The organism is Streptomyces sp. NPDC088252, from assembly GCF_044740965.1.
GTDB lineage: Bacteria > Actinomycetota > Actinomycetes > Streptomycetales > Streptomycetaceae > Streptomyces.
In genome coordinates this window covers 57,672-114,339 of record NZ_JBIURS010000015.1, presented here as the reverse complement: position 1 = coordinate 114,339, position 56,668 = coordinate 57,672, and the positions used below count along the sequence as shown (strand labels likewise).

53 protein-coding genes (1 of these 53 running past the window's edge) are annotated in these 56,668 nt (G+C 70.9%); 36 read left to right on the top strand and 17 right to left on the bottom strand.

Features of this window, described 5'->3' with window-relative positions; all coding sequences use genetic code 11:
• A protein-coding gene (locus ACIOHC_RS27815) for a DAK2 domain-containing protein (RefSeq protein ID WP_351074094.1) crosses the window boundary here: on the top strand, nt 1-1,345 show its 3' portion. The gene continues 269 nt to the left of window position 1, outside the view; 1,345 of the gene's 1,614 nt are visible here — the last part of the coding sequence; its start codon lies beyond the left edge, outside the window; the stop codon is at nt 1,343-1,345.
• A gap of 18 nt (nt 1,346-1,363) precedes the next feature.
• Here ACIOHC_RS27815 and ACIOHC_RS27810 read toward each other — a convergent pair whose 3' ends face one another.
• Entirely contained in the window at nt 1,364-4,312 is a 2,949-nt protein-coding gene (locus tag ACIOHC_RS27810) for a tetratricopeptide repeat protein (protein WP_401844386.1), read from the bottom strand.
• The gene (locus tag ACIOHC_RS27805; protein ID WP_401844383.1) at nt 4,309-6,198 is read right to left on the bottom strand and encodes an HSP90 family protein; all 1,890 of its coding nucleotides are present in this window, start codon (nt 6,196-6,198) and stop codon (nt 4,309-4,311) included. The genes ACIOHC_RS27810 and ACIOHC_RS27805 overlap by 4 nt, the downstream gene beginning before the upstream one ends.
• Nucleotides 6,199-6,374: 176 nt before the next feature.
• Here ACIOHC_RS27805 and recG point away from each other — a divergent pair, with 176 nt between their 5' ends.
• From recG to ACIOHC_RS27750, 11 genes are all read left to right on the top strand, one after another.
• A complete protein-coding gene (gene recG / locus ACIOHC_RS27800) occupies nt 6,375-8,606 on the top strand; it encodes an ATP-dependent DNA helicase RecG (protein ID WP_351074096.1) in 2,232 nt (743 codons plus the stop codon).
• A gap of 115 nt (nt 8,607-8,721) precedes the next feature.
• Nucleotides 8,722-9,306 carry a 16S rRNA (guanine(966)-N(2))-methyltransferase RsmD gene (rsmD, locus tag ACIOHC_RS27795; protein WP_351074097.1) on the top strand — a complete coding sequence of 195 codons (585 nt, stop codon included), beginning with the start codon at nt 8,722-8,724 and terminating at the stop codon, nt 9,304-9,306.
• Between the two features lie 26 nt (nt 9,307-9,332).
• Nucleotides 9,333-9,812, top strand: coding sequence for a pantetheine-phosphate adenylyltransferase (gene coaD, locus ACIOHC_RS27790; protein ID WP_351074202.1), 480 nt, complete (start codon nt 9,333-9,335; stop codon nt 9,810-9,812).
• A 98-nt stretch (nt 9,813-9,910) separates the two neighbouring features.
• The gene (locus tag ACIOHC_RS27785) at nt 9,911-10,984 is read left to right on the top strand and encodes a cell division initiation protein (RefSeq protein WP_351074098.1); all 1,074 of its coding nucleotides are present in this window, start codon (nt 9,911-9,913) and stop codon (nt 10,982-10,984) included.
• 181 nt (nt 10,985-11,165) lie between these two features.
• Nucleotides 11,166-11,837 (top strand): DUF177 domain-containing protein, encoded by a 672-nt coding sequence (locus ACIOHC_RS27780; RefSeq protein ID WP_351074099.1) that lies wholly within the window; start codon nt 11,166-11,168, stop codon nt 11,835-11,837.
• A 2-nt stretch (nt 11,838-11,839) separates the two neighbouring features.
• Nucleotides 11,840-12,013 carry a 50S ribosomal protein L32 gene (gene rpmF / locus ACIOHC_RS27775; protein ID WP_003965982.1) on the top strand — a complete coding sequence of 58 codons (174 nt, stop codon included), beginning with the start codon at nt 11,840-11,842 and terminating at the stop codon, nt 12,011-12,013.
• A 19-nt stretch (nt 12,014-12,032) separates the two neighbouring features.
• Complete coding sequence (gene rnc / locus ACIOHC_RS27770; protein WP_114246886.1) at nt 12,033-12,857, top strand: ribonuclease III; 825 nt, start codon at nt 12,033-12,035, stop codon at nt 12,855-12,857.
• Nucleotides 12,858-12,959: 102 nt separating this feature from the next.
• Nucleotides 12,960-13,829: a bifunctional DNA-formamidopyrimidine glycosylase/DNA-(apurinic or apyrimidinic site) lyase gene (gene mutM / locus ACIOHC_RS27765; RefSeq protein WP_401844378.1), complete on the top strand. Its 870-nt coding sequence runs from the start codon at nt 12,960-12,962 to the stop codon at nt 13,827-13,829.
• Between the two features lie 173 nt (nt 13,830-14,002).
• Complete coding sequence (locus tag ACIOHC_RS27760) at nt 14,003-14,641, top strand: LysE family translocator (protein ID WP_351074101.1); 639 nt, start codon at nt 14,003-14,005, stop codon at nt 14,639-14,641.
• 268 nt (nt 14,642-14,909) lie between these two features.
• On the top strand, nt 14,910-15,512 hold the full coding sequence (locus ACIOHC_RS27755) for an RNA polymerase sigma factor (RefSeq protein ID WP_365691403.1): 603 nt from the start codon (nt 14,910-14,912) through the stop codon (nt 15,510-15,512).
• Complete coding sequence (locus ACIOHC_RS27750) at nt 15,502-15,819, top strand: hypothetical protein (protein ID WP_365691401.1); 318 nt, start codon at nt 15,502-15,504, stop codon at nt 15,817-15,819. Before ACIOHC_RS27755 ends, ACIOHC_RS27750 begins: the two co-directional genes overlap by 11 nt.
• Nucleotides 15,820-15,992: 173 nt before the next feature.
• Here ACIOHC_RS27750 and ACIOHC_RS27745 read toward each other — a convergent pair whose 3' ends face one another.
• Nucleotides 15,993-16,397 carry a helix-turn-helix domain-containing protein gene (locus ACIOHC_RS27745; protein WP_351074104.1) on the bottom strand — a complete coding sequence of 135 codons (405 nt, stop codon included), beginning with the start codon at nt 16,395-16,397 and terminating at the stop codon, nt 15,993-15,995.
• A gap of 71 nt (nt 16,398-16,468) precedes the next feature.
• Nucleotides 16,469-17,413: a CAP domain-containing protein gene (locus ACIOHC_RS27740; protein ID WP_351074105.1), complete on the bottom strand. Its 945-nt coding sequence runs from the start codon at nt 17,411-17,413 to the stop codon at nt 16,469-16,471.
• A 145-nt stretch (nt 17,414-17,558) separates the two neighbouring features.
• Here ACIOHC_RS27740 and ACIOHC_RS27735 point away from each other — a divergent pair, with 145 nt between their 5' ends.
• The 4 genes from ACIOHC_RS27735 to ACIOHC_RS27720 all read left to right on the top strand — a co-directional run bounded on the left by ACIOHC_RS27735 (nt 17,559) and on the right by ACIOHC_RS27720 (nt 24,205).
• Entirely contained in the window at nt 17,559-17,840 is a 282-nt protein-coding gene (locus tag ACIOHC_RS27735; protein WP_030928628.1) for an acylphosphatase, read from the top strand.
• Between the two features lie 439 nt (nt 17,841-18,279).
• A complete protein-coding gene (locus tag ACIOHC_RS27730) occupies nt 18,280-18,492 on the top strand; it encodes a hypothetical protein (protein ID WP_018551753.1) in 213 nt (70 codons plus the stop codon).
• 316 nt (nt 18,493-18,808) lie between these two features.
• Nucleotides 18,809-22,564 carry an AAA family ATPase gene (locus ACIOHC_RS27725; protein ID WP_401844374.1) on the top strand — a complete coding sequence of 1,252 codons (3,756 nt, stop codon included), beginning with the start codon at nt 18,809-18,811 and terminating at the stop codon, nt 22,562-22,564.
• A 222-nt stretch (nt 22,565-22,786) separates the two neighbouring features.
• Nucleotides 22,787-24,205, top strand: coding sequence for a sugar porter family MFS transporter (locus ACIOHC_RS27720; RefSeq protein WP_351074107.1), 1,419 nt, complete (start codon nt 22,787-22,789; stop codon nt 24,203-24,205).
• Nucleotides 24,206-24,284: 79 nt separating this feature from the next.
• Here the strand turns inward: ACIOHC_RS27720 and ACIOHC_RS27715 are convergent, their stop codons facing one another.
• The 3 genes from ACIOHC_RS27715 to ACIOHC_RS27705 are packed head-to-tail and all read right to left on the bottom strand — an operon-like array spanning nt 24,285 to nt 25,748.
• The gene (locus ACIOHC_RS27715; RefSeq protein WP_351074108.1) at nt 24,285-25,250 is read right to left on the bottom strand and encodes an LLM class flavin-dependent oxidoreductase; all 966 of its coding nucleotides are present in this window, start codon (nt 25,248-25,250) and stop codon (nt 24,285-24,287) included.
• Between the two features lie 58 nt (nt 25,251-25,308).
• Nucleotides 25,309-25,521 carry a hypothetical protein gene (locus tag ACIOHC_RS27710; RefSeq protein ID WP_401844372.1) on the bottom strand — a complete coding sequence of 71 codons (213 nt, stop codon included), beginning with the start codon at nt 25,519-25,521 and terminating at the stop codon, nt 25,309-25,311.
• The gene (locus ACIOHC_RS27705) at nt 25,518-25,748 is read right to left on the bottom strand and encodes a cytosine permease (RefSeq protein ID WP_401844369.1); all 231 of its coding nucleotides are present in this window, start codon (nt 25,746-25,748) and stop codon (nt 25,518-25,520) included. Before ACIOHC_RS27705 ends, ACIOHC_RS27710 begins: the two co-directional genes overlap by 4 nt.
• 201 nt (nt 25,749-25,949) lie before the next feature.
• Here ACIOHC_RS27705 and ftsY point away from each other — a divergent pair, with 201 nt between their 5' ends.
• Nucleotides 25,950-27,161, top strand: coding sequence for a signal recognition particle-docking protein FtsY (gene ftsY / locus ACIOHC_RS27700; RefSeq protein ID WP_401844366.1), 1,212 nt, complete (start codon nt 25,950-25,952; stop codon nt 27,159-27,161).
• Between the two features lie 156 nt (nt 27,162-27,317).
• On the opposite strand, the gene ACIOHC_RS27695 is transcribed toward ftsY, so the two are convergent.
• The gene (locus tag ACIOHC_RS27695) at nt 27,318-27,977 is read right to left on the bottom strand and encodes a bifunctional DNA primase/polymerase (protein WP_351074111.1); all 660 of its coding nucleotides are present in this window, start codon (nt 27,975-27,977) and stop codon (nt 27,318-27,320) included.
• Between the two features lie 426 nt (nt 27,978-28,403).
• On the opposite strand from ACIOHC_RS27695, the gene ACIOHC_RS27690 reads away from it, so the two are divergent.
• From ACIOHC_RS27690 to ffh, 5 genes are all read left to right on the top strand, one after another.
• A complete protein-coding gene (locus ACIOHC_RS27690; RefSeq protein ID WP_365691396.1) occupies nt 28,404-29,879 on the top strand; it encodes a hypothetical protein in 1,476 nt (491 codons plus the stop codon).
• A gap of 370 nt (nt 29,880-30,249) precedes the next feature.
• Entirely contained in the window at nt 30,250-31,608 is a 1,359-nt protein-coding gene (locus ACIOHC_RS27685; RefSeq protein WP_351074203.1) for an ammonium transporter, read from the top strand.
• A complete protein-coding gene (locus ACIOHC_RS27680; protein ID WP_327272692.1) occupies nt 31,605-31,943 on the top strand; it encodes a P-II family nitrogen regulator in 339 nt (112 codons plus the stop codon). Before ACIOHC_RS27685 ends, ACIOHC_RS27680 begins: the two co-directional genes overlap by 4 nt.
• Before the next feature lie 59 nt (nt 31,944-32,002).
• Nucleotides 32,003-34,459 carry a [protein-PII] uridylyltransferase gene (locus ACIOHC_RS27675; RefSeq protein WP_401844363.1) on the top strand — a complete coding sequence of 819 codons (2,457 nt, stop codon included), beginning with the start codon at nt 32,003-32,005 and terminating at the stop codon, nt 34,457-34,459.
• Nucleotides 34,460-34,590: 131 nt separating this feature from the next.
• Nucleotides 34,591-36,138 (top strand): signal recognition particle protein, encoded by a 1,548-nt coding sequence (gene ffh / locus ACIOHC_RS27670; protein ID WP_351074114.1) that lies wholly within the window; start codon nt 34,591-34,593, stop codon nt 36,136-36,138.
• Between the two features lie 65 nt (nt 36,139-36,203).
• On the opposite strand, the gene ACIOHC_RS27665 is transcribed toward ffh, so the two are convergent.
• From ACIOHC_RS27665 to yhfZ, 8 genes are all read right to left on the bottom strand, one after another.
• On the bottom strand, nt 36,204-37,445 hold the full coding sequence (locus ACIOHC_RS27665; RefSeq protein WP_351083080.1) for a phosphopentomutase: 1,242 nt from the start codon (nt 37,443-37,445) through the stop codon (nt 36,204-36,206).
• A gap of 26 nt (nt 37,446-37,471) precedes the next feature.
• The gene (locus tag ACIOHC_RS27660; protein WP_401844360.1) at nt 37,472-38,635 is read right to left on the bottom strand and encodes an alanine racemase; all 1,164 of its coding nucleotides are present in this window, start codon (nt 38,633-38,635) and stop codon (nt 37,472-37,474) included.
• 2 nt (nt 38,636-38,637) lie between these two features.
• Nucleotides 38,638-39,753, bottom strand: coding sequence for an aminotransferase class V-fold PLP-dependent enzyme (locus ACIOHC_RS27655; RefSeq protein ID WP_365691395.1), 1,116 nt, complete (start codon nt 39,751-39,753; stop codon nt 38,638-38,640).
• Nucleotides 39,750-40,712 (bottom strand): phosphotriesterase, encoded by a 963-nt coding sequence (locus ACIOHC_RS27650; RefSeq protein WP_401844358.1) that lies wholly within the window; start codon nt 40,710-40,712, stop codon nt 39,750-39,752. The genes ACIOHC_RS27655 and ACIOHC_RS27650 overlap by 4 nt, the downstream gene beginning before the upstream one ends.
• A 35-nt stretch (nt 40,713-40,747) precedes the next feature.
• Complete coding sequence (locus ACIOHC_RS27645) at nt 40,748-42,082, bottom strand: YhfT family protein (protein WP_401844355.1); 1,335 nt, start codon at nt 42,080-42,082, stop codon at nt 40,748-40,750.
• 42 nt (nt 42,083-42,124) lie between these two features.
• On the bottom strand, nt 42,125-42,481 hold the full coding sequence (locus ACIOHC_RS27640) for a DUF2620 domain-containing protein (RefSeq protein WP_351083089.1): 357 nt from the start codon (nt 42,479-42,481) through the stop codon (nt 42,125-42,127).
• Nucleotides 42,482-42,550: 69 nt separating this feature from the next.
• On the bottom strand, nt 42,551-42,937 hold the full coding sequence (locus ACIOHC_RS27635; protein ID WP_351083090.1) for a PRD domain-containing protein: 387 nt from the start codon (nt 42,935-42,937) through the stop codon (nt 42,551-42,553).
• 90 nt (nt 42,938-43,027) lie between these two features.
• A complete protein-coding gene (yhfZ, locus tag ACIOHC_RS27630; RefSeq protein WP_351083092.1) occupies nt 43,028-43,966 on the bottom strand; it encodes a GntR family transcriptional regulator YhfZ in 939 nt (312 codons plus the stop codon).
• Nucleotides 43,967-44,120: 154 nt separating this feature from the next.
• Here yhfZ and ftsH point away from each other — a divergent pair, with 154 nt between their 5' ends.
• A complete protein-coding gene (gene ftsH, locus ACIOHC_RS27625) occupies nt 44,121-46,034 on the top strand; it encodes an ATP-dependent zinc metalloprotease FtsH (RefSeq protein WP_401844352.1) in 1,914 nt (637 codons plus the stop codon).
• 56 nt (nt 46,035-46,090) lie between these two features.
• Here ftsH and ACIOHC_RS27620 read toward each other — a convergent pair whose 3' ends face one another.
• Nucleotides 46,091-46,951 (bottom strand): methyltransferase domain-containing protein, encoded by an 861-nt coding sequence (locus ACIOHC_RS27620; RefSeq protein ID WP_365691392.1) that lies wholly within the window; start codon nt 46,949-46,951, stop codon nt 46,091-46,093.
• Between the two features lie 241 nt (nt 46,952-47,192).
• Here ACIOHC_RS27620 and proS point away from each other — a divergent pair, with 241 nt between their 5' ends.
• The 13 genes from proS to ACIOHC_RS27555 all read left to right on the top strand — a co-directional run bounded on the left by proS (nt 47,193) and on the right by ACIOHC_RS27555 (nt 56,610).
• Nucleotides 47,193-48,608, top strand: coding sequence for a proline--tRNA ligase (gene proS / locus ACIOHC_RS27615; protein ID WP_389636657.1), 1,416 nt, complete (start codon nt 47,193-47,195; stop codon nt 48,606-48,608).
• A gap of 229 nt (nt 48,609-48,837) precedes the next feature.
• Entirely contained in the window at nt 48,838-49,431 is a 594-nt protein-coding gene (locus ACIOHC_RS27610) for a hypothetical protein (protein WP_030928573.1), read from the top strand.
• 157 nt (nt 49,432-49,588) lie between these two features.
• Nucleotides 49,589-50,032 (top strand): 30S ribosomal protein S16, encoded by a 444-nt coding sequence (gene rpsP, locus ACIOHC_RS27605; protein ID WP_351083101.1) that lies wholly within the window; start codon nt 49,589-49,591, stop codon nt 50,030-50,032.
• A gap of 2 nt (nt 50,033-50,034) precedes the next feature.
• Nucleotides 50,035-50,274: an RNA-binding protein gene (locus ACIOHC_RS27600; RefSeq protein ID WP_020868149.1), complete on the top strand. Its 240-nt coding sequence runs from the start codon at nt 50,035-50,037 to the stop codon at nt 50,272-50,274.
• Between the two features lie 79 nt (nt 50,275-50,353).
• Nucleotides 50,354-50,938, top strand: coding sequence for a ribosome maturation factor RimM (gene rimM / locus ACIOHC_RS27595; protein WP_351083104.1), 585 nt, complete (start codon nt 50,354-50,356; stop codon nt 50,936-50,938).
• The gene (trmD, locus tag ACIOHC_RS27590; RefSeq protein ID WP_351083106.1) at nt 50,938-51,759 is read left to right on the top strand and encodes a tRNA (guanosine(37)-N1)-methyltransferase TrmD; all 822 of its coding nucleotides are present in this window, start codon (nt 50,938-50,940) and stop codon (nt 51,757-51,759) included. The genes rimM and trmD overlap by 1 nt, the downstream gene beginning before the upstream one ends.
• Before the next feature lie 167 nt (nt 51,760-51,926).
• A complete protein-coding gene (rplS, locus tag ACIOHC_RS27585) occupies nt 51,927-52,277 on the top strand; it encodes a 50S ribosomal protein L19 (RefSeq protein WP_351083108.1) in 351 nt (116 codons plus the stop codon).
• Nucleotides 52,278-52,322: 45 nt separating this feature from the next.
• Nucleotides 52,323-53,093 (top strand): signal peptidase I, encoded by a 771-nt coding sequence (gene lepB, locus ACIOHC_RS27580; protein WP_351083110.1) that lies wholly within the window; start codon nt 52,323-52,325, stop codon nt 53,091-53,093.
• Nucleotides 53,086-54,165, top strand: coding sequence for a signal peptidase I (lepB, locus tag ACIOHC_RS27575; protein WP_365691390.1), 1,080 nt, complete (start codon nt 53,086-53,088; stop codon nt 54,163-54,165). The genes lepB (ACIOHC_RS27580) and lepB (ACIOHC_RS27575) overlap by 8 nt, the downstream gene beginning before the upstream one ends.
• Nucleotides 54,062-54,961, top strand: a complete 900-nt coding sequence (lepB, locus tag ACIOHC_RS27570) for a signal peptidase I (protein ID WP_351083150.1) — start codon at nt 54,062-54,064, stop codon at nt 54,959-54,961. Before lepB (ACIOHC_RS27575) ends, lepB (ACIOHC_RS27570) begins: the two co-directional genes overlap by 104 nt.
• A gap of 51 nt (nt 54,962-55,012) precedes the next feature.
• Complete coding sequence (lepB, locus tag ACIOHC_RS27565; RefSeq protein ID WP_351083115.1) at nt 55,013-55,759, top strand: signal peptidase I; 747 nt, start codon at nt 55,013-55,015, stop codon at nt 55,757-55,759.
• Nucleotides 55,749-56,237 carry an NUDIX hydrolase gene (locus ACIOHC_RS27560; RefSeq protein WP_401844349.1) on the top strand — a complete coding sequence of 163 codons (489 nt, stop codon included), beginning with the start codon at nt 55,749-55,751 and terminating at the stop codon, nt 56,235-56,237. The genes lepB (ACIOHC_RS27565) and ACIOHC_RS27560 overlap by 11 nt, the downstream gene beginning before the upstream one ends.
• Nucleotides 56,238-56,301: 64 nt before the next feature.
• Nucleotides 56,302-56,610 carry a DUF2469 domain-containing protein gene (locus ACIOHC_RS27555; protein ID WP_003965949.1) on the top strand — a complete coding sequence of 103 codons (309 nt, stop codon included), beginning with the start codon at nt 56,302-56,304 and terminating at the stop codon, nt 56,608-56,610.
• Nucleotides 56,611-56,668: the final 58 nt, after the last annotated feature.

The following is a 56,668-nucleotide window of genomic DNA, read 5'->3' as shown; positions in this document are numbered from 1 at the left end:
CCGCGGCAACTCCGGCACGATCCTGGCCCAGCTGCTGCGCGGGATGGCGGGGGTGCTGGGCGACGGGCACGACGCGGACCATCTGCGCCGGGCGCTCACCGCCGCCGCTGCCGCCGCCCGGCAGGCCGTCGCCCACCCCGTCGAGGGCACCGTGCTGACGGTGGCCTCCGCGGCCGCCGAGGCCGCCGGGCGCACGGCGGACGACGCCGGAACCGCGGAGGTCGCACGGGCGGCGTACGAGGGGGCACGGGCGGCCCTGGAGGAGACCCCCGGACAGCTGGAGGTCCTCGGGCGCGCAGGCGTCGTGGACGCCGGTGGCCGTGGCCTGGTGACGGTGCTCGGGGCGCTCGTCGAAGCGGTCTCCGGGAGGGCGCCCGAGCACATGTACACGGCCGCGCCCGCGCCCCAGGTCGCGATGGTGGAGAGCTGCGCGCAGGGCGGACCGGCCTTCGAGGTCATCTACCTGCTGGAGGCCGCGGACGACGCCGTGGACCGGCTGCGGAACCGGCTCGACCGGCTCGGCGACTCGCTCGTGGTGGTGGGCGGCGACGGGCTGTGGAACGTCCATGTGCATGTCGACGACGCGGGTGCGGCGGTGGAGGCCGGCGTCGAGGCGGGGCGGCCGTACCGGATCCGGATCACCCACTTCGGTGCGGACCGGGTGCACGCCCAGGCCGAACCCGTGCAGCGCGCGGTCGTCGTGGTGGTCCCCGGCGACGGCCTTCGCGGGCTGTGCAAGGAGGCCGGCGCGACGACGGTCCTGGCGCGCCCCGGCGAGCCGCCCGCCAGCGGCGAACTGGTCGACGCGATCCGCCGGGCGCACGCCCGCGAAGTGGTTCTGCTGCCCAACGACGCCGAGTTGCGCCACACTGCGGCCGCCGCCGCCGAACAGGCCCGCGCGGAGGGAGTCAGGGTCGCCCTGATCCCGACCCGGGCCGCCGTCCAGGGCATCGCCGCCCTCGCCGTCCACGAACCCGACCGCAGCTTCGACGAGGACGTGGTGGCGATGACCGCCGCCGCCGGTGCCACCCGCTACGCCGAACTGGCCGTCGCCGAGCGGCAGTCGTGGACCATGGCGGGCATCTGCCAGGCCGGCGACGTCCTGGGCCTGATCGACGGCGATGTCGCGGTGATCGGCGAGGACGTGCCGGAAACGGCCCGCGCCGTGCTGGACCGCATGCTGGCGGCGGGCGGCGAACTGGTCACCCTGGTTCTGGGCGAGGACGTCCCCGACAGCCTGGCCGACGCACTGGAGGAGCACGTGCGCGAGGGCTATCTGGCGGTCGACACGGTGGTGTACCGGGGTGGCCACCAGCGCGCTCCCCTGCTGATCGGCGTGGAGTAGGGCCGGGGCCGGACGTCCTCAGCCGCCGGACGGGCCCGATCTCCCGTCCACGTAGCTCAGCAGCGCCTCGGCCTCCGCACGACGCTCCCGGCCCGTCTCGTCGGGCTCCCCGGTCCCGTAGATCTCAAGGATCCTGCGGGCCCGGGTCCGCGCGGCGTCCGGGTGGCCCAGGTCGGCCTCCAGCCAGGCGGCCGTCAGCTCGGTGGCGGTGCGCAGTCCGAGGAACTCGGGGCCGGCCTCCGTGAAGCGGTCGATCGCCCGGTGCACATGGCCGAGAGCCTCCTCGGACTCCGGTGCCCCGCCCGGTTCGCCCTCGCAGAGGTGCGTGATCAGCTCACCGGTCTGACGGTGGGTGTCCGCGAGCTCCGCCAGCAACCGAGGCGCCCCCTCCACCGGTCCGGACGTCAGGGCCGCCTCGCACTCCCGCTCGGCCGCCGCCATGAACTCCCGTGCCGCGTCCGGGCCCGACTGCCCCTCCCGGATCGCGATCCAGGCCCGCACCCGCAGCGTCCGGACGAGCGCCGGGACGTCACCCAGCTCGCGCCACAGCTCCCCGGCCCGCGCATAGGCCCGCTCCGCCTGGGAATCGAGATCGGCCCGGCAGAGCGCCTCCGCGGCGAGATCGGCGAGCATCGCGTGGTCGTGCTGCTCGGGCCAGTGGCGGGCGATGTCGGCCGCCTTCAGCCAGTGCCCCGCCGCCTCGCGCGGCTCGCGCAGCTCGGTCAGGGACTCACCGAGCCACCACAGCGTCTGCACCACCATGCCGTCCCCGTGCTCCTCGGCCGTGATGTCCGGCAGCACGGCCTCCAGCACCGCCGCCGCCTCCGCCGCCCGGCCCAGCCGCAGCAGCCAGCCGCCGAGCCGATGGCGGGCATGGACCCCGAGCGTCGCGCTCTCGCCCGCCTCGTCCGCCCAGTGCCCGGCGTCCAGCGCGTGCTCGGTCGCCTCGTCGAACTGCCCGGCGGCGCCGAGGACTTCGGCGAGTCCGAGGTGCAGCTGGGCCCGTCCCGCAGCAGGGACGAACGCCGCTCCGTGCTCCAGCGCGGCGCGTGCGGCGCGTTCGGCCCTCTCGTGCTCGTCGAGCCGGATGGCGAGCGCGGCCGTCTTGGCCTCGTACTCGACGGCGTACCACGGCAGCCCGGCGGCATGGGCCCCGGCGGCGGCCCGCTCGTACAGCTCCAGCGCGCCCCGCGGATCGCCCCGGTACCTCGCGACGTCGCCGAGAAGATCCAGCGCCTCCGTGAACCGGGTGACGACCGAACCCTCCGCGCACAGCGGTTCGGTGAACGCGAGCAGTTCCCGCGCACCGTGTTCCAGACCGGCGACAGCCGCCTCCGCGGACTCCTCGTCCGGGGCCTCGCGCACCAGCCGGCCGAGAACGCGGGCCCGGCACATCAGCACGGTGCTCGCCTGCCGGGCGGTGGCCCCGCCCCCGGCGTGCAGCGCGAGGGCGCGGTCCAGGAGCGATGCGAGCTCGGCCAGCGCCTCCTGCGCGCGACCGGTCTCCAGCGAGCGGGCGTACGCGGCCCTGGCCGCCGCGGCCGTGGCCTCGCCCGGGTCGCCCGCGGCCTCGTACAGTCCCGCGGCGGTCCGGAAGGACGCGACCGCCTCGGCGGGCGGCAGGGAACCGTCCATCGCCCGGTGGTCCTCGACGCACGCGCGGTCGTGGTCCGACAGCCCGGCCGCCGCCCCGTCCGACTCGGCGGCGCGGCGGGCGACGGCTCCCCAGGCGGCCTCCGCGTCCGGGTGCTGGGCGTCCGAGAGGCGGTGCGCCTCGGCCAGCAGGCCTGCCAGGTCGAGCGGCGCGTCCACCGCCCCGCTCGGGGCCGCGTCCGGCTTCCCGGCCGTGGCGGTGAGGCGTGCGGCCCGTACGCCGAGCGGCAGCCGGTCCAGCAGCGGCCGCCGGTCCAGACGCTCCCGCACCAGACCGCTGATGTACGCGTTGCCGTTGCGCTCGTCGAATCGGGCGGCCAGCGCGAGCGCCCGCGCACGGGCGTGCACGGCCAGCGAACGCGCCGTCCAATCGGTCCCCGCGGGCCCCGGTACGGCCTGCTCGCCGTGGCCGAGAGCGGTCAGCCGGTCCATCAGCAGGGCGGTGACGGCCAGGAAGTCCATCAGGCTGCCGGGGTTCCCGCTGTCGGTGAAGTACGCGGGCCGCTCGGCGATGATCTCAAGGGCACGGGCCTCGTTGCCGGTCAGGGCGCAGAACTCGATGTGCTGGGCCGCGGAGTCCCGCATGCTCTCCATCGACCGGACCATCCGGTACCCCCGCAGATGGTGGGCGCGCGCCTGCTCCGCGCGCCCCGTCCGCAGCAGCGGGAGGAGCGAGGCCGCCAGCACCGCGTGCGGCTCATGTGCGCAGGTGTGCTCACCGGCCAGCACCGGCGCCCAGGTCTCCAGAGCCTCCGCGTCCAGACCGCGCTGCACCTGCCAGCCACCCTGTTCGTGCAGCTCACAGGCGTGGCAGTTGGCCATCCGGTCCCGGTCGGCCGCCTGCCAGGCCGCAAAGGCCCGCTCGGCCCGCGCCAGGTCGCCCAGGTGCCGGGCGATCTCCAGCTCGCCCTGGCGCACGGCCCGCTCGGAGTGACCGGCCAGCCGGTAGCGGTGCTCCATCTCGCCCTGCCACTTCTCGATGGCGGCGAGCGGGATGTGCGGCTGGTCGACCATGGAGCTGGAGACCCACTTGAACATCCAGAACAGATGGTGGGTCATGAAATCGCCGAAGGCTCCGGGCTGTTCGTCCCACATGCGCAGCAGCCGCGCGAAGGGCACGAACATCTTGTCCTTCTCGGAGCTGTAGTTGTAGACCTGCAGCTGATGGGTGAGCGCCTCGACGAGGAGGGCGGCGTCCCCGGTCTGCTCGGCCTCGGCGAGCAGCCGTTCCGCACGGGCGTTGCGCGCGGGGCCCTCCGGTTCCGCGTCGTTCTCCCGCAGGGCCTGGCGGATCGTGGTGCTGTCGAGGCTCATCGGCCGTCCTCCTGGGGGTCCGTGGGGGAGTGCCCCGGTACCGCGGGGTGGGTGGCCCACTCCAGCAGGCCGACGAACGCCCGGTTCAGCAACGCCGAATCGGCGGGCCGCAGCGGGCGCTGCGCCATCAGCAGCGCCTGCCCGTACAACGCCTCGGTCGCGGTCGCGGCCAGCTCCGGGCTGTCCAGCGAACCGATCCGCCGGACCAGTGGGTTGAGGTGGTTGAGTACGAGCCGGGCGCGCGGCGCACTGCCGCGCAGCGAGCCGAGGATGCCCGCCCACAGGTCGTCCGCCTGCCCCTCCGCCTCGGCGCGGGCCTGCTCGTGGCGGGCCGCCCGGTCGTCGAGGTGCAGCGCGGGCACGGTCAGCGGATGGAAGGCGCGCAGCGCCACGTCGCAGCCCAGCGGGTCCAGCCGGGCGCGGGCCGCGGCCAGGAAGACGCCGAGCGCCAGCTCCTGTGCCGGATCGACGGAGTCCAGACGAGCGGTGACGGTATCGGCGTCCAGCTCCGCGACCGTGGTCCCGGGACGGACCGAAGGCAGCCGCTCGACCAGCTCCGTGTCGTACGTGTAGCCGCCGTTGACCACCCCGATGCCCTGCGCCGAGGCGATCGGCGCGACCTGCCGGTACTCCTCCACGGTCCGCGTGAAGTGCACCACCGGGTGGCGCCGGGCGAACTCCTCCAGCGACAGCCGTCCCTCCGTCGTCTCGAACGGCAGCCACGGCAGCATCGTGCGCAGCATGGCGCTGTCGTGCCGGGCGAGCGACTTCACCCCCAGGTGGTGCACGGAGAGGAACTCCGCGAGCCGCTCCGGATCACCCGCGGCGAGCCCGGTGAGCCAGTCCCCGATCCGGTCGCCGAGCGCCTCCCGCACGGCGGCCAGGGTCTCGTCCGCGTACAGCGCCTCGCGCGAGGCGGTGGGCCGCAGGCTGTCCGTGTCGAGGACGCAGCGCACGAAGAACGCCCAGTCGGGCAGCAGCTCGTCGGCCCGGTCCGTCAGCAGCATCCCCTTCAGATGCACGCGATGGCCCGCGCGCTGCGCCGGGCTGACGGCGGACGGAAGGACATAGGCGACACCGCGGATCCCGGCGAGCGGCAGGTCCAGGTCGATCGCGTCGAGCGGCGAGAAACCGAACTGGTCGTGGCAGTGGCGCGTGAGCGCCACCCGCCGCGCCGCAGGGGTCGGGTACGGCCGGTCCCACGCCGCGGGAAGATCGGTGACGGCCGCCTCGCCGACCCGTACGTCGTAGGGCAGGAGCGAGCCGAAGTCACGGGCGAGGGAGAGGACCCGCTCCTCGGCGAGCCAGTCCGCGCTGCCGGGGCGGGCGGTCAGATGCACGGTGGTGCCGGGCTCCGGACGGGCGCTGTCCGGCAGCGTACGCACGGTGTACGAACCGTCGTCGCGGGCGCACCACTCCACGGGCGGTGAGTCGGGTGTCCGCGCCGACCGGCTGATCACCCGGATCTCCGCCGCCACGACGAAGCAGGCCAGCAGGCCGATGCCGAACTGGCCGAGGAACTCGGCACGCGCCGACGCCAGCCCCTCGCCCCCGTCGCGTTTGGAACTGCGGCCGATCGTCGCGAGCAGGCTGTGCACATCGCTCTCGGTCAGACCGATCCCGCTGTCCTCGACCCGCAGCCGTCCGCCGTCCGCGTACAGCCGTACCAGGGCGGGCGCGTCCGGCTGCTCGGCGCGGCGGGCCGTGATGGCGTCCACGGCGTTCTGCAGCAGCTCACGGAGGTAGACACGAGGGGAGGAGTAGAGATGGTGGGAGAGGAGGTCGACCAGTCCGCGCAGATCCACCTGGAAGGTGTGCGGCGACCGATCGGAGAAGGATTCGGAATGCTCGGGGGACGCGGAATTCGCTGAGGTCTCAGATGTCATCGTCGCAGCGCCGGTGGGGGGACTTGCGACAGCGCGGGTCGGGCGATCCCATGAATATGGTGATCGCGAGCCGGAAGCGTGGGAGCCGATCCTAGGGGTGTGGCGACGATTCCTACCAGGGGATTCCGGTGATCCGGGTGGTGCCCGCCGGACATCTGTCAGTGATGTGGTGTGCAATGGATCGCGTGTCTGCGTTCGATGAACCCCTCAAGAAGCTGCTCGGCGGAGCCACCGCGAAGGTGATGGCCGAACATCTCGACCTGCACACGGTCGGTGATCTGCTGCACCACTACCCGCGGCGGTACGAGGAGCGCGGCCGGCTCACCGCCCTGGCCGACCTCCCGCTGGACGAGCACGTGACGGTGGTCGCCCAGGTCGCCGACGCCCGCATCCTGATGTTCAACAACGGCCGCGGCAAGCGCCTCGAAGTGACCCTCACCGACGGCAACGGCCGCCTCCGGCTGGTCTTCTTCGGCCACGGCGTCCACAAGCCGCACAAGGAGCTGCTGCCGGGACGGCGCGCGATGTTCGCGGGCAAGGTCTCCGTCTTCAACCGGAAGATGCAGCTGGCCCACCCCACGTACCAGCTGCTGGACGCCGAGTCCGTCGACGGGGCCGAGGCCACGGAGGCGGTGGACGCCTTCGCCGGGCGGCTGCTGCCGATCTACCCGGCCTGCAAGCAACTGGACTCCTGGCGGATCGCCAAGGCCGTCGACACCGTGCTGCCCAGTGCCGCGGAGGCCGTCGACCCGCTGCCGCCGGGTCTGCGCGAGGGCCGCGGATTCACCCCGCTCCCGGAAGCGCTGCTGAAGGTCCACCGCCCGCAGACCAAGGCGGACATCGCGCAGGCCAGGGACCGGCTGAAGTGGGACGAGGCGTTCGTCCTCCAGGTCGCGCTGGCCCGCCGCAGATACGCGGACACCCAGCTCCCGGCGGTGGCGCGCAGACCCCGGCCCGACGGGCTGCTCGACGCCTTCGACGCCAAACTGCCCTTCACCCTCACCGAAGGACAGCGGAAGGTCTCCGGGGAGATCTTCGACGACCTGGCGACCGAGCACCCGATGCACCGGCTCCTCCAGGGCGAGGTCGGTTCCGGGAAGACGATGGTCGCCCTGCGCGCCATGCTCGGCGTCGTCGACGCGGGCGGACAGGCCGCCATGCTCGCGCCCACCGAGGTGCTCGCCCAGCAGCACCACCGGTCCATCACCGAAATGATGGGCGAGCTGGCCGAGGGGGGAATGCTGGGCGGCTCCGAACAGGGGACGAAGGTGGTGCTGCTCACCGGCTCCATGGGGGTCGCGGCCCGCCGTCAGGCGCTGCTCGACCTCGTCACCGGCGAGGCCGGGATCGTGATCGGCACGCACGCGCTGATCGAGGACAAGGTGCAGTTCCACGACCTGGGTCTGGTCGTCGTCGACGAACAGCACCGCTTCGGGGTGGAACAGCGCGACGCTCTGCGTTCCAAGGAGAACTCCCAGGGGGAACGGAGGCCTCCGCATCTGCTGGTCATGACCGCCACACCCATTCCCCGTACGGTCGCCATGACCGTCTTCGGCGACCTGGAGACGTCCGTACTGGACCAGCTCCCGGCCGGCCGCTCGCCGATCGCCAGTCATGTCGTCCCCGCCAAGGACAAGCCGCACTTCCTCAGCCGCGCCTGGGAACGGGTCCGGGAGGAAGTGGAGAACGGGCACCAGGCCTATGTGGTCTGCCCCCGCATCGGGGACGACGCCGAGGACGAGGCGGCCGGCGGGAAGGGGAAGAAGAAGGCACCCGAGGACGACGGCGAGAAGCGCCCGCCGCTCGCCGTCCTGGAGATCGCCGAACAGCTCGCCGAGGGCCCCCTGGCCGGTCTGCGCATCGAGGTGCTGCACGGCAGGATGAATCCCGACGACAAGGACGACGTGATGCGCCGCTTCGCCGCGGGCCGGGTCGACGTCCTCGTCGCCACCACCGTCATCGAGGTCGGGGTCAACGTCCCCAATGCCACCGCCATGGTGATCATGGACGCCGACCGGTTCGGCGTCTCCCAGCTGCACCAGCTGCGCGGCCGGGTCGGCCGTGGCTCGGCCCCCGGGCTCTGTCTGCTCGTCAGCGAGGCCCATGAGGCCAGTCCCGCCCGTGCCCGGCTCTCCGCCGTCGCCGCCACGCTCGACGGCTTCGAGCTGTCCCGGATCGACCTCGAACAGCGGCGCGAGGGCGATGTCCTGGGCCAGGCCCAGTCCGGCGTCCGCTCCTCGCTGCGGATGCTCACCGTCATCGACGACGAGGAGGTCATCGCCGCCGCCCGCGAGGAGGCCGTGGGGATCGTCGCGGCCGACCCGGAGCTGGAGCGTCTGCCCGAGCTGCGGATCGCGCTGGACGCCCTGCTCGACAAGGAGCGCGAGCAGTACCTCGACAAGGGCTGACAGGTCCGGCAGGGGGCGACGGGTGCGCGGGCCCGATCCGCCACGACGCCATATCGTGGGTGCCATGGCGCCGCAGCACCCTGTGGGCCACCCACGAACCGAGGACCAGACACTCATGACCCGCGTGATCGCCGGCTCGGCCGGCGGACGCCGCCTGGCCGTCCCGCCCGGCACCGGCACCCGCCCCACCTCCGACCGTGCGCGCGAGGGACTCTTCTCCACCTGGGAGGCGTTCCTGGGCAGCCTCCACGGCACCCGAGTCGCGGATCTGTACGCGGGCTCGGGCGCCGTCGGCCTGGAGGCGCTCTCCCGCGGCGCGGTCCACGCCCTGCTCGTCGAGGCCGACTCCAAGGCCGTCCGCATCGTCCGGGACAACGTCCGCACGCTCGGCCTGCCCGGGGCCGAGGTCCGTACCGGCAGAGCGGAACAGATCGTGACCGGGCCGGCGCCCGCCGAGCCGTACGACGTCGTGTTCCTGGACCCGCCGTACGCCGTGACCGACGACGATCTTGGGGAGATACTGCTCACACTCCGTGCCCAGGGGTGGCTCACGGCCGACGCGCTCGTCACCGTGGAACGGAGCACACGAGGCGGAGAATTCAACTGGCCCAAGGGATTCGAGCCACTGCGGGCCCGTCGCTACGGCGAGGGAACGCTTTGGTACGGTCGCGCCGCCTCTACGTGCGAAGACGCACGATGACCGGACCGGAGAGCGAGGGAATCAAGTTGCGCCGCGCCGTCTGTCCGGGGTCATTCGACCCCATCACCAATGGACACCTCGACATCATTGGCCGTGCCTCGAAGCTGTACGACGTCGTACACGTCGCGGTGATGATCAACCAGTCCAAGAAGGGTCTGTTCACGGTCGACGAGCGGATCGATCTGATCCGTCAGGTGACCGCGGAATTCGGCAACGTCCAGGTCGAGTCCTTCCACGGGCTCCTGGTCGACTTCTGCAAGCAGCGCGACATCCCGGCGATCGTGAAGGGCCTGCGGGCCGTCAGCGACTTCGACTACGAGCTGCAGATGGCCCAGATGAACAACGGCCTCTCCGGCGTCGAAACGCTCTTCGTACCGACCAATCCCACCTACAGCTTCCTGTCGTCCTCCCTGGTCAAGGAGGTCGCCACCTGGGGCGGAGACGTCTCCCACCTGCTTCCCCCCGTGGTCCACCAGGCCCTCACCGAGCGTCTCGCCGGGCGCTGAATCACTGACTGTCCGTCACCAGGTGTCGGGCGGGCGCCGACTGGCCGTACAGTCGTCCCGTCCGTCTCCAATCGGCTGTAGAGAGTGGCGAGCACACGGTGGACGTGCAGAAGAAGCTCGACGAGATCGTCGAGGCGGTCGGCAGCGCCCGGTCCATGCCCATGTCGGCTTCGTGCGTGGTCAACCGCGCCGAGCTGCTCGCGATGCTCGAAGAGGTGCGCGAGGCCCTGCCCGGCTCGCTCGCCCAGGCCCAGGAGCTCATCGGCGGGCACGAGCAGCTGGCCGAGCAGGCCCGTCAGGAGGCCGAGCGGATCATCGAGGCCGCGCACGCCGAACGCACCTCGCTGATCGCCGGGACCGAGGTCGCCATGCAGTCGCGCAGCGAGGCCGACCGCATCCTCGACGAGGCCCGCCGGGAGGCCGCGGAGGTCCGCGCCGAGGCCGACGAGTACGTCGACAGCAAGCTCGCCAACTTCGAGGTCGTCCTCACCAAGACCATCGGCTCCGTCGACCGGGGCCGCGAGAAGCTCCTCGGCCGCGGCCAGGCCTTCGACGAGCAGGGGTACGAGGACCCGGACTTCGCCGAGGCCCCCGAGCGCAGCACCGACCCGGCCACGCTCCAGCGTCGTGCCGACGAGTACGTGGACACCAAGCTCGGTGCCTTCGAGGCCGTGCTCGCCAAGACCCTGGAGGCGGTCGGCCGTGGCCGGCAGAAGCTGCACGGCCGGGTCGCCACCGACGAACTCGGCGCGCACATGGCCGCCCAGGACGCGGCGGGCAACCAGGGGCACATGAGCGACGAGGACCACTGGGCCGGCCTCGCCGAGCTCGCCACCCCGGGGCCGCAGCCCGCGCACCAGCAGGCCCAGCCGCACTTCCCGGCCCAGGCCCAGCCGAGCTACGCGGAGACGTACGGGTACCAGGAGCAGCCGCAGCAGGACGTCTACCAGTACCAGCAGCAGCCGGACCCGTACGCCGCCTACCAGCAGCAGGGCTACGACCAGAGCCAGGTCCAGCCGCCGGCCCAGAACTACGACGGCTGGCAGCAGCAGCCCGTGCACCCCCAGCAGACCCTTCAGCCGCAGGGTGAGAGTGCCCTCGACGAGACCAGCCTGTTCGACACCAGCATGATCGATCTGGAACAGCTCCGCCGGTACGAACAGGAGCGCTGACCGGTCCCCGCGGCGGTCCGGTCGCCACGGCGGTCCGGGCCGTACGGGGGGCCGCCGGACCGGATTGGGAGCTGAGCGGCGCGTCCAGTATCCTGGCTCTTCGGTCGCGCGTATGACCGCGATCCCTGCTGCCCGATTCGAATCCGAATCCGGTCAGCCCTCCCCACACTGCGTGACGCACATGATTTCGAAAGCAGGAAAAGCCCTGAACGGCCACCTCGACCACCGAAACCCCCTCGTGTTCGACACGCACGAGCTGGGTCGGCGTCCCGGTGCCCTCCAGCGGCTCACCCGCACGGTGGACGCACCCGGTTCGCCGGCCCTCGGTATCGACGCGGTCATCGGTGTGCCGGAAGGCGCGCCCGTGGAGCTGGACCTGCGCCTCGAATCCGTCATGGAAGGGGTGCTCGTCACAGGCACCGCCCGTGCGTCGGCCGAGGGGGAGTGCGTAAGGTGTCTGGAGCCGCTGCACCAAGAGGTCGCGGCGGACTTCCAGGAGATGTTCTCGTACCCTGACGCCGATGACCGTGGCCGCAGCAGCAAGGCGGAACCGGCCGACGACGCCGAGGACGACGAGGACAGGCTCTTCATCGAGGACGGCCTGTTCGACCTCGAACCAGTGCTGCGCGATGCGGTGGTGCTCGCACTGCCGATGCAGCCGGTGTGCCGGGAGTCCTGTGCCGGTCTGTGTTCCGAATGCGGAATCAGATTGGACGAGAACCCCGGTCACCACCACGATGCCGTCGACATCCGTTGGGCGGCACTGCAAGGACTCGCCGACACCGTTCAGGACGGCGAGAAGGACAACATGGGCGGCGCCGAAGCGGGCGTCGACGAGAAGCAGGAGAAGTAGCCGTGGCTGTTCCGAAGCGGAAGATGTCGCGCAGCAACACGCGCCACCGCCGGTCGCAGTGGAAGGCTGCGGTCCCCACCCTGGTTTCGTGCGAGCGTTGCCAGGAGCCGAAGCTGCAGCACATCGCGTGCCCCAGCTGCGGCACGTACAACAAGCGCCAGGTCCTCGAAGTCTGAGCGGCTGGTGAGAGGCCCGATGTCTGAGTTGTCCAACGCCAAGAAGCAGGCAGACAACGTCAACACAGCCTCGTCCCACACGCTTCTGGAAGGGCGGCTCGGGTATCACCTCGAGTCCGCCCTTCTGGTGCGTGCGCTGACCCATCGCTCCTACGCGTACGAGAACGGCGGTCTGCCCACCAACGAGCGTCTCGAATTCCTCGGGGATTCGGTGCTCGGCCTGGTGGTCACGGACACGCTGTACCGCACCCACCCCGACCTGCCCGAAGGCCAGCTGGCCAAATTGCGGGCCGCGGTGGTCAACTCGCGTGCGCTGGCGGAAGTGGGCCGCGGCCTCGAACTCGGCTCCTTCATCCGGCTCGGCCGCGGTGAAGAGGGCACGGGCGGCAGGGACAAGGCGTCCATCCTCGCCGACACCCTCGAAGCGGTGATCGGCGCGGTCTATCTCGATCAGGGTCTCAGCGCGGCCTCGGAGCTGGTCCACCGGCTCTTCGACCCGCTGATCGACAGGTCCTCCAACCTCGGCGCCGGCCTGGACTGGAAGACCAGCCTCCAGGAACTCACCGCGAGCGAGAGCCTCGGCGTCCCCGAGTACCTCGTCACGGAGACCGGCCCGGACCACGAGAAGACCTTTACTGCTGCTGCTCGCGTCGGTGGTGTCTCGTACGGCACCGGCACCGGCCGTAGCAAGAAGGAAGCGGAGCAGCAGGCGGCGGAGTCCGCCTGGCGCGAGATCAGCGCCGCCGCGGAAGCACGGGAGGCCGCGGCGAAGGCCGCTGCCGACGGAGGGGCCGCCGACACCCCTGCCGACCCCTCGCCGTCCACGGACGTCGCTCCGGCCTGACCCGAGAACCCCCTCGGTGCCCTGCGCACCGAGGGGGATTTCCTGCCCGGATATGCTTTTCGTCTCCCCGTCCACTTCTCGCACTTCTCCAGGAGCGACACCGTGCCCGAGCTGCCCGAGGTCGAGGTCGTACGACGGGGTCTCGCGCGCTGGGTCACCGGCCGTACGGTCGGCGAGGTCGAGGTGCTGCACCCGCGCGCGGTCCGCCGCCATCCCGCGGGCGGAGTGGACTTCGCGGCCCGGCTCGGCGGTGCCCGCTTCGGAACGGCCATGCGTCGCGGGAAGTACCTCTGGATACCGTTGAACGACGCGTCCAGCTCGTTGCTCGGCCACCTCGGCATGAGCGGACAACTGCTCGTACAGCCGCAGGGCGCCCCCGACGAGAAGCATCTGCGCATCCGGATCCGCTTCGACGACGACCTCGGTACCGAGCTGCGCTTCGTCGACCAGCGGACCTTCGGCGGGCTCTCGCTCCACGAGTGCGCGGCCGACAGCACGGACGGGCTGCCCGACACCATCGCGCACATCGCCCGCGATCCCCTGGACCCGGCCTTCGACGACTCGGCGTTCCAGACGGCCCTGCGGCTGCGCCGGACGACGATCAAGCGCGCTCTGCTCGACCAGTCGCTGATCAGCGGAGTCGGCAACATCTACGCGGACGAGGCGCTGTGGCGCACCAAGCTGCACTACGACCGGCCGACCGCCACCCTCACCCGCCCCAGGTCCGCGGAGCTGCTGGGGCATGTCCGTGACGTGATGAGCGCGGCGCTCGACCAGGGCGGCACCAGCTTCGACAGCCTCTATGTCAATGTGAACGGCGAGTCCGGTTACTTCGACCGCTCGCTCGACGCCTATGGACGCGAGGGCGAGCCCTGCCACCGCTGCGGTACGCCGATGCGGCGCCGGGCGTGGATGAACCGCTCCAGCTACTTCTGCCCGCGCTGCCAGCGTCCGCCGCGCACGGCTTCCTGAAGGCTGTCCGGCGAGTCGTCGCCGGAGAGCCCCGACGTCCGACGGCGTAACGGCCTGATCCACACTCTGTCGTGCACCAGGCCGTAAGTCGCGGGTGGGCCTCTTCGATCGGCGCGGGGCCGTTCCACGAAAATGGCTGCGGGCATGCCCGGCCCCCGTGTTACATGGGTGTCATGGTGTCCACCGACCGACTGCTGGCCTTCGCGGCCATGTCGTTCTTGCTGATCGTGGTTCCAGGCCCCAGCGTGCTGTTCGTGATCGGGCGGGCACTGGCGCAGGGGCGCCGGGCCGCGCTGACCACGGTCGCGGGGAACACGCTCGGAGCCTATGTACTCGTCGTGGCCGTGGCGCTCGGGGTCGGGGCGGTGGTCGAGCGCTCGGTCCTGGTCTTCACGGCGCTGAAGCTCCTGGGCGCCGCGTACCTGGTGTATCTCGGTGTCAAGGCGGTGCGGCAGCGCGGGTCGTTGCATGCCGCGTTCGCGGGTGATGCTCCCGCGCACGGCAGTCTGCGCACGTTGTGGGAGGGGTTCGCGGTCGGCGTGGCCAACCCCAAGACCATCGTGTTCTTCGCCGCCGTACTGCCCCAGTTCGTCGACCGTGATCAGGGGCACGTCACGGCTCAAATGCTGTTGCTCGGCCTGGTCTTCAATGTCATCGCGGTGGCCTCCGACAGCGTGTGGGGGTTGGTCGCGGCCACCACGCGAAGCTGGTTCGCCCGTTCACCGCGGCGGCTCGCCCTGATCGGCGGGGCCGGTGGGTTCACGATGATCGGCCTCGGTCTGACCGTCGCCGTGTCCGGCCGCAAGGACTGAGGTCCCCGGCCGGACCGTCGCCCGGCGGGACACCGCCGGGCTCGACCGCGGCTGCAGTTCGTACGGGCCGAGGTGCGCTGAAAGACCGGGCCGCGGACAGGGGGGAATCCTTCTGGGCCCGCCGCGCCTCTCATAGGCGTGCGGACGACCGTGTCCGCCGCGCCCCACCGGGAGGACCCCATGACCACCGTCGTCATCGCCGTCGCGGCCGCCGTGCTGCTGCTGTGTGCGTGCACCGTCACGCTGCTGCGCCGCCGGAGGCGTCAGCGTGGCTGACCACAGCTGGCCCGGCGCGACCCTGGTCGCCGCCGCACAACGCGGTGATGACGAGGCGCTCACCGCACTGGTGTACGGCTCCTACCCGCACGTGCACCGGTTCGCGCGCACGCTGTGCGCCACACCGCAGGACGCCGAGGACGCCGCCCAGGAAGCGCTGATCATCCTCTACCGCAAGATCGGCATGCTGCGCGCCTCCGGGGCGCTGGCGTCGTGGATGTTCCGGATCGTCCGCAACGAGTGCCTGCGCCGCACCCGCACCCTGGTTCAGCGCGGACCGGCCGACGAGCCCGGCCGGCTCGGCACGGCCGGCCGGTTCGACGCGTTCGGCGGCACCGCGCGGTCCGCCGAGGAGGACGTCCTGCTGCGTCTGGAAGCCGAACGCGTCGCGGCCGCCGTCGCCGCCCTGCCCGACGACCAGCGGCAGGTGCTGGTCATGCGGGACATCCGAAGCCTGCCCGGCCGCACCGTCGCCGACCGGCTCGGGCTGAGCACCGCCGCGATGAAGTCCCGCCTGCACCGGGCCCGTTCGGCGGTACGCGAGGCGCTGCGCGACGAACCGGCCGGAACGAGGGGAACCGACGATGACACCTGACCCGACCGCCGCGACCCGCACTGCCATGCCCGGTTCCACACCCGGCGCCGCCGCCCCCGACGCGTCGGCGCGCGGCGGCTTCGCCGACGACACCGTCCCGCGCCATCTGGCCCGCGGAGCCATCGGGTTCGGCGCGCTCGCCGGGTCCCTCGCCCTGCTGCCGGTCGTCGGCCCGGCGAGCCTGCTGCTCGCCCCGGTCGGCTGGTCGCGCTGCGCGGATGCCCGATGTGCTGGGCGATCGGCCTCGTGGGGACCGTCTCGGCCGGGCGGCTGCGTCGGTCCTGCGCGGACGGGAGGTGCGAACTGACCCGCGCCAGGCCGTAAGGTCCTTCGTTCGGATCAGGCCGGATCGGCGAGCGGGGCCGGTGCTCGGGATCGCACGGCGGAGGGACGTCCGCATACCGGATGTATGCGGACGTTTCGACAACGCGGCGAGGTGCCGTAGCTGTCGTCGTGCACCAGGCCGTTACGGGACGGCCCTCAGCCCCGGCCCTCCGGGCCCGGGTGGGCCTCGTCGTAGCGGTCACGGGCCCGCAGCACCTCGGGCATCCGGCCCTCGACGAGTTGGATCAGCCCGAGCAGCCGTTCGGCGACCTGTCGGCCCAGGGGCGTCAGCTCGTAGTCGACGCGCGGGGGATTGGTCGGCCGGGCCTCGCGGTGCACCAGACCGTCCCGCTCCAGGGCGTGGAGCGTCTGCGAGAGCATCTTCTCGCTCACCCCGTCGACCCGGCGGCGCAACTCGTTGAAGCGGAAGCCGCCCTCGTACAGGGCTCCCAGCGTCAGGCTGCCCCACCGCCCGGTGACATGCTCCAGCGTGCCGCGCGAGGGGCACTGCCGGGAGAACACATCGAAGGCGAGCGCGTCCAGACGGGAGTTCTCGTCCATACACACGAGCTTACGCCCGCACAGCGCTCACCATCGGGTCGCGCTTTCTTCCGGTGAGTACGTGCCGCGGCTCAGAAACCGAAGTCCTGCGTCCACCAGGGGCCGACCGCGCCGTAGTGCACACCGACGCCGAGCGTCCTGTAGTCGCAGTTGAGAATGTTCGCCCGGTGGCCGGTGCTGTTCATCCAGGAGTCCATCACGGCCTGTGCGTCGGCCTGGCCCCGGGCGATGTTCTCGCCCCCGAGTCCCTGCACGCCTGCCTTCGACGCGCGGTCCCAGGGGGTCCGGCCATCCGGGTCGGTGTGGTCGAAGAAGCCGCGGGCGGCCATGTCGTCGCTGAAGTTCTGGGCGAGCGAGGTCAGTGCGGAGTCGGCCGTCACCGGACTGCAGCCGACCTTCGCGCGTTCCTGGTTGACCAGGGCGAGCACGGCGGCCTGGGCGGAGTCGGCCGTGGCCGACGCCGTGGACCTGGGGGCGGCGGGAGCCGAGGGCGCGGAGGTCTCCGGAGCGGCCGACGACGCCTCGGAAGCGGCCGGGTCGACGCTCTTCCCGGCTTCCGCCGCGCCGGTCTTCGGCGCCGAGGCCGACGGGGACGGGTTCGCCCGTTCCTTCGGCCGGGACGTCTTCGACGGGGAACCGGACGACGGGGAGCCCGCCCGGGACCGCGCGCTCGTCGACCCAGCGGCGCGTCCGGCACCGCGGCCTGCCTCGGCCGACGCGGTGGAGCGGTCGGCGGGCGCGGTGGACGAGCCGCCCTGGCCCAGCAGATCCGGAGCCCCCTCGGTGCGCACCCGGTCGGCGGCCGAGCCGCCGTTCGTGTAGGTGTCGCCGCCGGGCAGCAGACCGGAGGCGACCGCCACGGCTCCCACGGCAAGGGCGGCGGAGACGCCGATCAGCCCCGTACGAACAGATGCTCCGGACCGCTTTCCGTGGTGCTTGCCCCGGTGCCGACCGGTGTCCCCCGTCGCGGGGTCCTGAGCGGCGGGAGCTGCTGCGGAGCGTCGATGACGTCCCATCTGCTGAGCCCTTCCGACGACCTGTACGCCGCTCTCGGCGTCAACATGTCTCACCCGATCGGGTGAGACTATTGCGACGGGACTGTACGCCATGGGCTAAAGGAGCCGGGTGCTCCAAGAGCAATCGGCCGGTTAGCGTTCGGGCATGAACGAAGACGTACGGCTCACCGCCTGGGTGCGCGGCCGCGTGCAGCAAGTCGGGTTCCGCTGGTTCACCAGGGCAAACGCCCTGGAGATCGGTGGTCTCACCGGGTTCGCCCTCAATCTCGACGACGGCAGGGTGCAGGTCGTCGCCGAGGGCCGGCGTGAGAATTGCCACCGTCTGCTGGAGTGGCTGCGCTCGGACGACACACCCGGGCGCGTTGACGGAGTCACTGAGATCTGGGACACGCCGCGCGGTGGTTACGAGGGTTTCGCGATCCGCTGATCCGAGCCCGAAACGGGTCCGACGCGAGCGCTGTGTTCGGACGGTGTTCGACGGGCGGCGCGCGGTGACGGGGCGGGGTGCTCATCTGTGTACACATGAAATGACCTGCGAAATGACCCGGTGGTTGCCAAGATTCGGTTGGCGTGCCAGGCTGCGGCAGTAAGGATGATCTCCACGCCCTCCAGGGCCCCGCAGGAGAGTCGCGCCGCATGAATGTGAAGCCGCGCGCCCCAGGGCTGCCCGTCTCTACGGGGCGTGATCGTGTTGACCGTCAAACTTTTTGGTGAGACGCTGAAATCCCCGCGCACCTCAGCTGTTCGGCAGAGCTGTTTGGCAGCAGAACAGCAGTGAATACAGAGCACTGCCGAGCACCGCGGGTGCGAATCCCTCACGACCCACACCGCATCGGTCGGTCACTCAGTGTGGAGGACCATCCATCATGGCAAAGGCGCTTCTCGGTTACGTCGGCGGTTCCGACCCGCGACTCCTCGCCGAGATGCGACGGCTCCAGCAGCGCGTCCAGGATCTCGAATCCGAGCTTGTACGGATTCAGGACGAGAACGACGCGCTCAACGCCGCCGCCCAGCACCAAGAGTCGCTGCTCGACAGCATCGACATCGACGTACCTCAGGCGGAGCCGGCGCTGACCTGACCGATGGCCACAGGGCCGGTCGGGCTGCCTCGCGTCAGCCGTCCGAGATCATCACCCGGATCGTCGCCGGATCATTGAAGATCACTGCTCTTGATCTGTCACCTTCGTGACATGTCCTTGATCCGTCATGTGCCGCTGCACCAGTACACCGCACACGCAACACCGCACAAGATTTAAAGGGGCGCTCCGGCGTCCCTTCTTTCTTTCCCTTCGGACCTGTGCGGCCCCGCCCCGGACGCGGACCCCTTCCCCTACCGTCTGATGTGCCCTGCACCTTCATCAGCGAAACCGAGAGTGAAAGGTAGAGTCCGGCGGCGTGCACCTCAAGGCCCTGACCCTGCGCGGTTTCAAATCGTTCGCCTCCGCCACGACGCTGCGGTTCGAACCCGGTATCACGTGCGTCGTCGGTCCCAACGGGTCGGGCAAGTCCAACGTGGTGGACGCGCTCTCCTGGGTCATGGGGGAACAGGGTGCCAAATCATTGCGCGGCGGCAAGATGGAAGACGTCATCTTCGCCGGCACCACCGGGCGGCCGCCGCTCGGTCGGGCCGAGGTTTCGCTGACCATCGACAATTCCGATGGAGCGCTGCCCATCGAGTACGCCGAAGTGACGATCACTCGGATCATGTTCCGCAACGGTGGCAGCGAATACCAGATCAATGGCGACACCTGCCGACTCCTGGACATCCAGGAACTCCTCTCGGATTCCGGTATCGGCCGGGAGATGCATGTCATCGTCGGGCAGGGGCAGCTGGACTCCGTGCTCCACGCCGATCCGATGGGGCGGCGCGCATTCATCGAGGAAGCCGCGGGCGTGCTCAAGCACCGCAAGCGGAAAGAGAAGGCGCTGCGGAAACTGGACGCGATGGGAGCCAATCTGGCCCGCGTCCAGGACCTGACCGACGAGCTGCGACGCCAGCTGAAACCGTTGGGCCGGCAGGCGGCCGTGGCCCGCCGGGCCGCAGTCATCCAGGCCGATCTGCGCGACGCCAGGCTGCGACTGCTCGCCGACGACCTGGTGCGACTGCACACCGCGTTGCGCAGCGAGATCGCCGACGAAGCGGCGCTCAAGCAGCGCAGGGAGGCCGCGGAGGCGGAGCTCAGGACAGCCCTGGCACGCGAGGCGGAGCTGGAGGACGAGGTACGGCGGCTGGCGCCGCGGCTCCAGCGGGCCCAGCAGACCTGGTACGAGCTGTCCCGGCTGGCCGAGCGGGTGCGCGGCACGATCTCGCTGGCCGACGCCCGGGTCAAGAGCGCCGGAGCGGCACCGGAGGAGGAGCGGCGCGGCCGTGATCCGGAGGAGATGGAGCGGGAGGCGGCCCGCATCCGTGAGCAGGAGGCGGAGCTGGAGGCCGCGCTGGAGGCGGCGGAACACGCGCTGGAGGACACGGCCGCCCACCGTGCCGACCTGGAAAGGGAGTTGGCGGCCGAGGAGCGCAGGCTCAAGGACGCCGCACGGGCCATCGCGGACCGACGCGAAGGACTTGCCCGGCTGAACGGGCAGGTCAACGCGGCCCGTAGCCGAGCCGGTTCGGCGCAGGCGGAGATCGACCGGCTGGCTGCCTCCCGTGACGAGGCGCAGGAGCGGGCGGCCGTCGCACAGGAGGAGTATGAACAGCTCAAGGCCGAGGTCGATGGGTTGGACGCGGACGACGCGGAGCTGGGCGAGCGGCACGAGGCCGCCAAGCGGGAACTCGCGGAGGCGGAGGCGGCGCTCTCCGCGGCCCGGGAGTCCGCGACCGCCGCCGAACGGAAGCGTGCGGCGATCGCGGCCCGCCATGACGCGCTGGCCCTCGGCCTGCGCCGCAAGGACGGCACGGGCGTGCTGCTCGGCGCGCAGGACCACCTGGCGGGCCTGCTCGGCCCGGCCGCCGAACTCCTGACGGTGGCGCCGGGGCACGAGGTGGCGGTGGCGGCGGCCCTGGGCGCGGCGGCGGACGCGGTCGCGGTGACGGATCCGGCCACGGCTGCGGAGGCGATCCGGCTGCTGCGCAAACAGGACGCGGGCCGGGCGGCGATGCTGCTGGGCGGGGTGCGCGTCGGCGTCCCCGATCAGGGTGGGGCCTCTGATGCCGGTGTCACTGATGCGGATTCCGGTGCTGGTGGTGCTGCTGAGACCGGTGGTGCCGGTGGTGCTGTTGAGATCGGCGGCGCCGGTGGCGCTGATGCGTCTGTTGTACACCTCCCCGGGCAGACGCATGGCCGGGCGGACGGGCTTCACGCACCCGCCCGCTCCTCGCACATCGCCGTGGCCGGAGCGACCACCGGAGGTCCGCCCGCCGTGGCCGACCTCGTGCGCGGGCCCGTCGAACTGGTGGACGCCGTACGGAGGCTGGTGCGGGACGTGGTGGTCGTCGGCACCTTGGAGGAAGCCGAGGACCTCGTTGCCGTGCGCCCGGAGCTGACGGCTGTGACCGCCGAGGGGGACATCCTCTCGGCGCATTTCGCGCACGGCGGTTCCGCCGGCGCGCCGAGCCTCCTCGAAGTGCAGGCCTCGGTCGACGAAGCCGCCCTCCAGCTGGAGGAACTGGCAGTGCGGTGCGTGGAGTCGACCGAGGAGCAGCGCCTCGCGACGGAGCGGCGCAGGGCGAGTGCCGGACTGGTCGAGGAGCTGGGGGAGCGGCGCCGGGCCGCCGAGCGGGAGAAGTCCGGGGTGGCCCAGCAGCTCGGGCGGCTCGCCGGGCAGGCCCGTGGCGCCGCAGGCGAGGCGGAGCGGATGACCGCGTCGGCCGCCCGAGCCCAGGAGGCGCTGGAGCGGGCGACGGAGGAAGCCGAGGAACTGGCCGAGCGGCTGCTGGTCGCCGAGGAGATGCCGGTCGAGGAGGAGCCGGACACCTCCGTGCGCGACCGCCTTGCCGCCGACGGTGCCAACGCCCGTCAGACCGAGATGGAGGCCCGCCTCCAGGTACGTACTCACGAGGAGAGGGTCAAGGGGCTCGCGGGCCGTGCGGAAGCCCTCGACCGGGGCGCCCGAGCCGAACGGGAGGCCCGCGCCCGCGCCGAGCGGCGCCGCGCCCGGCTGCGGCACGAGGCGGCGGTGGCGTCGGCCGTCGCGTCCGGCGCCCGTCAGCTGCTCGCCCATGTCGAGGTGTCCGTCGTGCGGGCCGAGCAGGAGCGAGGGGCGGCCGAGGCGGCGAAGGCGGAGCGGGAGCGGGAGCTGGCGGCCGAGCGCAACCAGGGCCGCGAGCTCAGGAGCGAGCTGGACAAGCTGACCGACTCCGTCCACCGCGGCGAGGTGCTCGGTGCCGAGAAGCGGCTGCGCATAGAGCAGCTGGAGGCGAAGGCGCTGGAGGAACTGGGCGTCGAGCCGGCCGGGCTGGCCGCCGAGTACGGCCCCGACCAGCTCGTACCGCCGTCACCGGCGGCGGAGGGCGAGGAGCTGCCGGAGGATCCGGAGCATCCACGCAACCAGCCGAAGCCCTTCGTCAGGTCCGAGCAGGAGAAGCGGCTGAAGTCGGCCGAACGGGCGTACCAGCAACTCGGAAAGGTGAATCCGCTCGCCCTTGAGGAGTTCTCGGCGCTGGAGGAACGGCACAAGTTCCTCTCCGAGCAGCTCGAAGACCTGAAGAAGACCCGGGCCGATCTGATACAGGTCATCAAGGAGGTCGACGAGCGGGTCGAGCAGGTGTTCACCGAGGCGTACCGGGACACGGCACGTGAGTTCGAGGGTGTCTTCTCGCGCCTCTTCCCGGGCGGTGAGGGGCGGCTCGTCCTGACCGACCCGGACAACATGCTCGCGACCGGTGTGGACGTCGAGGCCCGGCCGCCCGGCAAGAAGGTCAAGCGGCTCTCGCTGCTGTCCGGCGGGGAACGCTCACTGACGGCGGTGGCGTTGCTGGTCTCGATCTTCAAGGCCCGCCCGAGTCCGTTCTACGTGATGGACGAGGTCGAGGCGGCGCTCGACGACACCAACCTGCAGCGGCTGATCCGGATCATGGAGGAGCTCCAGGAGAGCTCGCAGCTGATCGTGATCACGCACCAGAAGCGGACGATGGAGGTCGCCGACGCACTGTACGGCGTCTCGATGCAGGGTGACGGGGTCTCCAAGGTCATCAGCCAGCGGCTGCGCTGAGCGATCCCGGCCTCCAAGGCTTCAATGCGCTCGCAGGTCGCTGCCGGGCGGCTCACGCAAATGCTCGAAGTTGACTTCGAAACTTGAACGAATAGTCTCTGCAACGTCGTCTTTATCTTCAAGTGGTGGCAGGTGGAAAGTTATGCGCCACTTGGAGGAGCTCGCGCCCCTCAAGAGCTCGTCCCCCACACCTGACGACGCGGCCAGGCATCAGGAGTTCAAGTGACCAGCATCTCGCAGGGACCGGCGTCCGGAGCCCGAGCGGCCCATCCGGACCACCTCGGCCATGTCATCTTCATCACGGCGGCCGCGGCGATGGGCGGCTTCCTGTTCGGCTACGACAGCTCCGTGATCAACGGCGCCGTCGAGGCCATCCGTAGCCGGTACGAGATCGGTTCGGGAACGCTCGCCCAGGTCATCGCCATCGCCCTGATCGGCTGTGCGATCGGCGCGGCCACGGCGGGACGCATCGCCGACCGCATCGGCCGCATCCGCTGCATGCAGATCGCCTCCGTGCTCTTCACCATCAGCGCCGTCGGTTCCGCGCTCCCGTTCGCGCTCTGGGACCTGGCGATGTGGCGCATCATCGGCGGCTTCGCCATCGGCATGGCCTCGGTGATCGGCCCGGCGTACATCGCCGAGGTCTCGCCGCCCGCCTACCGCGGTCGCCTCGGCTCCTTCCAGCAGGCCGCGATCGTCGTCGGCATCGCCATCTCCCAACTGGTCAACTACGGCATCCTGCAGCTTGCCGACGGCGATCAGCGCGGCAGGATCGGCGGCATCGAGGCCTGGCAGTGGATGCTCGGCGTGATGGTCGTCCCCGCCGTCCTGTACGGGCTGCTGTCGCTGGCGATTCCCGAGTCGCCGCGGTTCCTGATCTCGGTCGGCAGGAAGGACCGCGCCCGGCAGATCCTGGCGGAGGTCGAGGGCACGTCCGTCGACCTCGACGCCCGGGTGGCCGAGATCGAGACCGCCATGCGCCGTGAGCACAAGTCCAAGTTCACGGACCTGCTCGGCGGACGCGTCGGCTTCCTGCCGATCGTCTGGGTCGGCATCGGCCTCTCGGTCTTCCAGCAACTCGTCGGCATCAACGTGGCGTTCTACTATTCGGCGACGCTCTGGCAGTCCGTCGGTATCGACCCGTCGGCCTCGTTCTTCTACTCGTTCACCACGTCGATCATCAACATCATCGGCACCGTGGTCGCCATGGTTCTGGTGGACCGGGTGGGCCGCAAGCCGCTCGCGCTGGTCGGCTCGACCGGTATGGCCATCGCCCTCGCCTTCGAGGCCTGGGCCTTCTCGGCCCACCTGGTCGACGGCAAACTGCCCCACACCCACGGAGTCGTGGCACTGGTCGCGGCCCATGTGTTCGTGCTCTTCTTCGCCCTGTCGTGGGGTGTCGTGGTCTGGGTCTTCCTCGGCGAGATGTTCCCGAACAGGATCCGCGCCGCGGCGCTCGGTGTCGCCGCGTCCGCGCAGTGGATCGCCAACTGGGCCATCACCGCGAGCTTCCCGAGCCTGTCCGACTGGAACCTGTCGGGCACGTACATCATCTACGCATGCTTCGCCACGCTCTCGATCCCCTTCGTGCTCAAGTTCGTGAAGGAGACCAAGGGCAAGGCGTTGGAGGAGATGGGCTGATCCCCGCTGTCCCTTTCCTCGTCCACGGACGGCCCCGGCCCGCACCCGCGGAGCCGGGGCGGTTCCGGGCGGGGCGCGGTCAGCGCGCGACCGCGCCGCAGAACAGCCGCAGACTGCGCCATCCCTCCTCGACCGGCATCCCGCCGCACAGCGGATGCAGCACCAGGTTCTCCGCTTCCTCGGAGGCGGCGGCGCACTCGTCCGGTGTGACGACCCGGTAGACCCCTTCGTCCCGCAGCTCCGTCACCGTCGTCGCCGCCGAACGCACGGCCGAGCGGATGTCCTTGGACTGCCAGGAGGCGTACGTGCGCGCCTCGTGGAGGAAGTGCTCGCCGTACTCTGCCCACGTCCGGTCCGGGTCCTCGGACACATGCAGCAGCGGTGTCCGCGCGGCCGGCATCATGCAGAAGCCGTCCGTCCCGAGCCGCGCACGCTGCTCGTGGTAGTACGCCTCCAGCTCCGGCAGATGCGCGCTCGGGAAGAACGGCAGCCCGAACCGGGCCGCCCGCCGCGCCGCGGCCCGCGAACTGCCGCCCACCAGCAGCAGCGGATGCGGCCGGGTGTACGGGCGCGGAGTGATCCGGACCGTACGGCCCCGGTACGGGAACGGCTCCCCGGTCCACGCCTGCAGCAGGGTCTCCAGCAGCTCGTCCTGGAGCCTGCCGCGCCGGCCCCACTCGACGCCCGCCTGTTCGTACTCCTCCGGCCGGTAGCCGATCCCCGCCACGGTGACCAGCCGGCCCGTGCTCAGCAGGTCCAGGACCGCGATGTCCTCGGCCAGCCGCAGCGGGTCGTGCAGCGGGCCGATGATCGCCGAGACGGTGACCGCGATCCGGCGGGTGGCGCCGAAGACCGAGCCCGCGAAGACGAAGGGGGAGGGGAGCCAGGAATCGGCGACGCCGTGGTGCTCCTCGGTCTGTACCGTGTCGACGCCGTGCTCGTCGGCGTACGAGGCCATCTCCAGCGCGGCGCGGTAGCGGGCCGAGAGGGACTCGCGGGTGGCGTCGGGATCGACGAGATTGAACCGGACCACGGTGAAAGCCATGACGCTTGTCCCCTTCGTAGGGCGGGCTCGGCGAGCCGGGACACTAGCTGACGCAGCGTCAGAAGTGTAGGGGCGCGTCGCCTCCGGATTCGCTCCCGCTCCCTTGTGTGGCGGGGCGCGGCAGGATCGCGTACAGCGTGGCGGAGACGGCGATCGTGGCCGCCCGGCCCAGTCCGTGACGCCCGATCCAGGAGTCGGCGAACGGGCCGGAGAACCACTGCGCACCGGTGGGGAGCAGCCCCACCGCGAGGCCCGCGGTCCACGCGGTCACGGCCGCGACGGCGAAGCCCCCGTGTACCAGTAGGCGCCGGGCGGCGTGGTGTCCAGGAGCGCCGCCGGATCGTATCTGCGCCCCCTCGGCCGATCCACGCCGAAGACCCCGATCCACGCCGGGAACGTCGCCGCGAGCAGCGTCGGAAAGGAGACGAAGGAATTCGTGAAGCCCGCCGCCGTCATCATCAGCGGTGTGCCCAGTGACAGGCTGATGCCGGCGTTCACCCCGGCTGCCCACGCCCGGGGGATCCTAGAAGGTCCGGACCCGGCCGGTGCGCTCGCTGTCGGGGACGGGCTCCGGGCCGCGGGTCTCCACGGACAGGACCGTACCTTTACCGCCAAAAGGTGCATAGCGGTTGGAGTGGATGTGAGGGTGGTCCTTCGGGGCGGTCCGTGCGGGCGGTCGTGACTGATACTGGGTGGGTTATGGAATTCGTCATCCTTGCTGTAGTCATCGCCCTGGTCGCGGTCGGCGTGATCAGCGGGCTCGTGGTCAGCGGCCGCAAGAAGAAGCAGCTGCCCCCGGCGCCGTCGAGCACGCCGACCATCACTCCTCCCGCCGAACCTCATGTCGGCGAGGAGGCCGAGACGCCGCGCGAGGAACCGCGCCGCACCATCGAGGAGGTCGCCCCCCCTTCGGCCGAGGCTCCCGCCGAGGAGGTCCCCGAGGCCGTCGAGCCGGAGGCGCCCGCCGCCCCCGCCCTCGAAGTGCCCGAGCCGACCGCCGGCCGCCTGGTACGGCTGCGTGCCCGGCTCGCCCGCTCGCAGAACTCCCTCGGCAAGGGGCTGCTCACGCTCCTGTCCCGCGACAACCTCGACGAGGAGACGTGGGAGGAGATCGAGGACACGCTCCTCACCGCAGATGTGGGCGTCGCGCCCACCCAGGAACTGGTGGAGCGACTCCGGGAACGCGTCCGGGTCCTCGGCACGCGTACGCCCGAAGGGCTGCGCACGTTGCTCCGCGAGGAGCTCCTCACCCTGTTGGGCACGGACTTCGACCGTGAGGTCAAGACGGAGAGCGGTGTCGACACCCCCGGCGTCGTGATGGTCGTCGGCGTCAACGGAACCGGCAAGACCACCACCACCGGCAAGCTGGCCCGGGTGCTCGTCGCCGACGGCCGCAGTGTCGTGCTCGGTGCCGCCGACACCTTCCGGGCCGCCGCCGCCGACCAGCTGCAGACCTGGGGCGAGCGCGTCGGTGCCCGCACCGTGCGCGGTCCCGAGGGCGGCGACCCCGCGTCGATCGCCTTCGACGCGGTGAAGGAAGGCATCGCGGAGGGTGCGGATGTCGTCCTCATCGACACCGCCGGACGCCTGCACACCAAGACCGGGCTGATGGACGAGCTCGGCAAGGTCAAGCGGGTCGTCGAGAAGCACGGGCCGCTGGACGAGATCCTGCTCGTCCTCGACGCCACGACCGGGCAGAACGGCCTCGTGCAGGCCCGCGTGTTCGCCGAGGTCGTCGACATCACCGGCATCGTGCTCACCAAGCTGGACGGCACCGCCAAGGGCGGCATCGTCGTCGCCGTCCAGCGCGAGCTGGGCGTACCGGTGAAGCTGGTCGGTCTCGGCGAGGGGCCGGACGATCTGGCTCCGTTCGAGCCGGGGGCGTTCGTGGACGCCCTGATCGGGGACTGACGCCGCGCACACGAGGGGCCCGACCGCATGAGGCAGCTGCGGCCGGGCTCTTCCGTTTCAGGGGTGGCCGTTCCCGGGAGGGGATGTCGGTCGCTTCGGGGGCGGCCGTCCGTGGTGCGACGGCGTGGCGAGAGCCTCCTTCGCGGAGGGGGTGGTTCAGCCGCAGAGAGGTGCGCGATGGCAGCTGTACGCCAGCGTGCCCAGCAGCAGCCGTGCCTGCGGCGGCGAGGCCGCCGTGTCCAGCACCGGCGGGCGCAGCCACCGGACCGGGCCGAGGCCGCCCTCGTCGGACGGCGGGGCGGTGATGTGACAGCCGGGCCCCAGCGCCCGCAGATCGAGCCCCGCGTCGTCCCAGCCCATCCGGTACAGCAGCTGCGGGAGCTCGGCGGCGGCCCCCGGGGCCACGAAGAACCGTGCCCGTCCGGACGGTGTCACCGCGACCGGGCCGAGCGGCAGCCCCATCCGCTCCATCCGGACCAGGGCCCGGCGGCCGGCCGCTTCGGCGACGTCGAGGATGTCGAAGGTGCGGCCCACCGGCAGCAGCATCGAGGCGCCCGGAACCCGGGCCCAGGCGGCCGTCGCCGCGTCGAGCGTCGCGCCCGCAGGGACCTCGGTCGCGAAGTCCAGCGGATGGGCGCCGGGGGAGGGGCAGGTCCGCTCCCCGCACGAGCAGCGGCCGGAGGCGGCCCGCGTCCCCGGCACGACGGCCCAGCCCCACAGTCCCGTGTACTCGGCCAATGCCATGCACTCGGCCGCACGGCCGCGGCGCCGTGAGCCGGTGCGCATCTCGCGGATGCCGCCGATCGTGAAGCCCATGCCCCCTCCAACTGGTCCGACTTGCCGGTGGTTACGAAGTGGAGCCGGGGCGTTACGCTCCGGATTCTCTGTCGATCCGTGGTGCGCCCGGCGCACTCGGGGGCGCGCGACGCCGGGTGCGCGCTCCGAGGTGCATCACTGCACCGACTGACGATCGTCGTGTGTCAAGTGAATCGCGCCGGGTGGTGGTGGCGTTCATCCGAAGGGGTGGCGAATGGTGGCGTTTCTGTCGACGCCCTCGTCGGGCTGGTGATCGTAGGATTACCGTCGGTACACGAACCATGGAAGTATGTGCGCCCATGGGTATGCCGGAGGCAACCCGATTTCCTGTTCCATTGCGCGCAACCTCCGTATGGGCGGCAATGGGCCAGGGCATTCTGACAGTGGTTCGCGCGACAGTATTTCGGCGGGAATGGGGGCCTTCCAGTGAGTGGCAGCGGCGCAGGCGATTCGAATGCCGGTAAGCGCCCCAATGAGCAATTGAGCTCATGGTTCGTGCGCAGCGGCTGGTCGAAGGGCGAGCTCGCGCGGCAGGTGAACCGCCGGGCGCGCCAGATGGGCGCCCACCACATCAGCACCGACACCTCCCGGGTGCGGCGCTGGCTCGACGGTGAACAGCCGCGCGAGCCGATCCCGCGCATCCTCTCGGAGCTCTTCTCGGAGCGCTTCGGCTCCGTCGTCGCGATCGAGGACCTCGGACTGCGCTCGACGCACCAGTCACCATCCGTGTCCGGTGTCGACCTGCCGTGGGCGGGTCCGCAGACCGTCGCCCTGCTCAGTGAGTTCTCCCGCAGCGATCTGATGCTCGCCCGCCGCGGGTTCCTCGGCTCCTCGCTCGCCCTGGCCGCGGGGCCCGCCCTGATCGAGCCCATGCAGCGCTGGCTGGTGCCCGTCGCCGCCGCCGTACCGGCGGAGCCGGAGCCGTCCGCCGCGGACCGCCGCCCCTCCAGGCTCTCCGGTCCCGAGCTCGACCTCCTGGAGTCCACCACCGCGATGTTCCGCCAGTGGGACGCGCAGTGCGGCGGCGGACTGCGCCGCAAGGCCGTCGTCGGGCAGCTCCACGAGGTCACCGACCTGCTGCAGGAGCCGCAGCCGACCGCCACCGCCAAGCGGCTCTTCCGCTGCGCCGCCGAACTGGCGGAGCTGGCCGGCTGGATGAGCTACGACGTCGGCCTCCAGCCCACCGCCCAGAAGTATTTCGTTCTCGCGCTCCATGCCTCGAAAGAGGCCGGCGACAAACCGCTCGGTTCGTATGTTCTGTCCAGCATGAGCCGCCAGATGATCCATCTCGGCCGGCCCGACGACGCGCTCGAACTGATCCACCTGGCGCAGTACGGCAGCCGGGACTGCGCCACCCCGCGTACCCAGGCCATGCTGTATGCGATGGAGGCCCGCGCGTACGCCAACATGGGCCAGCCCAGCAAGTGCAAACGAGCCGTGCGGATGGCCGAGGACACCTTTCTCGACGTCGGCGTCGACGGCGAGCCCGAGCCCGACTGGATCCGTTTCTTCTCCGAGGCCGAGCTCAACGGCGAGAACTCCCACTCGTTCCGCGACCTCGCCTATGTCGCGGGCCGCAGCCCCACCTACGCCACGCTCGCCGAATCCCGCATGCAGAAGGCCGTCGAGCTCTTCGGCGAGGACGACGAGCACCAGCGGTCGTACGCACTCAACCTGATCGGCCTCGCCACCGTCCATCTCCTCAAGGGCGAGCCCGAGCAGTCCACGGTGCCGGCCGAGCAGGCCCTGCGCGTGGCCAGGAAGATCCGCTCCGAGCGCGTCAACACCCGGCTCCGCAAGACGGTCGACACCGCCGCCAGGGACTTCGGGGACATTCCCGATGTCGCCCGGCTCACCGAGATGCTCACCGAGCAACTGCCCGAGACCGTGGAGGCGGTCTGAGCGACACCCCCTGACCCCGGCCACGACGACCACCCCGCACAGACCGACTTCGGCTCCCCCCATTGCCAGGTCAGCGGGTGGTCGGCGTGGCCGGTTCGCGTTGCCGTTCCCGTACGGGAGAGTCGTAACCGCACCGTATGCGGACCCGGTCGCGAAGCAGGCCCCGCACCGGATACGCCACCACCGGTTCATGGGGACGTAACACACCCGACCTCTTCGTCACTACCGCGAAACACCGGGCGGCATCGGCGGAAACCGCGCTGGGCGAGTCTCATGGCGCATAACCGGCCCGCACCTTTTCCCAGTGGTCCCGCACGTGGTGCAGCTCATCCCGCCCGCACGCGGCCGCACCGACGACGAGGAGACGCCGATGCCCCCAGGCATCACGACGCTTGCCGCAGACACCCCGACGCTGTCTGCCGCCAACACCGGGTTCATGCTCATCTGCTCCGCCCTGGTGATGCTCATGACCCCGGCCCTGGCCTTCTTCTACGGAGGCATGGTCCGCGTCAAGAGCACCCTCAACATGCTGATGATGAGCTTCATCAGCCTCGGGATCGTCACGATCCTGTGGGTGCTCTACGGGTTCAGTCTCGCCTTCGGCACCGACATCGGTTCCGTTTTCGGCTGGAGCTCGGACTACGTCGGCCTCAGCGGGATCGGCATCACCCAGCTCTGGGACGGATACACGATCCCCGTCTACGTCTTCGCCGTCTTCCAGCTGATGTTCGCCGTCATCACTCCCGCGCTGATCAGCGGTGCCCTCGCCGACCGGGTGAAGTTCACCTCCTGGGCCCTGTTCATCACGCTCTGGGCGACCGTCGTCTACTTCCCCGTCGCCCACTGGGTCTGGGGCGCGGGCGGCTGGCTGTTCGAGCTCGGCGTCATCGACTTCGCCGGGGGCACGGCGGTCCACATCAACGCGGGTGCCGCCGCGCTCGGCGTGATCCTCGTCATCGGCAAGCGCGTCGGCTTCAAGAAGGACCCGATGCGCCCGCACAGCCTGCCGCTCGTCATGCTCGGTGCCGGACTGCTCTGGTTCGGCTGGTTCGGTTTCAACGCTGGCTCGTGGCTCGGCAACGACGACGGCGTCGCCGCGGTCATGTTCGTCAACACCCAGGTCGCCACCGCCGCCGCGATGCTCGCCTGGCTCGGTTACGAGAAGCTCCGCCACGGCTCCTTCACCACCCTCGGCGCGGCCTCCGGCGCCGTCGCCGGCCTCGTCGCCATCACCCCGTCCGGCGGCGCCGTCAGTCCGCTCGGTGCCATCGCGGTCGGTGCCATCGCCGGGGTCCTGTGCGCCATGGCCGTCGGCCTGAAGTACAGGTTCGGCTACGACGACTCCCTGGACGTCGTCGGTGTCCACCTCGTCGGCGGTGTCGCGGGCTCCCTCCTCATCGGCTTCTTCGCCACCGGTGGTGTGCAGTCCGACGCCAAGGGCCTCTTCTACGGCGGTGGCCTCGACCAGCTCGGGAAGCAGGCCGTCGGGGTCTTCGCCGTCCTCGCGTACTCCCTGGTCGTCTCCGCGGTCCTCGCCTTCCTCCTGGACAGGACGATCGGGATGCGGGTCGACGAGGACGACGAGATCTCCGGCATCGACCAGGTCGAACACGCCGAGACGGCGTACGACTTCAGCGGAGCGGGCGGCGGCGCGGCCCCGCGCACCACGGCCTCCGCGACGGCACCGGGTACGACGGCAGCAACGCAGACCAAGAAGGTGGACGCATGAAGCTCATCACCGCAGTCGTGAAGCCGCACCGGCTCGACGAGATCAAGGAGGCCCTCCAGGCCTTCGGCATCCAGGGCCTCACGGTGACGGAGGCCAGCGGCTACGGGCGTCAGCGCGGCCACACCGAGGTCTACCGGGGCGCCGAGTACACCGTCGACCTCGTCCCCAAGATCCGCATCGAGGTCCTGGTCGAGGACGAGGACTCCGAAGAGCTCATCGACGTCGTCGTGAAGGCCGCGCGGACCGGCAAGATCGGTGACGGCAAGGTCTGGAGCGTGCCGGTCGACACCGCGATCCGCGTACGGACGGGCGAACGCGGCCCGGACGCCCTCTGACCGACGGCCCCGACGACCACCGCCCGAAGACCGACGGCCCCGAAACGAAAGGCAGCCGGGTGACGAGCACCGAATCGACCACCGAATCCGAGGACTCGGAACCCGGCTACGCGGCGGCCCGGCTGCGCCTCCTCCAGGGGAGGGCGCGGTCCGGGCCGCCGCGGCGTGCGGCCCTCGCCTCGCTCACCGACGACTGGCTCACCGTGCTGTTCACCGCCGCCGCCGAACAGACCGGCGTCCGCGGCGCCGCCCTCGTCGCCGTCGGCGGCTACGGCCGCGGTGAACTCTCCCCGCGCAGCGACCTCGACCTCCTGCTGCTGCATGACGGCCACGCCGACACGGCCGCCGTCGCCGCCCTGGCCGACCGCGTCTGGTACCCCGTCTGGGACCTCGGCCTCGCCCTCGACCACTCCGTGCGCACCCCCGCCGAGGCCCGCAGAACGGCCGGCGAGGACCTCAAGGTCCAGCTCGGACTGCTCGACGCCCGGCCCGTCGCCGGAGACCTCGGCCTCGTCGCCACGCTGCGCACCGCGATCCTCGCCGACTGGCGCAACCAGGCCGTCAAACGCCTTCCCGCACTCGACGAGCTCTGTCGCGAACGCGCAGAACGCCAGGGCGAGCTCCAGTTCCTCCTCGAACCCGACCTCAAGGAGGCCCGCGGCGGACTGCGTGATGTGACCGCACTGCGCGCCGTCGCCGCCTCCTGGGTCGCCGACGCCCCCCGCGAGGGCCTCGCCGAAGCCCGCCGCGTCCTCCTCGACGCCCGTGACGCCCTCCACCTCACCACCGGCCGCGCCACCGACCGTCTCGGACTCCAGGACCAGGACCAGGCCGCCGCCGAGCTCGGCCTCCTCGACGCGGACGCCCTGCTCCGCCAGGTGTACGAGGCCGCCCGCACCGTCTCGTACGCCACCGACGTCACCTGGCGCGAGGTCAACCGCGTGCTGCGGGCCCGCTCGGCGCGCCCCCGGCTGCGCGCGATTCTGGGCGGCGGCAGGACCACCGCGGCCGAACGCACCCCGCTCGCCGACGGCGTCGTCGAGGCGGACGGCGAAGTCGTGCTCGCCCGCACCGCCCGCCCCGAACGCGACCCCGTGCTCGTGCTGCGGGCCGCCGCGGCCGCCGCACAGTCCGAACTCCCGCTCTCCCGGCACCTCGTACGCCACCTCGCCACCACCGCCCGCCCGCTGCCGGTGCCCTGGCCCGCCGAGGCCCGTGAGGAACTCGTCACCCTCCTCGGCGCGGGCGAGGCCACCGTTCCCGTCTGGGAGGCGCTCGAAGCGGAGGGTCTGATCACCCGGCTGCTCCCCGACTGGGAACGCGTCCACTGCCGCCCCCAGCGCAACCCCGTCCACACCTGGACCGTCGACCGTCACCTCGTCGAAGCGGCGGTCCGCGCCTCCTCGCTCACCCGCCGCGTCGGCCGCCCCGACCTGCTCCTCGTCGCCGCGCTCCTGCACGACATCGGCAAGGGCTGGCCCGGTGACCACTCCGCCGCCGGGGAGGTCATCGCCCGGGACATGGCTGCCCGGATCGGCTTCGACCAGCACGACGTCGGAGTCATCGCCACCCTCGTGCGCCATCATCTGCTGCTCGTCGAGACCGCCACCCGCCGTGACCTCGACGACCCGGCGACCGTCCGCTCCGTCGCGAACGCCGTCTCCACCGCCTCGGCCCTGGAACTCCTGCACGCCCTCACCGAGGCCGACGCCCTCGCCACCGGGCCCGCGGCCTGGTCCTCCTGGCGTGCCGCCCTCGTCGCCGACCTCGTCGAGCGCGTCGCCGCCGTGCTCGCCGGCCAGGCCCCCGAAGAACCGGCCCCCGCCGCACCCAGCGCCGAACAGGAACGCCTCGCCGTCGAGGCCCTGCGCACCGGCGAACCCGTCCTCGCCCTGCACGCCCAGGCCGGGACCCCGGACGAGGACGGCGAACCGGAACCGGTCGGCGTCGAACTCCTCATCGCCCTGCCCGACCGCCCCGGCGTGCTGCCGGCCGCGGCGGGCGTCCTCGCCCTGCACCGTCTCACCGTGCGCGCCGCCGACCTGCGCGCCGTGGAACTCCCCACCGAACTCGGTACCGACGAATCCGCCGACCTGCTGCTGCTCAGCTGGCGGGTCGCGGCCGAGTACGGCTCCCTGCCGCAGGCGGGCCGCCTCCGCGCCGACCTCGTACGCGCCCTGGACGGCTCCCTGGACATCCGTGCCCGGCTCGCCGAGCGCGAGGCCGCCTACCCCAGGCGCCGCGGGGTGAAGGCCCCGCCGCCGAGGGTGACGGTCGCCGCGGCCGGCTCACGGCTGGCGACGGTGATCGAGGTACGGGCCCAGGACGCCCCGGGACTGCTGCACCGGATCGGCCGGGCGCTGGAACACAGCGGGGTCCGGGTGCGCAGCGCGCACGTGTCGACGCTGGGCGCGAACGCGGTGGACGCCTTCTACGTCACGGACACCGACGGGGAGCCGCTGCCCGAGGTGCGGGCGGCCGAGGTGGCCCGGGAGGTCGAGAAGGCGCTGGGCTGAGCGCCGTCGCCCGGCCCGCGAGCCCCCGTACGGCATGAGAACCGGGCGAGGGCTTCGCGTTTCCCGGGGTCCGGATACCCTTGGGGACGACTGACCTGCCCCGCCCCCGACCCTGAGGACCGACGAGCGCCGTGTTCGATACTCTCTCCGACCGCCTTAGCGCGACTTTCAAGAACCTCCGGGGCAAGGGCCGCTTGTCCGAGGCGGACATCGACGCCACGGCCCGCGAGATCCGTATCGCCCTGCTCGAAGCCGATGTCGCGCTGCCCGTCGTCCGGGCCTTCATCGCCAACGTCAAGGAGCGGGCGCGCGGCGTCGAGGTCTCCCAGGCGCTGAACCCCGCCCAGCAGGTCGTCAAGATCGTCAACGAGGAGCTCGTGGGCATCCTCGGTGGCGAGACCCGGCGGCTGCGGTTCGCCAAGAACCCGCCCACCGTGATCATGCTCGCCGGTCTCCAGGGTGCCGGTAAGACCACCCTCGCCGGAAAGCTCGGCCTCTGGCTCAAGGGCCAGGGCCACTCCCCGCTGCTCGTCGCCTGCGACCTCCAGCGCCCCAACGCCGTCAACCAGCTCAGCGTCGTCGCCGACCGCGCCGGTGTCGCGGTGTACGCGCCCGAGCCGGGCAACGGCGTCGGCGATCCGGTCCAGGTGGCCAAGGACTCGATCGAGCACGCCAGGTCCAAGCAGTACGACGTCGTCATCGTCGACACCGCCGGCCGTCTCGGCATCGACCAGGAGCTGATGCAGCAGGCCGCGGACATCCGCGACGCCGTCGGCCCCGACGAGATCCTCTTCGTCGTCGACGCGATGATCGGCCAGGACGCGGTCAACACCGCCGAGGCCTTCCGCGACGGCGTCGGTTTCGACGGCGTGGTGCTCTCCAAGCTCGACGGTGACGCCCGCGGCGGTGCGGCCCTGTCGATCGCCCACGTCACGGGCAAGCAGATCATGTTCGCGTCGAACGGTGAGAAGCTCGAGGACTTCGACGCCTTCCACCCCGACCGCATGGCGTCCCGCATCCTCGACATGGGTGACCTGCTCACCCTGATCGAGCAGGCGGAGAAGACCTTCAGCCAGGAAGAGGCCGCCAAAATGGCCTCCAAGCTGGCGTCCAGCAAGGGCAAGGACTTCACGCTCGACGACTTCCTGGCCCAGATGGAGCAGGTCAGGAAGATGGGCTCCATCTCCAAGCTGCTCGGGATGCTGCCCGGCATGGGGCAGATCAAGGACCAGATCAACAACATCGACGAGCGCGACGTGGACCGTACCGCCGCGATCATCAAGTCGATGACCCCGAAGGAGCGCGCCGAGCCGACGATCATCAACGGCTCGCGTCGGGCCCGTATCGCCAAGGGCTCCGGTGTCGAGGTCAGCGCCGTGAAGAACCTGGTGGAGCGGTTCTTCGAAGCCCGCAAGATGATGTCGAAGATGGCACAGGGCGGCGGCATGCCGGGAATGCCCGGGATGCCGGGCATGGGTGGTGGCCCCGGCCGGCAGAAGAAGCAGGTCAAGCAGGCCAAGGGCAAGCGCAAGAGCGGCAACCCGATGAAGCGCAAGGCCGAGGAGCAGGCCGCGGCGGCCCGTCGCGAGGCGGCGGCGCAGGGCGGCGCGTTCGGTCTGCCGACGCAGGAGGACAAGAACTTCGAGCTGCCGGACGAGTTCAAGAAGTTCATGGGCTGATCGCCCGACGGCATGCGTGAGGGGCGCCCACCACCGGTGGGCGCCCCTCACGTTCCCATCCGTTCCTACGCGGCGTGCCGTCCCGGCCGCAGCGCCGTGCCGTTGGCCAGTCCGCCCGGGTCCAGGGACAGCGAGACGGCCGCGGTCGCGCCCACATCCGCGAGGCTCTCCGCGTCCGGCAGCAGCTCCACGCCGTCCGTGCCGGGCCGGTGGATCAGCACCGGCACGTACTCACGGGTGTGGTAGGCGTGCCCGATCGTGGGGTCGTTCCCGTGGTCGGCGGTGACGATCAGCCGGTCGCCGGGGCCGTCGAGCAGTGCCACGAGTCCGGCGAGTCCGGCGTCCACCTGCTCCAGCAGGCGTCCGTAGCGTTCGGTGTCCTGCTGGTGCCCGGCCAGGTCGGTCTCCTGGACGTTGGCGACGACGAGCGCGGCGCCCGGGGCGCGTACTGCTTCGAGGGTGTGCGCGAGCACGTCGGTGGTCCCGACGGCCGGGTGCCGCCGCGCCGCCTCGCACGCCAGGATGTCGGCGGCCTTCCCCACCAGGGTGACCGGGACACCCGCGCGGGCGGCCAGATCGGGGAGCTGGCGGGTGTGGTCGAGCTCGGCGCCCAGGTGCTGGACCTCCAGGCCGCCGTTGCGGTAGAAGCCGGTGGCGGGGGTGTCGAGGCCGACGGTTCCCGCGTCGCCGGGGCGTACGAACCGCCCGAGCGGGCCGTCCGCGTGGCCGCCGACCGCGATGACCCGGGCGACGGGCGCGACCGCGCGGACGGTACGGGCGATGGCGAGGATGCCGCCGGGGCCTTCGAAGGGCAGATCGTCGAGGCGTCCCGAGGCGTTCCAGTTGATCCCGGGGTCGGCCTCCAGGTTGTCGTGGACGAGGACCGCCCCGTCGACCACGAGGAGCGGCTTGCCGTCCAAGGGGACGACATGGTGCCCGGCCGCCTCCAGGGCCCTGGTCACCTCGTCGAGGTGGTCGGCGAGCCGGGCGACGGTGACCCGGCTGAAGTCGGCGCCCATCATGGTCTGGTGGCCCGCGAAGGTGTCGGCGCCGGGATAGCCGAGCGCGGCGCGGCCCGCGGCGACGGGCAGAAGCGTGCGACGGGCGAGATCCGGGTGCGGGTGGACCAGGCCGAGACCCAGCGCGCCGAGCACCGGCAGACGCAGCGGGCGGCCGAGGGCCGCGCGGCAGTGGTCGAGGACGTGTCCGCAGGTGTCGGCGGTGAGATCGCCGGGGCGCAGGGTGCCCGCGTCGGGCATGGCGCCGATGCCGAACCCGTCGATGACGACGATGACGGTCTTGGCCATGGAGGCCTCCTCCTCCGGGCCGGGCCTCACAGGGCCCGGCCCTGGGCGTCGTACAGTCCGTTCAGCCGGGGGGCGCCGGAGGAGAGTCCGGAGACGACGGCGACGGTCGAGCGGGTGACGAAGATCTGGGTGCGGAAGGCGAGCAGCGCGGTGTCCCCGAGCCGGACGTCCTGGCCGTCGGCGGGCGCGTCGAGCAGCCGGTAGTAGTCGATGTTCTCGGCGGGCGCGTCCTGTACCCCGAGGCGCGCGCCGGTGCGCGGCAGCAGGGCGCTGCGGATGTGGGACCGGGCGTAGAAGCCGCCGCCGCGGATCGCCGGGCGGCCGTCGTCGAGGGTGTGGGCGATCTCGCTGACGTAGACGTACGCGGGCTTCTCGGGCTGGTGCGGGTCGATGGCGTGCAGCGGGGTGGTGCCGGTGAGGGCGTGGCCGGGTTCGCCGTGGGTGGCGCCGAGTTCGGCGAGCAGGGGGAGGGAGGCCATCGAGGTGGCGCTGGGCGCGCTCAACTCAAGGTGCTCGTGCCCGCGGGAGGCCAGGACCTCGCGGGCCTTGAGGGCGAGCGCGAAGTTGGGGGTGGGGCGGGGAACGCCGCTCGCCGGGTCGCACAGGACGCAGGGGAAGGCGGTGACGCCCGCGATCCGGATGCCGGGCAGCCGTTCGGCGGCCGCGGCGAAGGCGTCCAGCCGGCCGAGCGGGACGCCGCCCTCCTGACCGGGGTAGACCGAACCCTGGGCGCCTTCGAGACGTACCAGAACGTCCTGGACGAAGCCCAGCCGTTGGGCGGCCTCGGACACGGCCTGTGCGTTGGCGAGGTCGAAGACGGTGACGGCCTCGGGGCGCCAGGCCAGCAGCTCGGGCAGTGCGCGGCGGGGGATCTGGACGAGGTGGCCGAGATTGCCGGGCCGTGCGCCCGCGGCGTGCAGGGTGCGGGCCTCGGGCGGATCGATCGCGGCGAACGCGGGGATGTGCCGGGCGACGCCCCTGATCAGCTCGGGGTTGCGGCCCAGCTGCTTGACCACGAACCAGAGGCCGACGCCCAGCCGTTCGGCCTCCGCCGCCAGCAGCGCGGCGTTGGCCTCGATGGCGTCGAGGTCCATCACATAGGTGTCGGGCGGGATCTCGCCGCGCCGGTGAAGGGTGGCCGCGGCGTCGACGAGCTCGGGGTTGCGGGTGAGCACGGTGTCGAGAAACACGGTCAGTCGTCCTTCGGGTCGTTCAGGGCGTCGAGCGAGCGGCGCAGGATGTCGATGACGAGATCCGCGCCCGCCCGCATCGGATTGACGCGCACGGTCCAGTCGGCCAGCTCGGGGGAGTCGTCCAGGGCGGAGCTGGACATCCGGTAGAAGAGCGGCGCGATCTCGTAGCGGGAATTGGAGCCGACGGGGTAGGGCGCGGCCCCGAAGCGGGCGGCCACGGCGGGCAGTTCCCGCGCGACCGGCCGGTCGAGGCGGATCAGCAGGCAGCGGTCCTGGGCATTGGCGATCCGTACCTCGGCGACGCCGTCCACCTCCCCCGCGGCCAGCCGCTCGGCGACCTCGGCCCCCACCCGGGACTGCACGGACCACATGACCGGTACGTGCGTGAGGGCGCGTAGTGCGTCGAGCGCCTGCCAGCCCTGGACCTGACCACCGCCGGAGTAGTTGTCGCGGCGGATGTGCCCGACCAGGTCGCCTGCGCCGACCACGATGCCGACGCCTTCGGGGCCGTGCAGCTTGAAGAGGGAGAAGCAGGAGGCGTCGGCGCCGAGCTCCACTCCCGCGGCGGGGGTGCGCATGACGGCGTAGTTGTCGTCGACCAGGGAGCGGACCCCGGCCGCCCGGCAGGCGGCGAGGACCTTTGCCGGGTCGTACGAGTCGGCGAGCCGCTGGCGGGTGTGCTGGACGTAGGCCCACCGGAACCGGCCGGACCCCAGGGCCTCGCGCAGCGCCCGCGCGTCGTTGAAGTCGACCTCGACGGTGCTCACGCCGATGCCGCGCAGTGTGACCTCGGTGGTGCGGTAGACGGGGGCCCGGTGGATGAGCAGCGGGTCGCCCGCGCGCACGGCGGCATTGAGGGCGGCGCGGATCGCGCCGGTGCCCGCGCCCTGGACGAAGGCGGCGTCCTCGGCGCCGAAGAAGTCCGCGAGTACGGCCTCGACCCGGGCGGTCGTGCGGGGGCGGCCGAGCCCCGGGACGACTCCGGCGTCCGCGTCGAAGAGCTGGGGTCCCTCGAAGTGCGTGGCGGTGGCCTCCAGGAGCCGGAACTGTCTGGCGATCGCGTCGTCCAGCTCCACCGTCGCCAGCGGGAAGGTCTGCGGAAGTACGGGACTCATGCTCGGATCTCCTCCACGTGTCCGCCGGTCAGGAAGCGCAGCGGATTGCGACGGGTCATCAGGTCGATCAGCTCGTCGTCGACCCCGGCGGCACGGACCTCGGGCAGGAAGCTCCGGAAGAGATGGCCGTACCCTTGGCCGCCCTCGTCCAGGAGGTAGCCGTGGCGGGAGATGTCACAGCTCAGCAGCACCCGGTCGGCGTGCCCGGCCTCGATGAGGGCGAGCAGCAGCCGCAGTCGGGTGCCGTCGCTCTGGTAGCCGTCCTTGCCGACGGTGTCGAACGCGACGTACGCCCCGCTCGCCGCCAGTTCCTCGTGGACGGCGGGATCGTCCAGCAGATCCTGATGGCCGATGCTGACGCGGTGGGCCGGCAGGCCCTCGCCGGTCAGCAGCTCCAGCTGGGCGATTCCGCCGCGGCCGAGCTGGGCGTGGGTGGCGACGGAGAGGCCGGTGGCGAGGGCGGCCCGCGCGCTGGCGCGCAGCACCTTGGCCTCGGGCGCCGTCGGGGTGTCGCCGTGGCTGCCGATCTCGCCGAGGACACCGGGGCGGACGCCGGTGGCGCCGATGCCGCCTTCGATCTCCTGGACCAGCGTGTCGGTGAGCTCCTCGACGCTGCTGCCGTCGATCTCGGGGGTGTGGAACGGTTCGTAGTACCAGCCGGTCGCGGCGACGACGGCGATCCGCGCTTCCCGGGCGATGCGGGCCAGGGCGCGGACGTCGCGGCCCATGCCGCGGCAGGTCAGCTCGACGACGAGACCGAGGCCGAACTCCTTGCGGAGCGCGGTGAGCTCGGTGGTGACCGCCGCGGTGTGACGGTGCGGGTCGAGGACGGCCGCGCCGTCGCCCTTGTGGTCCAGGTCGAGGACCAGGTGCTCATGGGCGAGGGCGGGACCGGTCACGGAACCGGCCGGGAGATCGCCGGTGACGGTGCGCAGGGTGGGCGGGGCGGGGTGATTCATCGTGGGGGGTTCCTTCTTCGTGTACGTGGTCGGCCTCAGCCCTTGATCGGGGTGAACAGGTCGAGCCAGTACAGGACGTTGAGGAGGATGCCGCCGACGATCACCGCGGCGGGAGCGGCGGCCATCTTCACGACCGGCCGGCCCATCGCCTCGTTCAGCAGGTAGAGCCCGCCGACGACGAGGATGCCGAGCCCGCCGCCCATGGCGTTGGCGGCCATCAGCGAGCCGAAGAGGATCGCGAGCTGCAGGGTGTCGCCGATCGCGCTGCGCAGGTGCTCCGAGGAGTCACGGACGCTGGGCAGCTTGCCGAGAAGCTTGCCGATGTACGAGAGGGCCAGGACCTCGGCGGCGAAGACGACGGCACCGACGACCGCTGCCAGGAACGGGTTCGGCATCAGATAGCCGATGGGGTACACCAGGGTGAATCCCGCGATGCCGTACGCGCCGGACGCGAGCGCGGTCGTCGCGATCAGCGGGATGAAGCCGAAGACCCGGTAGAAGTCGACCTGGGCGGCCTCGGAGTACTGCCCCTTGGCGATCAGGAAGCTGGTCGCCTCGCCGCCGCCGAATATGTGCATCTGGGCCAGCACGCAGACTCCGGCGCCGAGCACCATGAACAGCGGGAGGTACTGGCGCAGGCGGGCCGCGCTGGCGCTGAAGAGCGAGGCCATCGGGTCGTCCTCCAGGACGGCCTCGGTGACACCCGCGGCCCGGTCGGCCTTGCGCTGCTTCATGTCCTGGGCGACGGCCAGGGCGATCAGCATCAGCACACCGACGGCCATGGCCAGCGCCCCGGCGAACATCTTCGGCCAGACCTTCATGGTCATGACCACCAGAGCGAGTTCCAGGACTCCGGCGACGGCGCCCCACTTGCGGCCGAACTGCTTGGTGATGGCGAGCACCGGGAACAGCGTGAAGAGGAAGAGGATCGGCGTCGACATCTGCTGCATGGCGGTGATGAAGTCGACGGGCAGGTCGTGCGCGACGTTGTTGGCGCCGTTCAGTCCGAAGACGACGACGGCCCCCCAGGCGCCGCCGAGGATCGGCGCGAGCCACTTCTTCGGTGCCAGCATGCCGAGGATGTCGGTGGGCAGGAAGACGAGCCACGGGTTGAGCACGCCGGTGGAGAGAGCCATCGGGGCGCCGAGCCCGAAGATGAACCCGGCGGAGAGGCCGAAGGAGACCGCCGTCGTCGCGCTGCGGGTGGTGCGCCCCTGGATGAAGTCCAGCAGGAACGGACGTACGCCGTCGTTGAAGACGGCCAGAGCCATGTGCGAGATGTACGCGGTCAGCGCGCACAGGGCTATCACGGTCAGTTGCTGCGCCAGCGTGAAATCAAGGCTGGTGCCGGCGGCGAGTGTGGTGCTCACGAGTCACTCCTTCGTGCCCGGGACGGGGGAGGGGCGGCCGGATCAGCCGCGGGCGGCGATGGCGCGCGCCATGAGGGGGGCGATGGCGTCGATCTGGTCCATGGAGAAGCCGAAGACCTTCTTGCCGTCGGCGATCAGGGCGGTGATCTCCTCCTCGGTGGGCACGCTGCGGCCGAAGGTGTGGCAGGCGGCGCTGCCCATGAGGCCGACGAGGACCCCGAGGGAGGCACCGGCGCCCGTGTGGCAGGTGCCGAGGTAGTAGTCGGCCTGTCCGACGCGGAGCTTCATCGCGGCATCCATGTCGCTGGAGGTGACGACGTCGAGGGAGTCGATGCCGAGCTCGGCGATGGCCTGGGCGACCTCGACCTTGCCGACTCCACCGGTGAGGATCTTCGTCATTTCTGTCTCTTCTCTCTGTGCGTCTGTTTCCGCGTGCCGGGACGTGTCCGTTCCGCGGGCCGGGGCCGGTCAGGAAGTGGGGGCGGCCGGTGACTGCTGGGCCAGGACGGCGAGGTGCATGCCGAGGAAGTTGACCTCCGAGTCGGGGAGCGCGGCGCCGAGCTCCCGCTCCGCCCGCGCGGACACGGCGCGGGCGCGTTCGACCGCGGCGGGGTGTCCGGCCAGCTCGGCGGCGACCTGGTCGTCGGTGAGGAACTGCTCGATCGGTTCCCCGTCCAGGAGCCGGGTGAGCGCCATCATCAGATGGCTGGTCAGCATGCCCGCGGTCGCTTCGGTGACCGTGCGGCCGTCGGCTTCGAGGGCGGTCAGCTCGGCGGTGACGAAGTCGGCCACTTCGGGCCGGACCTGACCGCCTTCGCGGAAGAGCTGGATCCGCAGTGCGAGCTGGTCGTCCATGGTGATCCTCCTAAAATCAACAGTAACCAGGATTCTGTATTTTCAGGCCGGTGAGTGTTCCGGACGAGCGAGATGTCCGTCACTCGCCGGTCAGTACGAGGGCATGCGCTCGCCCCGCAGTACTTCGCTCTGCAGTCGGGTCACCAGGGACAGGTCGAGCGCGTCCCGGACCGCGGCGAGCGCCTTCGTCCCCTCGGTCCGTCCGATGACGGCCGCACTGGAGTTGCGCAGCGACAGCTCGCGGGTGACCTCGTCGCCGAGCGGGAGCACGTCGACGCCCGGCCCGATCCGGTCCTGCGCCTCGTCCAGGTTCCAGACGGTGGCGTCGACCTCGTCGCGGGCGAAGAGATCGCGCAGCTGCATGTACGAGGCCTCCAGCCACTCGATGTCGTCCCGGCCGGCGAAGACCCGCTCCACGAGCATCCGCAGATCCTCGGACGCGTGGTCGACGGCCACCCGCAGCCCGGGGGAGTCCAGGTCGACGCCGTGTCGCACCAGCATCCCGTGCGCGCCGACGTAGGTGGCGGGGCCGAGATCGGCGACGAGTTCCACCGGGTGCTCGGCGATCAGCTGGTCGGCCGCGAAGCGGGACAGGATGACGAGGTCGACCTTGCCCTCCAGCAGTGCGGCCGTACGGGCTCCGGCGCCACGCATGAACGTGATCGCGAACGGGGCGCCCGCCTCCTCGAAGGCGCTGCGCAGCCCGGTCGCCAGCCCTTCGTACCTGCGCGAGTACGGGAGCGGCATCGCGGCGAGCAGTGTGCCGAGCCCGGACAGCCGCCAGAGGACGGAGCGGTCGGACCGGACGAGGAAGGTGCCGAGATGGCCGCGGGCCGTCGTCTCGATCGCGCCGGAATCCTCCAGCAGCTGCAAGGCCGCCTGAACGGTCCCGTTTCCGCAGCCCAGTTCCTCGGCGAAGTCGCGCACGCGGGGCAGGCGGGTGTCCGGCTCATGGTTGAGCAGCAGGACGGCGAGCTGCCGGGCGGCGAGGCCGTTTCGAGTGAGGAAGCGGTCATCGAAGGCGTTCACGAATCAAACAGTAAACAGGATTCTGGATATTGCCAAGGAATTCACCCGGACGACCTTGTTTCCCCCTCTGGGCCCACTGGAGAGGTCCACAGGGGGCTTGGTGTCGTTTTCTCATCTAATGTCACGATTGATGGCTGTCGGAAGAGGAGCTCGCGTGACCAACCCCGTACCTCCCCGCGATCGAACCGACCAGCCGTGGCGCTCCGAGGGCGCCCCACCACCCCCGCCGACGGGCCGGAAGATGCCCGGAGGCTGGGGCGGGATGCTGCTGACCGCGCTCGCCGTCTACTTGATCGCCAATCTGGTGCTGTCCTTCTTCAACGGGGAGGAGGAGCGGACGATCGCGTACACGGAGTTCAGCAAGCAGGTCACCTCGGGCAATGTCTCCAAGATCTACTCCAAGGGCGACGCCATCGAGGGGCAGCTCAAGAAGGAGGCGAAGGTTCCGGGAAGCGACAAGACGTACACCAAGTTCGTCACTCAGCGGCCGGCCTTCGCGGACGACAACCTCTGGGCCGAGCTGGTCAAGGACGATGTCACCGTCACCGCCGAGCCGGTCGTCCAGCAGCGCAGCTTCCTGGCCAATCTGCTGATCTCGCTGGCCCCCATGCTGCTGCTCGTCCTGCTCTGGGTGTTCATCGCCCGGCGGATGGCCAGGGGCATGGGTGGCGGGATGGGCGGCTTCGGGCGCAAGGCGCCGCCCAAGCCCGTCGAACTGGAGGGCGCCAAGCGCACCACCTTCCAGGACGTGGCCGGGATCGACGAGGTCGAGGGCGAACTCAACGATGTCGTGGACTTCCTGAAGAACCCGCAGGCCTATCGGAGGATGGGCGCCCGGATGCCCGGCGGAGTCCTCCTCGCGGGACCTCCCGGAACCGGCAAGACCCTGCTCGCGCGGGCCGTCGCCGGCGAGGCCGGAGTGCCGTTCTTCTCGGCCTCGGCCTCCGAGTTCATCGAGATGATCGTCGGCGTCGGTGCGAGCCGGGTACGGGAACTCTTCGCGGAGGCGCGCAAGGTCGCACCCGCCATCATCTTCATCGACGAGATCGACACCATCGGCCGGGCCCGCGGTGGCGGCTCCGGCATGGGCGGTCACGACGAACGCGAGCAGACGCTCAACCAGATCCTCACCGAGATGGACGGTTTCTCCGGTTCGGAAGGGGTCGTCGTCCTCGCCGCCACCAACCGCGCCGACGTCCTCGACCCCGCCCTCACCAGGCCCGGCCGCTTCGACCGGACCGTCCAGGTCAGCCCGCCGGACAGGAGCGGCCGGGAGGCGATCCTGGAGATCCACACCCGGCAGATCCCGCTCGCCGAGGACGTGAACCTGGCCCAGGTGGCCGGCACGACCCCCGGAATGACCGGCGCCGATCTCGCCAACCTGGCCAATGAGGCCGCGCTGCTCGCCGTCAAGCGCCGGCAGTCCGAGGTGAGCCAGTCCGATCTCTCGGACGCCCTGGAGAAGGTCCAGCTCGGAGCGGAACGCTCGCTGATCATGTCGGACGAGGAGCGCCACAGGACCGCGTACCACGAGAGCGGGCACGCCCTGCTCGGGATGGTCCAGCCGGGCGCCGATCCGGTCCGCAAGGTCACCATCGTCCCGCGCGGCCGGGCCCTGGGCGTCACCCTCTCGACTCCGGACGCCGACAAGTACGCCTACACCGAGGAGTACCTGCGCGGCCGCATCATCGGCGCGCTCGGCGGGATGGCCGCCGAACAGGTGGTCTTCGACGTGATCACCACGGGTGCGGAGAGCGACCTGGAGCAGGTCACCAACCTGGCCCGCGGCATGGTCGGCCGCTGGGGCATGAGCCACAAGGTGGGCAGGCTGACCGCGATCCCGGGCGACGCCCAGCAGGCGTACGGCCTGTCGGCCGCCCCCGCGACGCTCGACGCGGTGGACGGCGAGATGCGGCGGATCGTCGACGAGTGCTACGAGGCGGCGTGTCGGCTCCTGCGCGAGAACCGGGACCGGCTGGATTCGCTGGCCGCGGCCCTGCTGGAGCACGAGACGCTGGACGAGGCCGCGGCCTACCGGGCGGCCGGTATCACCCGTCTGGCCAAGTAGTGGCCGCCCTGCCCCGTGCGCGCACGGGGCTCACGTGCCGTACCGCAGGACCACGATCACGTGGTGCACACGAGATAGCGGAAGACGTTCGGCATCCAGATCGTGCCGTCGCGGCGCCGGTGCGGATGCAGGGCCTGCGCGACCTCCTTCTCCACCTGGGCCCGGTCCGTCACCCGTACCGCCGCGTCGAAGAGCCGCGTCGACAGCAGCCCCCGCACCGCGCTGTCCATGTCCGCGTACCCGAACGGGCACGCCACCCGTCCGGAGCCGTCCGGTTTCAGACCGGCCCGGAACGCCACTTCCTCCAGGTCGTCCCGGCGCGCCACGCGCCAGCCGTCCGTGCGGGGCGTCGGCGCCCCGTCGGAGAGCCGGTCCGCCACCCGCAGCACCGGCGCCGTCGCACACCGCTCCGGCGGACCCCACCCGGTCAGCACCACCGTGCCGCCGCGGGCGGCCAGCGGCACGGCGGACCGCAGCGCGGACACCAGCCCTTCCGCGTCCCCGGACGAGCAGCCGATCGGGGTGAACGCGGTGAGCAGGTTGTACGGCGTTCCGTCGGCCGGGGCGGCCTCGGACGGATCACCGTCGAGGAGCCGGCGATGCCCGGCCCCGGTTCCGGCCTCGTTCCCCGGGTCGGGCAGCAGTCGGGCCCGCGCGAGTGCCAGCCGGTCGGGGTCGGTGTCGACGCCCGTGACGCGGGCCCCCCGGCCGGCCGCGATCAGCAGCGCGAGACCGGAGCCGCAGCCGAGGGAGAGCAGCCGGGTGCCGGTTCCCACTTCGAGCCGCTCGTACACCGCTTCGTACAGCGGTGCGAGCATCCGCTCCTGGATCTCGGCCCAGTCCCGGGCACGGGTGTCGGGATCCACCGGGGTGGCCGTGTCCGCGTGGCTGTGGTGCCGGACGAGCGTAGGTGTCATGGAAGCGCTCCAATCCGCCGAGAGGTCGGTCGTGTCCGATCGGTCGTGCCCCGAGTGGATGCTCCCCCCTCTGCGTGTGCGCCCGTTCCCCCCCGTATGTCAGAGAACTGCGCATCGGCCCCCGCGTCCAGGGGCCCGACGGCAATGACCGGGTGCTCGGCCGGTGCACCCGAGGGGACGGACCGCGGCAGCGGGGCCCGTCGTTCCGTGTGGTGTGCTGTGTCGCCGTACGATGCGCGCCATGGCAAAGGCACCCGTTCTCACGCCCCAGGCCGAGGACTTTCCCCGCTGGTACCAGGATCTGATCAACAAGGCCGAACTCGCGGACAACGGTCCGGTGCGCGGCACCATGGTCATCCGGCCGTACGGATACGGCCTGTGGGAGCGGATGCAGCAGGAGATGGATGCCCGGATCAAAAAGGCGGGCGCCCGGAACGCCTACTTCCCGCTCTTCATCCCCCAGTCTTACCTGACACGCGAAGCCGAGCACGTCGAGGGCTTCGCACCGGAGCTCGCGATCGTGACCCACGGAGGCGGAAAAGAGCTCGAAGAGCCCGTGGTGGTGCGGCCGACGTCCGAAACGATCATCAATGAGTACTTCTCGAAATGGGTGCGGAGCTACCGGGATCTGCCGCTGCTGATCAACCAGTGGGCGAACGTGGTGCGCTGGGAGATGCGGCCGCGGGTCTTTCTCCGCACGACGGAATTCCTCTGGCAGGAGGGCCACACCGCCCACGCCACCTACGAGGAGGCCCGGGAGTACGCCGCGTACATCCAGCGGGACGTCTACGCGGATTTCATGATCAATGTCCTGGGCATCGATGTGGTCCTGGGCCGCAAGACCCCGGCCGAGCGGTTCGCCGGCGCCGTCAACACCCTGACGCTCGAAGGCATGATGCGGGACGGCAAGGCCCTGCAGATGGGTACGAGCCACGAGCTGGGCACCAATTTCGCCAAGGCCTTCCACACCGGCTACCTGTCCAGGGAGGGCAGGCGGGAACTCGTCTGGCAGACCTCGTGGGGCTCGTCGACCCGTATGGTCGGCGGTCTGATCATGGCGCACGGCGACGACCACGGCCTCCGGGTGCCGCCGCGGCTCGCCCCTGTCCAGGCGGTCGTCCTCGCGGTCAAGGAGGACGAGGCGGTGCTGACCGCGGCCCGGTCCGTCGGGGAGCGGCTGAACGCCGCGGGGATCAGGACCGAGGTCGACGACCGCACCGACACCCCGTTCGGCCGTCGCACGGTCGACTGGGAACTGAAGGGCGTGCCGGTACGGATCGAGATCGGCCCGCGCGATCTGGAGCAGGGCACCGCGATGCTGGCCAGGCGCGTCCCCGGCGGGAAGGAGCCGGTGGCGATCGAGGCGCTGCCCACGCTCCTTCCGGCGATCCTGGAGGAGGACCAGGCCACGCTGCTGCGCGAGTCCCGCGACCGGCGCGAGTCGTCCACCACCGAGGCCGCCTCCGTCGAGGAGGCCGCGGAGGTGGCGGCAGGGGGCGGCTGGGCACGTATCGCCTGGTCGGCCCTCGGCCCGGCGGGGGAGGCCCGGCTCGCGGAACGGGGGGTCTCGGTGCGGTGCCTGGTCGCGGAGGACGGGTCGGTGCCGGATTCGGACGACGCCCCCGGTAATGTCGCGCTGGTGGCCCGCGCCTACTGACGCCCGGCCCGCCCACCGGGCCGTGTCGGTACCCCGGCCTACGACGGTTGACTACGCGTCCGGGCGTACGGGGTGCTACGTACCGGCTTGGTGCGAGCTGTGAGACTTCTCCACAGATCTGCGCACCCGCCCTCGTCAGGACGCATCAACGGCAACTGACTGGTACGTGCAAATTATTTGGGATGGCCCGGAATCGGAACACCGGGGCACTCGCGCTCGTTGTCACGACGTGAGCACGACACCACCTGTACTTGCCGCAGAGCTGGCGCAGGCGTGGGCCGACATTCAGCGGTACCACCCCGAGCTGCCGGATCTAGCCGCGCCCGAGTCCCTGATCGGAGAGTCCTCGTCCGCCTGTGGCGCCGAACTCTCCTTCGAGCGACTGCTGCATGAGGCAGTCCATGGCATCGCCGCCGCGAGAGGTGTCCGCGACACCTCGCGGGCCGGCCGCTACCACAACCGTCGATTCCTCGCGATCGCCGAGGAGCTGGGCCTCGACCATGCCGAGGAGCCCCATCCCAGCAGTGGCTTCTCCCTGGTCACGCTCAACCCCGAGGCCAAGCGCAGGTACCGGCCGACGATCGAGCGGCTGCAGCGCGCCCTCAAGGCGCACACGGTCGCCACCGCCGCCGACACCAAGCGTTCCTTCCGCGGGCCGGCCGCCCGGCACGGTTCCTCCGGCGGAGGCGTCCGCGTCAAGGCCGTCTGCGACTGCGGACGCAATGTGCGGGTCGTCCCGTCGGTCCTGGCGCAGGCGCCGATCGTCTGCGGCGGCTGCGGAAAGCCGTTCCGCATCCCGGAAGCCGCGGTCGCGGTGGGGTGACCCGATGCGGTGTGGCACAATGGCTAGCTGTACTCGACAGTCGCACAGGACCCCTCTCTCCTCCGGCTGACGCGTCCATCGGGCACCCGAGTACCGCAACCCCACGTGGCATCTTCGTTGTGCCCAACCACGTCATAGACCAGGAGACACCACTTCCGTGGCAGTCAAGATCAAGCTGAAGCGTCTGGGCAAGATCCGTTCGCCTCACTACCGCATCGTCGTCGCCGACTCCCGTACCCGCCGTGACGGCCGGGCCATCGAGGAGATCGGCCTGTACCACCCGGTGCAGAACCCCTCGCGCATCGAGGTCAACTCGGAGCGTGCGCAGTACTGGCTGTCCGTCGGTGCCCAGCCGACCGAGCCGGTTCTCGCGATCCTGAAGCTCACCGGTGACTGGCAGGCCCACAAGGGTCTCCCGGCCCCCGCGCCGCTGCTGCAGCCGGAGCCCAAGGCGGACAAGCGCGCCCTGTTCGAGGCCCTGGCCAAGGACGGCGGCGAGGAGTCCAAGGGCGAGGCCATCACGCAGAAGTCGAAGAAGTCCGACAAGAAGGCGGACGAGGCTGCTGACGCGGCTGCGGCCGCCGAGTCGACCGAGGCCTGAGCATGCTCGAGGAGGCTCTCGAGCACCTCGTGAAGGGCATCGTCGACAACCCCGACGAAGTGCAGGTCGCCTCGCGCAACCTGCGCCGTGGTCGCGTGCTTGAGGTCCGGGTCCACCCCGACGACCTCGGCAAGGTGATCGGCCGCAACGGCCGCACCGCGCGCGCACTGCGTACCGTCGTGGGCGCCATCGGCGGCCGTGGCATCCGCGTCGACCTCGTCGATGTGGATCAGGTTCGCTGACAGAGTTGAACACCGGCACGGGCCGGGGAGGGCCAAGCGCCCGCCCCGGCCCGTCGTCGTATGACAGGAGAGACACAAGGTGCAGTTGGTAGTCGCGCGGATCGGCCGTGCCCACGGCATCAAGGGCGAGGTCACCGTCGAGGTGCGTACGGACGAGCCCGAGCTGCGGCTCGCGCCCGGAGCCGTACTCGCCACCGAACCGGCCGGCGCCGGACCGCTCACGATCGAGACCGGCCGGGTGCACAGCGGACGGCTGCTGCTCCGGTTCGAGGGCGTACGCGACCGTACGGCTGCCGAGGCCCTGCGCAACACACTTCTGATCGCCGAGGTCGACCCGGCGGAACTCCCCGAGGACCCCGAGGAGTTCTACGACCATCAGCTCATGGACCTCGACGTGGTCCTGGCCGACGGCACCGGAATCGGCCGGATCACGGAGATCACACATCTGCCGTCCCAGGACCTCTTCATCGTGGAGCGGCCGGACGGCAGCGAGGTGATGATCCCGTTCGTCGAGGAGATCGTCACCGAGATCGATCTTGCGGAGCAGCGCGCGGTGATCGCCCCGCCGCCCGGACTGATCGACGAGAGCCAGGCCGTGATCGCCTCCTCGCGCGACGAAGAGGGCGACACGGACGGGACGCCCGAGTCCGGGAAGGACGTCTGATGCGCCTCGACGTCGTCACGATCTTCCCGGAGTACCTGGAACCGCTGAACGTCTCGCTCGTCGGCAAGGCCCGCGCGCGCGGTCGCCTCGATGTGCACGTCCACGATCTGCGGGACTGGACGTACGACCGGCACAACACGGTCGACGACACCCCGTACGGCGGCGGCCCCGGCATGGTCATGAAGACCGAGCCGTGGGGCGAGGCGCTGGACGACGCCCTGGCGGGCGGGTACGAGGCCGGAGCGCACTCCCCGGTGCTCGTGGTCCCCACACCCAGTGGCCGTCCGTTCACCCAGGAACTCGCCGTCGAGCTCTCCGAACGGCCGTGGCTGGTCTTCACTCCGGCCCGCTACGAGGGCATCGACCGCCGGGTGATGGACGAGTACGCGACCCGGATGCCGGTCGTCGAGGTGTCCATCGGTGACTACGTGCTGGCCGGCGGGGAAGCCGCGGTGCTGGTGATCACCGAAGCCGTGGCCCGGCTGCTGCCCGGCGTGCTCGGGAACGCCGAGTCGCACCGGGACGACTCCTTCGCCCCCGGCGAGATGGCCAATCTCCTGGAGGGGCCCGTCTACACCAAGCCGCCCGAGTGGCGCGGCCGGGGCATCCCGGACGTCCTGCTCAGCGGTCACCACGGGAAGATCGCACGCTGGCGGCGGGACGAGGCGTTCCGTCGTACGGCACTCAACCGGCCCGATCTCATCGAACGCTGCGAGGCGAGCGGCTTCGACAAGAAGGACCGCGAGATCCTCTCCATCCTCGGCTGGTCACCGGAGCCCGGGGGCCGATTTTGGCGCAGGCCCGAGGCCGTGGAAGAATAGGCCGCTGCTGTACGTCCGACGTGCGCCCCTGCCACAGGGGGAAGCGACCGCCGTGTTCTCCATGTGCATGGGGAACGGTCCCGACGCCCGTCCGGCGCGATCAGCGCCTCCAGCTCCTCACTACCTCCCGTCGATGACCTGTGGCATCGGCGAAGAAAGCAGACAACATGGCTTCCCTGCTCGACGACGTCAACGCCGCATCGCTGCGTACCGACGTCCCGGCGTTCCGCCCCGGTGACACCGTCAACGTCCACGTGCGAGTGATCGAGGGCAACCGCTCCCGTATCCAGCAGTTCAAGGGCGTGGTCATCCGCCGCCAGGGCTCCGGCGTCAGCGAGACCTTCACGGTCCGCAAGGTCTCCTTCAGCGTCGGCGTGGAGCGCACCTTCCCGGTGCACAGCCCGATCTTCGAGAAGATCGAGCTCGTCACCCGCGGTGACGTCCGTCGCGCCAAGCTGTACTACCTCCGTGAGCTGCGCGGCAAGGCCGCGAAGATCAAGGAGAAGCGCGACAACTGAGCTAGCTCCCAGGTCCACAGGACGGCCGGATAAGCTCTGGCCCCGATGGACACGGAAGCCAAGCCCTCGGAGCGCGACCGCTCCTCCGCACCCGCAACAGGGTCGGAGGAGGGGTCGCGCTTCTCGCGTATCCCGGACCGGCTGACCGCCTCGCTGTCGTGGCGGCGGACCGCCGCGCTCGGCGCGGTCTGCGCGGTCTTCGTACTGCTGCTCAGCGCCTTCGTGGTGCAGCCCTTCCTGATTCCCAGCGGCTCGATGGAGTCCACCCTGCGGGTGGGGGACAGGGTGCTGGTGAACAAATTGGCGTACCGTTTCGGCTCCGTGCCGCAGCGCGGCGACGTGGTGGTCTTCGACGGCGCCGGCTCCTTCGTGCAGGAGGCGCCGCGGGAGAATCCCGTCACCGGACTGCTGCACGGCGCGGCAGCGTCCCTCGGCCTGGTGAGGCCCGCCGAGACCGACTACGTGAAGCGGGTGGTGGGTGTGGGCGGCGACCGGGTGGTCTGCTGCGACAGGCGCGGGAGGATCGAGGTGAACGGCCGTCCCGTCGACGAGGACTACCTGTATCCGGGAGACGTGCCGTCCCGGGTGCGCTTCGACATCGTCGTCCCCGACGGCACGCTGTGGATGATGGGCGACCACCGCAGCAATTCCCGCGACTCGCGCGACCACCTGGGAGAACCGGGCGGCGGCATGGTCCCGGTGGACCGGGTGATCGGCCGGGTGGACTGGATCGGCTGGCCGCTGGGCCGGCTGGGCCCGCTGCCGGACAGCGCCGCCTTCGCCGGGGTGCGGGCGCCGGGCCGGGCCCATGGGTAGCCGCGGGCGGCGGGACGGCGGGGCCGACCCGGAGATACCGCTGTCGGCCGGCACCGGGCCGACGGCCGCGCGCTCACTGCCGACCAGGGCGGAGCGGCGCAGACTGGCACGCAAGGTCAGACGGCGGCGGCGCGGCTCGGCCGTGCGGGAGATCCCGCTGCTCATCATCGTGGCGCTGCTGATCGCGCTCGTGCTCAAGACCTTCCTGGTGCAGGCGTTCGTGATCCCGTCGGGATCGATGGAACAGACCATCCGGATCGGCGACCGGGTGCTCGTGGACAAGCTGACGCCCTGGTTCGGGTCCAGGCCCGAGCGCGGCGACGTCGTCGTCTTCAAGGACCCGGGGAACTGGCTGAACCAGGAGAACGCTGGCAAGAAGGACTCGCCCGTCGTCGTCAAGCAGGTGAAGGAAGCGCTGACGTTCATCGGGCTGCTGCCCTCCGACGACGAGCAGGATCTGATCAAGCGGGTGGTCGCGGTCGGCGGCGACACGGTGAAGTGCTGTGACAAGGACGGCCGGATCACCGTCAACGGCGTGCCGCTCGACGAGCCGTATCTGCACCCCGGCAATCCGCCCTCCCTCATCAAATTCGAGGTAAAGGTTCCGGCCGGACGGATCTTCGTGATGGGCGACCACCGGTCCAATTCGGCCGATTCGCGCTACCACCTGGACGAGCCCGAGCACGGCACGGTCTCCGAGGACGAGGTCGTGGGACGGGCCGTGGTCATCGCCTGGCCCTTCGGCCACTGGCGAAAACTGGAGGAACCGGCGACATTCGACTCGGTCCCTGACGCGCGCGCCGGGACGGCTGCTGGGTCGGGCCCGTCGAATAGTGTGTCGTCCAAGGATCCCAATGGAATGATCCCTCTCCCGACCCCTGCGGAACTCCCGCTCGTTATGGGAGTGGTGGGCCTGCACCGGCTAGGGCGCGGGCGGTGGCACGGAGTAAGGAGTGGATGTGGGGGATTTGGCGGTCGGCGCGCGATCCGGACACGGGGAACCCGAGGACCGGCCGGGCAATCCGGAGAATGTCGAGTCCGCCGGAACGGCGGCGGACGGCGCGGGGAGTGACGGCGACTCCCCGGGCGGTGGTGATTCGGCTCTGAAGAAGCCGCGCTCCTTCTGGAAGGAGCTGCCTCTGCTCATCGGTATCGCGTTGGTTCTCGCGCTGCTGATCAAGACGTTTCTGGTGCAGGCATTCTCGATCCCCTCGGACTCGATGCAGAACACCCTGCAGCGGGGCGACCGGGTGCTGGTCGACAAGCTGACACCGTGGTTCGGCGCGGAGCCCAAGCGCGGCGAGGTCGTGGTCTTCCACGACCCGGGCGGCTGGCTGGAGAGCACCCAGACGAGCAATCCGAATGTGGTGCAGAAGTTCCTCAGCTTCATCGGGCTGATGCCGTCCGCCGAGGAGAAGGACCTGATCAAGCGGGTCATCGCGGTCGGCGGCGACACGGTGGAGTGCAAGAAGGACGGCCCGGTCGTGGTCAACGGCAAGGCACTGGACGACAAGTCGTTCATCTTCCCGGGGAACACGCCCTGCAATGACGAGCCGTTCGGGCCGATCAATGTGCCCGAGGGGCGCATCTGGGTGATGGGCGACCACCGCCAGAACTCCCTCGACTCCCGCTACCACCAGGGGCTGCCGGGCGGCGGCACGGTCTCCAACAAGGAGGTCGTCGGCCGGGCCATCGTCGTGGCGTGGCCGATCAACCGCTGGGCGACCCTGCCGGTCCCGAAGACCTTCGACCAGCCGGGAATCAACGCGGCGATGGGTCTGGCCCCCGGAGCACTCGGTGTAGCCGGTGCGGTGCCCCTCGTGATGTGGCGTCGCAAGAGGCTGACCAGCGGACGTACCGCCGGGTAGGGTGCCGACTCGGATCAGCGATTGTCGATCTCCGAGGTGGGGGACGCTGGGATGAGTGGAACAGGACGTACGGGTGACGGCCACGGTCGGCTCGGCAGCAGACTGTCGGGGCTGGCCGTGGCCGTCGGCTGTGTGCTCTTCCTCGGCGGCTTCGCCTGGGCGGCCGTGGTGTACAAGCCGTACACCGTGCCGACCGAGTCGATGACACCGACGGTGCACGCCGGCGACCGGGTGCTCGCGGAGCGGATCGACGGCAGCGAGGTGCGACGCGGCGACGTGGTGGTCTTCACCGATCCGACGTGGGGCGACATGCCGATGGTGAAGCGGGTGGTGGGGATCGGCGGCGACACGATCGCCTGCTGCGACAAGGGCCGGCTCGCGGTCAACGGCAAACCCATTGAGGAACCGTATCTGCACACGAAGAACCTCGCCTCGATGACCGACTTCACGGCGGATGTGCCCAAGGGACAGCTCTTCCTGCTCGGGGACGAACGCAGCGCTTCGCTGGACTCGCGGGTCCATCTGGACGACCCGGGACAGGGATCCGTGCCGCGCAGCGCGGTCCAGGCCAGGGTGGACGCCGTCGCCTGGCCGCTGAACGGCATGATCGGGCGACCGCAGGCCTTCGCCTCCCTCCCCGGCGGGGTGTCGTCGCCCGGACCGCTGAGGCTGCAGCTCGGTGCCGTGGCGGTGGGTGCGGTGCTCATCCTCGGCGGAGCGGCGTACGGTCCGCTCAAGACATGGTCCGCGCGGTCGGCACGGAAGAAGAGCGAACGGGTGACCACCGGTGCGCACTGAGAAACGGAAGGTCGCCCGTGTGGTGCTGCTGGACTCCGACGACCGCATTCTCCTGATGCACGGGTTCGAACCGGAGGACCCTGCGAGCACCTGGTGGTTCACCCCCGGTGGCGGTCTGGAGGGCGACGAGACCCGGGAACAGGCCGCGCTGCGCGAACTCGCCGAGGAAACCGGGATCACCGACGTCGAGCTGGGCCCGCTGCTCTGGCAGCGGATGTGCTCGTTCCCCTTCGACGGCCGCCGCTGGGACCAGGACGAGTGGTACTACCTGGCACGTACGACACAGACCGCCACCGACACGCGCGGTCTGACCGGGCTGGAGCAGCGCAGCGTCGCGGGCCTGAGGTGGTGGACCTCCGCCGAACTGTCGGCGGCGCGTGAGACGGTGTACCCGACCAGGCTCGCCGAGCTGCTGCGCACGCTGCTCGCCGAGGGGCCTCCGAGTACGCCAATGGTTCTGGCCCCCGAAATCGCCTAAGCGCCCGGGGGTGCCCGGGTCTGGCGCACAATGGGGGCACGCACGGCTGAAGGGGAACATGCCAATGAGCGCCGAGGACCTCGAAAAGTACGAGACCGAGATGGAGCTGAAGCTCTACCGGGAGTACCGAGATGTCGTCGGTCTGTTCAAATACGTGATCGAGACCGAACGGCGCTTCTACCTCACCAACGACTACGAGATGCAGGTGCACTCGGTTCAGGGCGAGGTGTTCTTCGAAGTATCCATGGCGGACGCCTGGGTCTGGGACATGTACCGGCCCGCACGCTTCGTCAAGCAGGTACGGGTATTGACGTTCAAGGACGTCAACATCGAGGAGCTCAACAAGAGCGATCTCGAACTTCCGGGCGGCTGAGCCCCGCATTCCGGAGGGTGATTCCCACTCCCGGGTGGCTGGGTTATCCACAATCGCG

Bases quoted from the DNA above. Each gene is read 5' to 3' on its own strand.
- ACIOHC_RS27810 (WP_401844386.1), bottom strand. From the start codon at position 4,312: ATGAGCCTCGACAGCACCACGATCCGCCAGGCCCTGCGGGAGAACGAC.
- ACIOHC_RS27805 (WP_401844383.1), bottom strand. From the start codon at position 6,198: ATGACATCTGAGACCTCAGCGAATTCCGCGTCCCCCGAGCATTCCGAA.
- recG (WP_351074096.1), top strand. From the start codon at position 6,375: ATGGATCGCGTGTCTGCGTTCGATGAACCCCTCAAGAAGCTGCTCGGC.
- rsmD (WP_351074097.1), top strand. From the start codon at position 8,722: ATGACCCGCGTGATCGCCGGCTCGGCCGGCGGACGCCGCCTGGCCGTC.
- ACIOHC_RS27780 (WP_351074099.1), top strand. From the start codon at position 11,166: ATGATTTCGAAAGCAGGAAAAGCCCTGAACGGCCACCTCGACCACCGA.
- rnc (WP_114246886.1), top strand. From the start codon at position 12,033: ATGTCTGAGTTGTCCAACGCCAAGAAGCAGGCAGACAACGTCAACACA.
- ACIOHC_RS27760 (WP_351074101.1), top strand. From the start codon at position 14,003: ATGGTGTCCACCGACCGACTGCTGGCCTTCGCGGCCATGTCGTTCTTG.
- ACIOHC_RS27750 (WP_365691401.1), top strand. From the start codon at position 15,502: ATGACACCTGACCCGACCGCCGCGACCCGCACTGCCATGCCCGGTTCC.
- ACIOHC_RS27745 (WP_351074104.1), bottom strand. From the start codon at position 16,397: ATGGACGAGAACTCCCGTCTGGACGCGCTCGCCTTCGATGTGTTCTCC.
- ACIOHC_RS27740 (WP_351074105.1), bottom strand. From the start codon at position 17,413: ATGGGACGTCATCGACGCTCCGCAGCAGCTCCCGCCGCTCAGGACCCC.
- ACIOHC_RS27735 (WP_030928628.1), top strand. From the start codon at position 17,559: ATGAACGAAGACGTACGGCTCACCGCCTGGGTGCGCGGCCGCGTGCAG.
- ACIOHC_RS27730 (WP_018551753.1), top strand. From the start codon at position 18,280: ATGGCAAAGGCGCTTCTCGGTTACGTCGGCGGTTCCGACCCGCGACTC.
- ACIOHC_RS27715 (WP_351074108.1), bottom strand. From the start codon at position 25,250: ATGGCTTTCACCGTGGTCCGGTTCAATCTCGTCGATCCCGACGCCACC.
- ftsY (WP_401844366.1), top strand. From the start codon at position 25,950: ATGGAATTCGTCATCCTTGCTGTAGTCATCGCCCTGGTCGCGGTCGGC.
- ACIOHC_RS27695 (WP_351074111.1), bottom strand. From the start codon at position 27,977: ATGGGCTTCACGATCGGCGGCATCCGCGAGATGCGCACCGGCTCACGG.
- ACIOHC_RS27685 (WP_351074203.1), top strand. From the start codon at position 30,250: ATGCCCCCAGGCATCACGACGCTTGCCGCAGACACCCCGACGCTGTCT.
- ACIOHC_RS27680 (WP_327272692.1), top strand. From the start codon at position 31,605: ATGAAGCTCATCACCGCAGTCGTGAAGCCGCACCGGCTCGACGAGATC.
- ACIOHC_RS27665 (WP_351083080.1), bottom strand. From the start codon at position 37,445: ATGGCCAAGACCGTCATCGTCGTCATCGACGGGTTCGGCATCGGCGCC.
- ACIOHC_RS27655 (WP_365691395.1), bottom strand. From the start codon at position 39,753: ATGAGTCCCGTACTTCCGCAGACCTTCCCGCTGGCGACGGTGGAGCTG.
- ACIOHC_RS27650 (WP_401844358.1), bottom strand. From the start codon at position 40,712: ATGAATCACCCCGCCCCGCCCACCCTGCGCACCGTCACCGGCGATCTC.
- ACIOHC_RS27640 (WP_351083089.1), bottom strand. From the start codon at position 42,481: ATGACGAAGATCCTCACCGGTGGAGTCGGCAAGGTCGAGGTCGCCCAG.
- ACIOHC_RS27635 (WP_351083090.1), bottom strand. From the start codon at position 42,937: ATGGACGACCAGCTCGCACTGCGGATCCAGCTCTTCCGCGAAGGCGGT.
- ACIOHC_RS27620 (WP_365691392.1), bottom strand. From the start codon at position 46,951: ATGACACCTACGCTCGTCCGGCACCACAGCCACGCGGACACGGCCACC.
- proS (WP_389636657.1), top strand. From the start codon at position 47,193: ATGGCAAAGGCACCCGTTCTCACGCCCCAGGCCGAGGACTTTCCCCGC.
- ACIOHC_RS27600 (WP_020868149.1), top strand. From the start codon at position 50,035: ATGCTCGAGGAGGCTCTCGAGCACCTCGTGAAGGGCATCGTCGACAAC.
- trmD (WP_351083106.1), top strand. From the start codon at position 50,938: ATGCGCCTCGACGTCGTCACGATCTTCCCGGAGTACCTGGAACCGCTG.
- rplS (WP_351083108.1), top strand. From the start codon at position 51,927: ATGGCTTCCCTGCTCGACGACGTCAACGCCGCATCGCTGCGTACCGAC.
- lepB (WP_351083110.1), top strand. From the start codon at position 52,323: ATGGACACGGAAGCCAAGCCCTCGGAGCGCGACCGCTCCTCCGCACCC.
- lepB (WP_365691390.1), top strand. From the start codon at position 53,086: ATGGGTAGCCGCGGGCGGCGGGACGGCGGGGCCGACCCGGAGATACCG.
- lepB (WP_351083115.1), top strand. From the start codon at position 55,013: ATGAGTGGAACAGGACGTACGGGTGACGGCCACGGTCGGCTCGGCAGC.
- ACIOHC_RS27555 (WP_003965949.1), top strand. From the start codon at position 56,302: ATGAGCGCCGAGGACCTCGAAAAGTACGAGACCGAGATGGAGCTGAAG.